The 57,671-nt window shown below is 70.4% G+C and carries 52 protein-coding genes and 1 tRNA gene (1 of these 53 only partly in view); 34 read left to right on the top strand and 19 right to left on the bottom strand.

Annotation, left to right across the window (positions count from 1 at the left end; translation table 11 throughout):
* Positions 1–293: the final stretch of a CapA family protein gene (locus tag ACIRC0_RS28720; RefSeq protein ID WP_403621422.1), read on the top strand. It extends 823 nt beyond the left edge of the window; 293 of the gene's 1,116 nt are visible here — the last part of the coding sequence; its start codon lies off the left edge, out of view; the stop codon is at positions 291–293.
* A gap of 1 nt (position 294) precedes the next feature.
* Here ACIRC0_RS28720 and ACIRC0_RS28715 read toward each other — a convergent pair whose 3' ends face one another.
* The 3 genes from ACIRC0_RS28715 to ACIRC0_RS28705 form a co-directional block, all read right to left on the bottom strand.
* A complete protein-coding gene (locus ACIRC0_RS28715; RefSeq protein WP_403621419.1) occupies positions 295–765 on the bottom strand; it encodes a DUF5709 domain-containing protein in 471 nt (156 codons plus the stop codon).
* Between the two features lie 88 nt (positions 766–853).
* Positions 854–2,581 carry a DNA polymerase/3'-5' exonuclease PolX gene (polX, locus tag ACIRC0_RS28710; protein ID WP_403621416.1) on the bottom strand — a complete coding sequence of 576 codons (1,728 nt, stop codon included), beginning with the start codon at positions 2,579–2,581 and terminating at the stop codon, positions 854–856.
* Positions 2,582–2,665: 84 nt separating this feature from the next.
* A tRNA-Leu gene (locus tag ACIRC0_RS28705) sits at positions 2,666–2,750 on the bottom strand.
* Between the two features lie 184 nt (positions 2,751–2,934).
* Here ACIRC0_RS28705 and ACIRC0_RS28700 point away from each other — a divergent pair.
* The 3 genes from ACIRC0_RS28700 to ACIRC0_RS28690 all read left to right on the top strand — a co-directional run bounded on the left by ACIRC0_RS28700 (position 2,935) and on the right by ACIRC0_RS28690 (position 5,599).
* On the top strand, positions 2,935–4,260 hold the full coding sequence (locus ACIRC0_RS28700) for a M20/M25/M40 family metallo-hydrolase (protein WP_403621413.1): 1,326 nt from the start codon (positions 2,935–2,937) through the stop codon (positions 4,258–4,260).
* A gap of 151 nt (positions 4,261–4,411) precedes the next feature.
* A complete protein-coding gene (gene chpH, locus ACIRC0_RS28695; protein WP_103839114.1) occupies positions 4,412–4,645 on the top strand; it encodes a chaplin ChpH in 234 nt (77 codons plus the stop codon).
* 168 nt (positions 4,646–4,813) lie between these two features.
* A complete protein-coding gene (locus ACIRC0_RS28690; protein ID WP_403621410.1) occupies positions 4,814–5,599 on the top strand; it encodes a chaplin in 786 nt (261 codons plus the stop codon).
* Positions 5,600–5,688: 89 nt separating this feature from the next.
* Here the strand turns inward: ACIRC0_RS28690 and ACIRC0_RS28685 are convergent, their stop codons facing one another.
* Positions 5,689–5,877: a DUF5703 family protein gene (locus ACIRC0_RS28685; RefSeq protein WP_005485166.1), complete on the bottom strand. Its 189-nt coding sequence runs from the start codon at positions 5,875–5,877 to the stop codon at positions 5,689–5,691.
* Positions 5,878–5,924: 47 nt separating this feature from the next.
* Here ACIRC0_RS28685 and ACIRC0_RS28680 point away from each other — a divergent pair, with 47 nt between their 5' ends.
* Positions 5,925–6,617, top strand: coding sequence for a hypothetical protein (locus ACIRC0_RS28680; RefSeq protein WP_403621407.1), 693 nt, complete (start codon positions 5,925–5,927; stop codon positions 6,615–6,617).
* Between the two features lie 100 nt (positions 6,618–6,717).
* Here the strand turns inward: ACIRC0_RS28680 and ACIRC0_RS28675 are convergent, their stop codons facing one another.
* Together ACIRC0_RS28675 and ACIRC0_RS28670 are read right to left on the bottom strand one after the other, a co-directional pair.
* Positions 6,718–8,952 (bottom strand): helix-hairpin-helix domain-containing protein, encoded by a 2,235-nt coding sequence (locus ACIRC0_RS28675; RefSeq protein WP_403621405.1) that lies wholly within the window; start codon positions 8,950–8,952, stop codon positions 6,718–6,720.
* The gene (locus tag ACIRC0_RS28670; RefSeq protein WP_403621402.1) at positions 8,949–9,932 is read right to left on the bottom strand and encodes an aldo/keto reductase; all 984 of its coding nucleotides are present in this window, start codon (positions 9,930–9,932) and stop codon (positions 8,949–8,951) included. Before ACIRC0_RS28670 ends, ACIRC0_RS28675 begins: the two co-directional genes overlap by 4 nt.
* A gap of 147 nt (positions 9,933–10,079) precedes the next feature.
* Between ACIRC0_RS28670 and ACIRC0_RS28665 the strand changes: the two genes are divergently transcribed.
* Both ACIRC0_RS28665 and ACIRC0_RS28660 read left to right on the top strand, forming a co-directional pair.
* Entirely contained in the window at positions 10,080–11,135 is a 1,056-nt protein-coding gene (locus ACIRC0_RS28665; RefSeq protein ID WP_403621399.1) for an LLM class F420-dependent oxidoreductase, read from the top strand.
* A 228-nt stretch (positions 11,136–11,363) separates the two neighbouring features.
* Positions 11,364–12,149 (top strand): ferritin-like domain-containing protein, encoded by a 786-nt coding sequence (locus tag ACIRC0_RS28660; protein ID WP_403621396.1) that lies wholly within the window; start codon positions 11,364–11,366, stop codon positions 12,147–12,149.
* Here the strand turns inward: ACIRC0_RS28660 and corA are convergent.
* Positions 12,127–13,134, bottom strand: coding sequence for a magnesium/cobalt transporter CorA (gene corA / locus ACIRC0_RS28655; protein ID WP_403621393.1), 1,008 nt, complete (start codon positions 13,132–13,134; stop codon positions 12,127–12,129). The two genes, ACIRC0_RS28660 and corA, sit on opposite strands and share 23 nt — an antisense overlap.
* A 71-nt stretch (positions 13,135–13,205) precedes the next feature.
* On the opposite strand from corA, the gene ACIRC0_RS28650 reads away from it, so the two are divergent.
* The 4 genes from ACIRC0_RS28650 (at position 13,206) to mshC (ending at position 16,888) form a co-directional block, all read left to right on the top strand.
* Positions 13,206–13,892 carry a histidine phosphatase family protein gene (locus ACIRC0_RS28650; protein WP_403621390.1) on the top strand — a complete coding sequence of 229 codons (687 nt, stop codon included), beginning with the start codon at positions 13,206–13,208 and terminating at the stop codon, positions 13,890–13,892.
* A 122-nt stretch (positions 13,893–14,014) separates the two neighbouring features.
* Positions 14,015–14,605, top strand: a complete 591-nt coding sequence (locus ACIRC0_RS28645) for a DUF3090 domain-containing protein (protein ID WP_388571003.1) — start codon at positions 14,015–14,017, stop codon at positions 14,603–14,605.
* A complete protein-coding gene (locus tag ACIRC0_RS28640) occupies positions 14,569–15,387 on the top strand; it encodes an SCO1664 family protein (RefSeq protein WP_403621386.1) in 819 nt (272 codons plus the stop codon). Before ACIRC0_RS28645 ends, ACIRC0_RS28640 begins: the two co-directional genes overlap by 37 nt.
* A gap of 271 nt (positions 15,388–15,658) precedes the next feature.
* Positions 15,659–16,888 (top strand): cysteine--1-D-myo-inosityl 2-amino-2-deoxy-alpha-D-glucopyranoside ligase, encoded by a 1,230-nt coding sequence (mshC, locus tag ACIRC0_RS28635; RefSeq protein ID WP_403621383.1) that lies wholly within the window; start codon positions 15,659–15,661, stop codon positions 16,886–16,888.
* A gap of 77 nt (positions 16,889–16,965) precedes the next feature.
* On the opposite strand, the gene ACIRC0_RS28630 is transcribed toward mshC, so the two are convergent.
* From ACIRC0_RS28630 to ACIRC0_RS28595, 8 genes are all read right to left on the bottom strand, one after another.
* Positions 16,966–17,940 carry a PAC2 family protein gene (locus tag ACIRC0_RS28630; RefSeq protein ID WP_403621380.1) on the bottom strand — a complete coding sequence of 325 codons (975 nt, stop codon included), beginning with the start codon at positions 17,938–17,940 and terminating at the stop codon, positions 16,966–16,968.
* Between the two features lie 178 nt (positions 17,941–18,118).
* On the bottom strand, positions 18,119–18,790 hold the full coding sequence (locus ACIRC0_RS28625) for a FadR/GntR family transcriptional regulator (RefSeq protein WP_403621377.1): 672 nt from the start codon (positions 18,788–18,790) through the stop codon (positions 18,119–18,121).
* Between the two features lie 156 nt (positions 18,791–18,946).
* Positions 18,947–20,248 (bottom strand): amidohydrolase, encoded by a 1,302-nt coding sequence (locus ACIRC0_RS28620; protein ID WP_403621374.1) that lies wholly within the window; start codon positions 20,246–20,248, stop codon positions 18,947–18,949.
* Entirely contained in the window at positions 20,245–21,006 is a 762-nt protein-coding gene (locus ACIRC0_RS28615; RefSeq protein WP_403621371.1) for a nucleoside phosphorylase, read from the bottom strand. The genes ACIRC0_RS28620 and ACIRC0_RS28615 overlap by 4 nt, the downstream gene beginning before the upstream one ends.
* Before the next feature lie 153 nt (positions 21,007–21,159).
* Positions 21,160–22,767: an FAD-dependent oxidoreductase gene (locus ACIRC0_RS28610; protein ID WP_403621368.1), complete on the bottom strand. Its 1,608-nt coding sequence runs from the start codon at positions 22,765–22,767 to the stop codon at positions 21,160–21,162.
* Between the two features lie 6 nt (positions 22,768–22,773).
* Complete coding sequence (gene glpK, locus ACIRC0_RS28605) at positions 22,774–24,312, bottom strand: glycerol kinase GlpK (RefSeq protein WP_403621366.1); 1,539 nt, start codon at positions 24,310–24,312, stop codon at positions 22,774–22,776.
* An 87-nt stretch (positions 24,313–24,399) separates the two neighbouring features.
* Entirely contained in the window at positions 24,400–25,194 is a 795-nt protein-coding gene (locus ACIRC0_RS28600) for an MIP/aquaporin family protein (RefSeq protein ID WP_403621363.1), read from the bottom strand.
* A gap of 389 nt (positions 25,195–25,583) precedes the next feature.
* Positions 25,584–26,348 (bottom strand): IclR family transcriptional regulator, encoded by a 765-nt coding sequence (locus ACIRC0_RS28595; protein ID WP_403621360.1) that lies wholly within the window; start codon positions 26,346–26,348, stop codon positions 25,584–25,586.
* A gap of 282 nt (positions 26,349–26,630) precedes the next feature.
* On the opposite strand from ACIRC0_RS28595, the gene metH reads away from it, so the two are divergent.
* From metH to ACIRC0_RS28575, 4 genes are all read left to right on the top strand, one after another.
* Entirely contained in the window at positions 26,631–30,155 is a 3,525-nt protein-coding gene (metH, locus tag ACIRC0_RS28590; RefSeq protein WP_403621357.1) for a methionine synthase, read from the top strand.
* 381 nt (positions 30,156–30,536) lie between these two features.
* The gene (locus ACIRC0_RS28585) at positions 30,537–31,235 is read left to right on the top strand and encodes an HAD family hydrolase (RefSeq protein ID WP_403621354.1); all 699 of its coding nucleotides are present in this window, start codon (positions 30,537–30,539) and stop codon (positions 31,233–31,235) included.
* A 438-nt stretch (positions 31,236–31,673) separates the two neighbouring features.
* Complete coding sequence (locus ACIRC0_RS28580) at positions 31,674–33,278, top strand: ABC transporter substrate-binding protein (RefSeq protein WP_403621351.1); 1,605 nt, start codon at positions 31,674–31,676, stop codon at positions 33,276–33,278.
* A 167-nt stretch (positions 33,279–33,445) separates the two neighbouring features.
* Positions 33,446–35,029 (top strand): ABC transporter substrate-binding protein, encoded by a 1,584-nt coding sequence (locus tag ACIRC0_RS28575; protein ID WP_403621776.1) that lies wholly within the window; start codon positions 33,446–33,448, stop codon positions 35,027–35,029.
* Between the two features lie 65 nt (positions 35,030–35,094).
* On the opposite strand, the gene ACIRC0_RS28570 is transcribed toward ACIRC0_RS28575, so the two are convergent.
* Positions 35,095–35,766, bottom strand: a complete 672-nt coding sequence (locus ACIRC0_RS28570; RefSeq protein WP_058926326.1) for a response regulator transcription factor — start codon at positions 35,764–35,766, stop codon at positions 35,095–35,097.
* A 68-nt stretch (positions 35,767–35,834) separates the two neighbouring features.
* Positions 35,835–36,674 carry a RecB family exonuclease gene (locus ACIRC0_RS28565; protein ID WP_403621773.1) on the bottom strand — a complete coding sequence of 280 codons (840 nt, stop codon included), beginning with the start codon at positions 36,672–36,674 and terminating at the stop codon, positions 35,835–35,837.
* Positions 36,675–36,971: 297 nt separating this feature from the next.
* Between ACIRC0_RS28565 and ACIRC0_RS28560 the strand changes: the two genes are divergently transcribed.
* From ACIRC0_RS28560 to ACIRC0_RS28550, 3 genes are all read left to right on the top strand, one after another.
* Positions 36,972–38,594: a site-2 protease family protein gene (locus ACIRC0_RS28560; protein WP_403621348.1), complete on the top strand. Its 1,623-nt coding sequence runs from the start codon at positions 36,972–36,974 to the stop codon at positions 38,592–38,594.
* A gap of 38 nt (positions 38,595–38,632) precedes the next feature.
* Complete coding sequence (locus ACIRC0_RS28555) at positions 38,633–39,535, top strand: tRNA (adenine-N1)-methyltransferase (RefSeq protein ID WP_403621345.1); 903 nt, start codon at positions 38,633–38,635, stop codon at positions 39,533–39,535.
* 298 nt (positions 39,536–39,833) lie between these two features.
* A complete protein-coding gene (locus tag ACIRC0_RS28550; protein ID WP_403621342.1) occupies positions 39,834–40,409 on the top strand; it encodes a hypothetical protein in 576 nt (191 codons plus the stop codon).
* Between the two features lie 79 nt (positions 40,410–40,488).
* On the opposite strand, the gene ACIRC0_RS28545 is transcribed toward ACIRC0_RS28550, so the two are convergent.
* Complete coding sequence (locus ACIRC0_RS28545; protein ID WP_403621339.1) at positions 40,489–40,794, bottom strand: ferredoxin; 306 nt, start codon at positions 40,792–40,794, stop codon at positions 40,489–40,491.
* Positions 40,795–41,038: 244 nt separating this feature from the next.
* On the opposite strand from ACIRC0_RS28545, the gene arc reads away from it, so the two are divergent.
* The 6 genes from arc (at position 41,039) to prcA (ending at position 47,233) form a co-directional block, all read left to right on the top strand.
* Complete coding sequence (gene arc, locus ACIRC0_RS28540; RefSeq protein ID WP_200421339.1) at positions 41,039–42,805, top strand: proteasome ATPase; 1,767 nt, start codon at positions 41,039–41,041, stop codon at positions 42,803–42,805.
* Between the two features lie 235 nt (positions 42,806–43,040).
* Positions 43,041–44,552 carry a depupylase/deamidase Dop gene (gene dop / locus ACIRC0_RS28535; protein ID WP_403621336.1) on the top strand — a complete coding sequence of 504 codons (1,512 nt, stop codon included), beginning with the start codon at positions 43,041–43,043 and terminating at the stop codon, positions 44,550–44,552.
* Between the two features lie 187 nt (positions 44,553–44,739).
* Positions 44,740–44,958: a ubiquitin-like protein Pup gene (locus ACIRC0_RS28530; protein WP_200421338.1), complete on the top strand. Its 219-nt coding sequence runs from the start codon at positions 44,740–44,742 to the stop codon at positions 44,956–44,958.
* 43 nt (positions 44,959–45,001) lie between these two features.
* Positions 45,002–45,613 (top strand): endonuclease VII domain-containing protein, encoded by a 612-nt coding sequence (locus ACIRC0_RS28525; protein ID WP_403621333.1) that lies wholly within the window; start codon positions 45,002–45,004, stop codon positions 45,611–45,613.
* Positions 45,565–46,410 (top strand): proteasome subunit beta, encoded by an 846-nt coding sequence (gene prcB / locus ACIRC0_RS28520; protein ID WP_403621330.1) that lies wholly within the window; start codon positions 45,565–45,567, stop codon positions 46,408–46,410. The genes ACIRC0_RS28525 and prcB overlap by 49 nt, the downstream gene beginning before the upstream one ends.
* Positions 46,411–46,471: 61 nt before the next feature.
* Entirely contained in the window at positions 46,472–47,233 is a 762-nt protein-coding gene (gene prcA, locus ACIRC0_RS28515) for a proteasome subunit alpha (protein WP_403621327.1), read from the top strand.
* A 128-nt stretch (positions 47,234–47,361) separates the two neighbouring features.
* Here prcA and ACIRC0_RS28510 read toward each other — a convergent pair whose 3' ends face one another.
* Positions 47,362–48,375 (bottom strand): LacI family DNA-binding transcriptional regulator, encoded by a 1,014-nt coding sequence (locus ACIRC0_RS28510; protein ID WP_403621325.1) that lies wholly within the window; start codon positions 48,373–48,375, stop codon positions 47,362–47,364.
* A 151-nt stretch (positions 48,376–48,526) separates the two neighbouring features.
* Between ACIRC0_RS28510 and ACIRC0_RS28505 the strand changes: the two genes are divergently transcribed.
* From ACIRC0_RS28505 to tatC, 10 genes are all read left to right on the top strand, one after another.
* Complete coding sequence (locus tag ACIRC0_RS28505; protein ID WP_403621322.1) at positions 48,527–49,786, top strand: MFS transporter; 1,260 nt, start codon at positions 48,527–48,529, stop codon at positions 49,784–49,786.
* A gap of 9 nt (positions 49,787–49,795) precedes the next feature.
* Positions 49,796–51,157: a Pup--protein ligase gene (gene pafA / locus ACIRC0_RS28500; RefSeq protein WP_019754142.1), complete on the top strand. Its 1,362-nt coding sequence runs from the start codon at positions 49,796–49,798 to the stop codon at positions 51,155–51,157.
* 139 nt (positions 51,158–51,296) lie between these two features.
* The gene (locus tag ACIRC0_RS28495) at positions 51,297–52,301 is read left to right on the top strand and encodes an FKBP-type peptidyl-prolyl cis-trans isomerase (RefSeq protein WP_403621319.1); all 1,005 of its coding nucleotides are present in this window, start codon (positions 51,297–51,299) and stop codon (positions 52,299–52,301) included.
* 70 nt (positions 52,302–52,371) lie between these two features.
* The gene (locus tag ACIRC0_RS28490) at positions 52,372–52,743 is read left to right on the top strand and encodes an FKBP-type peptidyl-prolyl cis-trans isomerase (protein WP_103839080.1); all 372 of its coding nucleotides are present in this window, start codon (positions 52,372–52,374) and stop codon (positions 52,741–52,743) included.
* A gap of 357 nt (positions 52,744–53,100) precedes the next feature.
* On the top strand, positions 53,101–54,054 hold the full coding sequence (locus ACIRC0_RS28485) for a helix-turn-helix transcriptional regulator (RefSeq protein ID WP_403621315.1): 954 nt from the start codon (positions 53,101–53,103) through the stop codon (positions 54,052–54,054).
* Positions 54,055–54,071: 17 nt separating this feature from the next.
* Positions 54,072–55,100, top strand: coding sequence for a helix-turn-helix transcriptional regulator (locus ACIRC0_RS28480; protein WP_403621313.1), 1,029 nt, complete (start codon positions 54,072–54,074; stop codon positions 55,098–55,100).
* Positions 55,101–55,111: 11 nt separating this feature from the next.
* Positions 55,112–55,438 (top strand): hypothetical protein, encoded by a 327-nt coding sequence (locus ACIRC0_RS28475; RefSeq protein WP_403621310.1) that lies wholly within the window; start codon positions 55,112–55,114, stop codon positions 55,436–55,438.
* 11 nt (positions 55,439–55,449) lie between these two features.
* Positions 55,450–55,644 carry a hypothetical protein gene (locus ACIRC0_RS28470; protein ID WP_200421328.1) on the top strand — a complete coding sequence of 65 codons (195 nt, stop codon included), beginning with the start codon at positions 55,450–55,452 and terminating at the stop codon, positions 55,642–55,644.
* A 586-nt stretch (positions 55,645–56,230) separates the two neighbouring features.
* Complete coding sequence (gene tatA / locus ACIRC0_RS28465; RefSeq protein ID WP_103839075.1) at positions 56,231–56,512, top strand: Sec-independent protein translocase subunit TatA; 282 nt, start codon at positions 56,231–56,233, stop codon at positions 56,510–56,512.
* Positions 56,513–56,559: 47 nt separating this feature from the next.
* Entirely contained in the window at positions 56,560–57,510 is a 951-nt protein-coding gene (tatC, locus tag ACIRC0_RS28460) for a twin-arginine translocase subunit TatC (RefSeq protein ID WP_403621305.1), read from the top strand.
* The last annotated feature ends 161 nt before the right edge of the window (positions 57,511–57,671 follow it).

Genomic DNA, 57,671 nt, shown 5'->3' with positions numbered 1-57,671 from the left:
GGCTCGTCCTGTACGGCTGCGGGGACCTCGTCGACGACTACGAGGGCATCGGCGGCTACGAGCGCTACCGCGACGACCTGCGCCTGCTGTACCTGGTGACGGTCGACCCGGACACCGGCCTGACGACCGGCGCCCGCATCGTCACCCTGCAGGCGCGCAGAATGCGGCTGGAGCACGCCTCGGACGAGGACATCGCCTGGCTGCGCACCGCCCTCGACGGATTCAGCCGGGAGTTCGGCACCCGCGTCGACCGCGAACCCGACGGCACGCTCACGCTTCGCGCCCTGCGCTGACCTACAGCTCTTCCTCCCCGTTCTCCGGCACGATGTGCACCGCGGCCTCCTCGGCCGTGCGGGCGCCGCTGTCGAAGCCGACGTCGTTCGCTACGGCTTCCGCGTCGATGTCCTCGTGCGCGCCCTCGTCCGGCGCGACCAGCCGCCCGGCGTCCGGGCCGCCGACCTCGTCGTCCCTCGGCTCGCCCTCACCGCCGGGCAGGTCCCCGATCCCGTCGCCCACCGTGGCCGTGTCCTCGGGCACCTCCCGGGCCAGCCGCTCGTCCAGCGACTCGCCGTCGCGCTGCTCGGCCGCGGTGGTGCCCACGTCGTTCACCGCGAGAGGCTTCTCCGGCGGCGAGTAGCCCTCCTCCATGGGCTCCACGACCCGGTCCTCCAGGCTGTCCGGGGACTCCAGCGGGCTCATGTCCTCCACGACGTCCTCGTCCTGCTGGGGCTGGTAGACCTCGTCACCCATGCTGTTCTCAGTCACTGGGGCACCCCCTCACATATCGCGTCCCACGAGTTGCGGCGACCACCCATCGGGTCTCCGGTCCGCCCCACGGCAAACGCGCCCCACCTCACCCCGACCCGTCCTTGGCCAGGAACCGGCGCAGCCGCCGCAGCGGCCAGGTGTTGATCACGTCGTCCGCCGTGAGCCAGCCGCGCTGCGCGGTACCGACGCCGTAGCGCAGGTGGGCCAGGTGGAGCACGGAGTGCGCGTCGGTGTTCACGGCGAACTTCACGCCGTGCTGCCGAGCCCGCAGGATGTCCTCGTCGCACAGGTCGAGCCGGTCCGGCTGGGCGTTGATCTCCAGCGCGGTGCCGGTGCGGGCGCAGGCCGCGAAGACCTCGTCCCAGTCGGCGTCCACCCCCGGCCGCTTGCCGATCAGGCGCGTGGTCGGATGGCCGATGATGTTGACGTGCGGATTCTCACAGGCCCGCACCAGCCGCCGCGTCATCGCCTCGCGGTCCAGGTCGAAGTGGGAGTGCAGCGAGGCCACGCACAGGTCGAAGCCGGCCAGGAACGCGCCCGGCCAGTCCACGTCCCCCTCGGCACTGATGTTGAGCTCGGTGCCGTGCAGCAGCCGCATCCCGTGGTGCGCGCCGTCCAGCGCCCGCAGCTCCTCCCGCTGGGCGAGAATCTTCTCGTCCGTCATGCGCTGCATGTACAGGTTCGGCGCGTGGTCGGTGACCGCGTAGTACGCGTAACCGCGCTCGGCCGCCGCCTCCACCATCGCCTCCAGGGAGGCCAGCCCGTCGGTGAGGTCCGTGTGCGTGTGGAGATCGCCGCGCACGTCCCGCTCCGTCACCACCTCCGGCAGCTCACCGCGCACGGCCGCCTGGATCTCCCCCCGGTCCTCCCGCAGCGTCGGCGGAATCCACGGCAGGCCCAGCCGGGCGTACACCTCCTCCTCGCTGCGGGAGGCGACCGACTCCCCGCTGCCCGTGTCGAACAGGCCGTACTCGGACAGCTTCAGACCCTGGCGTACGGCGATGGTGCGGGTACGGATGTTGTGCGCCTTGGAGCCGGTGAAGTACTGCAGCCCGGCGCCCCACGAGTCGGGCGGCAGCACCCGCAGGTCCACCTGCACGCCCTTGGTGGTGCGGATCGACGTCTTCTTCTCACCGTGCGCGATCACCTCGGCGGTCGAGGGCAGCGCCTCCAGGGTTTCCATGAAGGGGGCCGACCGCTTGGCGGCGACCAGGATGTCGATGTCGCCGATCGTCTCCCTCATCCGCCGCAGCGATCCCGCGTACGTGCAGCGCTTGCAGCCGGTGACCTGGGACAGCTCCGCGACGATCTCCTCGGCGGTGTCCAGCGCCAGATGGATCGGGATACGGCCGCCCGCCTGCTGCATCAGCCGGATCCCGTGCAGGATGTTCTCCTGCGTCTTCTCGCCGAACCCCTTCAGATCGGCCAGCGCGTCCGCCTCGATCGCGGCCGCCAGCTCGCTCACCGACGAGATGTGCAGGTCCTCGTAGAGCCGCATCGCCTTCTTCGGACCCAGCGTGGGGATCGTGATCAGCTCCCGCACCCCGGCGGGGATCTTCGCCCGGCGCTCCTCGACCACCGCGACCGTGCCGGTGCGCAGATACTCGACGACCTTCTCGGCGATCGACCTGCCCACGTTCGGGATGTCCCGCAGCCCGTCGGCGTCCAGATGGGAGATGTCGGCCGGGTGGCCGCCGATGGCGCGCGCGGCCTTCTCGTAGGCGCGCACCTTGAAGGCGTCGCCTCCCGTGATCGCGACGAGGTCCGCGTACTCCTGCAGGAGCGCCTCGACCTCTTCGTTGGCCCGGGCCACACCTCGAGTCTAGGAACCGCCCGAGAGGTGGGCCACACGCGAAAGGGTGCCGACCGGAACCGGTCGGCACCCTTTCGCGCCAAGTGTCCGAGGGGGGACTTGAACCCCCACGCCCGATAAAGGGCACTAGCACCTCAAGCTAGCGCGTCTGCCATTCCGCCACCCGGACAAGGTGTCTGTCGTGCGGGCTTCCCCCGCGGCGACGAAGGAAACATTACCAGGCTTTCGGCGGCGTTCGATCACCCCCGTTCCCGCGTGAACGGCATGTGACGGGCCGTACACCGCCTTGGGGCGCGGCGGGGATCGGGGGGAGGATGAGGAGGACCACCAGCAGGGAACCGGGAGGAAGCAGCGTGACCGACACCGGCACGGCCAGGAGCGTCACCGGCGAGGACGAGGTCGTCGACCTCTGCCGTGAGCTGATCCAGATCGACACCAGCAACTACGGCGACCACTCGGGCCCCGGCGAGCGAAGGGCCGCCGAGTACGTCGCCGAGAAGCTCGCCGAGGTGGGGCTCGAACCCAAGATCTTCGAGTCGCACCCGGGCCGTGCCTCCACGGTGGCCCGTATCGAGGGCGAGGACCCCTCACGGCCCGCGCTGCTCATCCACGGCCACACCGACGTCGTACCGGCCAACGCGGACGACTGGACGCACCACCCGTTCTCCGGCGAGATCGCCGACGGATGCGTGTGGGGGCGCGGCGCGGTCGACATGAAGGACATGGACGCCATGACCCTGGCGGTCGTCCGCGACCGGCTGCGCAGCGGGCGCAGGCCGCCGCGCGACATCGTCCTGGCCTTCCTCGCCGACGAGGAGGCGGGCGGCACCTACGGCGCCCGGTACCTGGTCGACAACCACCCGGACCTCTTCGAGGGCGTCACCGAGGCCATCAGCGAGGTGGGCGGCTTCTCGTTCACGGTGAACGAGCAGCGCCGGCTCTACCTGATCCAGACGGCCGAGAAGGGCATGCACTGGATGAAGCTCACCGTGGCCGGCACCGCGGGCCACGGGTCGATGATCCACCGGGACAACGCGATCACCGAGCTGTCCGAGGCCGTGGCACGCCTCGGCCGGCACACGTTCCCGGTACGGGTCACCAAGACGACGCGGGCCTTCCTCGACGAACTCGGCGACGCGCTCGGCACCGAGCTCGACCCGGAGAACATGGAGGGCACCCTCGCCAAGCTCGGGGGCATCGCCAAGCTCATCGGCGCGACCCTGAGCAACACCGCCAACCCCACCCAGCTGAACGCCGGTTACAAGGTGAACGTCATTCCCGGCGAGGCCACCGCGCACGTCGACGGGCGCTTCCTGCCCGGCTTCGAGGAGGAGTTCCTCGCCGACGTGGACCGCATCCTCGGGCCGAACGTGCGGCGCGAGGACGTGCACGCCGACAAGGCCGTCGAGACCGGCTTCGACGGTGCGCTGGTGGAGGCGATGCAGTCGGCGCTGCTGGCGGAGGACCCGGCCGCGAAGGCGATCCCGTACATGCTCTCCGGCGGCACGGACGCCAAGTCCTTCGACGACCTCGGCATCCGAGGCTTCGGCTTCGCGCCGCTGAAGCTGCCGCCGGAGCTGGACTTCGCGGGCATGTTCCACGGGGTCGACGAGCGGGTGCCGGTGGACGCGCTGCAGTTCGGTGTGCGGGTGCTGGACCGGTTCATCGACGCGTCCTGAGCCGGCGCCGGTCCCGTGCGCTATTCGCCAGCGTGTACGGGAACACGCCGGGACGAGTGAATGCGACCATACGCTCGTAGCTCCATTACTCCCTCCTCGTTACACGTGATGCGGTCCGAGGCTTGGATCGCTTTGCCAACAAGGAGGAATAATGATCAAGAAGGTCGTCGCTGCTGCGGCTGCCACCGGTGGTCTGGTTCTCGCGGGCGCGGGTCTGGCTGTCGCCGACTCCGGCGCCCAGGGTGCCGCCACGCACTCCCCGGGTGTCGTGTCGGGCAATGTGATCCAGGTTCCGGTGCACGTCCCGGTGAACGTCTGCGGCAACACGATCTCGGTGATCGGGCTGCTGAACCCCGCCTTCGGCAACACCTGCATCAACCACTGACGTGGTGCCTCACCCCATGAGGGGCCCGAACCCCATGAGGGTGTGAGTACGTCGGCCCCGGAGTGCGTGCCATGCGCTCCGGGGTCGACCAGTTCCTCCGCGTCCGCGCCCACCGCGCGGGACGCGTTCCGAAGGTCCACGATCAGCTCGAAGACAGGGAAATCAGCAATGCGACAGGTCACCCGCAAGGGCCTGATGACCATGGCGGCGGCGACCGGAGTCCTCGCCGTCACCGGCGGCTACGCGCACGCCGACGCCGGAGCGAACGGCTCCGCCACCAACTCGCCCGGCGTGCTGTCGGGCAACCTGGTGCAGGTGCCCGTGCACGTGCCGGTGAACGTCTGCGGCAACACCGTGAACGTCATCGGGCTGCTCAACCCGGCGGCCGGCAACACGTGCGCCAACACCGGCGGCCAGTCCGGCGGGGGCGGCGCCCACGCCGGCGGGCACACCAGTGACTCGCCCGGTGTCGGCTCCGGCAACACCGTGCAGGTGCCGGTCGACGTGCCGGTGAACGTGTGTGGCAACTCCGTCAACGTGGGCGGGATCGGCAATCCGGCGGGCGGCAACGACTGCGCCAACCCGGGCGGCGGCCACTCCACCACCCCGCCGGGCGGCGGTGGCGGCACCACGCCTCCCGGCGGCGGTGGCGGGACGACGCCTCCCGGCGGCGGTGGCGGTACCACGCCTCCCGGCGGCGGGGGCAGCACCACACCCCCCGGCGGCGGCACCACCACGCCTCCCGGCACGCCCCGTCACCCCGGCACCCCGCAGCAGCCGGGCGGCGGCACCCACGTCAACCACCCCGGCGGTCAGTCCGTCACCCAGCCCGCGGCGACCGCACAGCTCGCCCACACCGGCAGCGACCTGCCGCTCGGCCTTCTGGCGCCGGTCGGCGCGGGAGCCCTGCTCGGCGGCGCACTGCTCTACCGCAGGGCGCGGGCACACGCGTAACGGCACCGGCTCCGCCTGCCTCCCTCGTGGCGGGCTGAACGGATCGGGCCCCGTCCGTGCGGGGCCCGATCCGTTTCAGTCACCTTCGCTCACCACGTGGCGCGCACCTGGCGGATGATCCGCCGGCGCAACCGCACCCTGCGGCTCCCGTCGCGCAGCAGGCTCAGGCGGTCCAACTCCCAGTGTCCGTACTCGGCATGGTCTGTCAGCAGGCGTGTGGCGTCCTTGCGGGAGACCCCGCGCGGTACGTACACGTCGACAAATTCGTATTCCGGCATCGCATCTATTGTGCGGGCTGGGGCCCGGTACGGATAGCGTCTGCACTATGTCTGATGCTGCGCAGCCCACCGCTGCCGAGGTACGTGCCGCCGCCGAGGCGGTCAAGACCGCACTCGACCGCCACCTTGCTGCGGTCGAGCGCAGGACGGGTGACGACGACCCGGCCGTCTACGAGGCGTTCAACGAGCTGGCCGCGGCGGCCGAGGAGTACGACGAGCTGCTCTACGACCGCTACGACGAGGTCACCCCCTTCGAGATCCCCGGTGCGGAGGAGCCTCTTCCGCCGTACACGGGCCCCGAGGAACCGAGCGCGCTGAGCGTCCTGATCCGCCGGGACTACGCGGTGGCGGAGCCCCAGCGGCTGCTGGCACAGGCGGAGCGCCTGGAGGCCGCGGACGAGGAGCCCGCGCCGGCGACGTCGGCCGGCACCATCCACGGCGCGCTCGGCGCGCTCTTCGGGGAGTTCGAACCGGACGAGATCGCTTCCCGGCACAAGGAGTTCGGCCTCGAGGAGGGCGACTCCACGCTGTGGGTGGTGGCCGCCGAGGAACCGGCCGAGCCGGGGGAGTGGCTGGAGGCACCCTTCGAGCAGGTCGACCCCCAGCGGGTGATCTGCCGTTTCGACGTCAGCTCCGTCTTCGACGAGGAGGCGGACGACGAGGAGCTGCGGGACCGGGAGCTGGAGGAGGACGAACTCGAGCTGGACGACGACGAGGACCTGGAACCGTTGGATCGTTGATCGTCAGCAGGGGTTTCCCCGGCGGTGCCGTGTGGCCTGGGGCAGCACGGCACCACCGGGCCCGCCGTAGTGAGGGCCCCGCCGTAGTGAGGTGCCTCTCTCAGCCCGACGTCGGGACCTGGGGCCTCAGCAGCGCGAGCAGGCGGGTCGTACGCGGCTTGGCCTGGATCTCCGCCACGGCCCGCGGCAGGGCCTGGTCCGCGCCGTGCACCACCGACAGATGGCGGACCGCCCGGCCGAAGGCCGTGTAGACCCACGGCCTGGTGAGGCTCTGTGCGGCGTCGCCCGGCAGGACCACGACCACCGCAGGCCACCGCTGCCCCACCGCCTGGTGCGCGGTCAGCGCCCAGCCGTGCCGCAGGGTCTGCTCCACCCGCTCCTTCGGCACGACCACGGAGACGCCCGCGCACTCCAGGTGCAAACCCTCGGCGTCGCCCTTGACGACACGGCCCGGCAGCGTGCGCCCCGGCGCGGGGGAGTAGGCGATCCGGTCGCCCGCATCGAAGCCGCCGAAGCGACCCGGGCCCGGGTTGAGCCGCTCCTTCAGTGCCGCGTTCAGCGCGCGGGTGCCCGCGGCGCCGCCGTGGCCCGGCGTGATCACCTGCGTCTCCTCCGCCGGAACCCCGATCGCCCGCGGCACCGAGTCCGCGACCAGCTGCACGGTCCGGTGGACCGCCTCCCCGGCGTCCCGCACCGGCACGATCACGACCTCCTTGCCGGGCGCGTCGACCTGCGGCAGCTCACCGATGCCGATGGCGGAGACGAGTTCGCCGAGCGGGCCCGGGTCGGGGGTCCGCGAGGCGATCTGCGGGCACACGCGCGCCGCGAGCAGGTCCCCGAACACGCGCCCGGGGCCGACCGACCACAGCACGCCCGGGTCGCCGCTCAGCACCAGCCGGGCCCCGTCGGGCAGCGACTCGACGAGCAGGGCCGCCGTCTCGACATCCAGCTGGGGCGCGTCCAGCACGATGAGCAGATCGAGGTCCAGCGCGCCGTCCGCGTCCCGTCCCGGACCCTCACCACCGGACAGGAGGCCCGCGACGGTGGCGAGCGGCGCGTGTGCTCGCTCGTCGTCCGGCAGGCCGAGGCGGGCGAGCAGCGCGCCGAACTGGTCGCGGCCGGCCGGGCCGTGCGTGGCGGCCCAGGCGCGCAGCCCGAGCCGGCGTGCCTCGCGCAGCAGCGTCGCCGGCTCGATGCGGGACGCCTCCGACCCGGTGTGCAGCACCAGGCCGTGGCCCGCGACCGCACCGATCAGTTCCGCCGCGGAACCCGCCGCCGACCGGGCCGCCCGCTGCCAGTCCTCCGCCGCGCCGTCCTCCTTCGGCACGGAGTTGACCAGCCGGGCCAGTCCGTCGGCGAGGCTCTCCTCCGCGAGCGCGTACCGCTCCAGCCCGATCAGGACGCGCACCGGGCGCTCCTGCTCCTCGTCGCCGCCCGGTGGGGCCGACTCCAGCGCGTCCTGGAAGACCAGGGCCTCGCCCTCGGCGATGGTGTCGCGCACGGCCGCCTCGGGGTCCGGCACCTGGCGCCGGCCGAGCGCCGCCTCCAGGGCCGGGACCTCCAGGGCGGTGTGCCCGGCCAGGGCCGCCTGCTCCAGCAGCCACACCGTCATCGCACGGGCCCGGCGCTCGTCGTCCGGGCGGCAATCCGCGCCGAGCAGGCCCCGGGCGAAGGTGTCGGCCTGCTCGGGGCGCACTCCGAAGACGCGCAGCAGCTGCCAGGGGTCCGAGCGCAGCCGCGCCTGCGCCCCCTCGCCGAGCGCCTCGGCGACCTGGGAGGCGAGCGTGTCAGGGGCGCCGCCCTCGGCCAGGACCGCCCGCACCGACGCCACCGCCTCGGCGGCGGGAGGCGCCGCGGCCGCCGCCACGGGCTGGGGGCGCCGCGCCGGCTCGGGGGCCGTGGGGCGGCGCGGTGCGGGTGTGGGCTCGCTGAAGGCGCTCGCCACCGGCTTCTCACCGCTCTCCACGGCCCGCACGGCGGCGAGCAGGTCGGCGGCCTTCCCACTGAGCTTCCCACCGGCCTCGAGGGGGCCCTGCTTCGCGGCCTTCCGCCGCTCGATCCGCTCCCGCTCCACCCGCTGAGCGGCCAGCTCGGCCTCGGCCTCGGACATCTCGGGCGCGGCGCCCTCGCCGCCGGCGTCCTGCGAGGGACCAGGGGAGCCGTCCGCCGGGTCCGGGCCGCCGGCCGCCGGCGTCTTGTCCCCGGAGCCCTCTGCGAGCCCCTCTGCGGGCATCGGGTCCGCGGCCCTGTCGCTCCCCGCGCCGCCGCCCCCGGCGGTCCCGGCCCCGTCCTCCGCCCGAGGGGCCGTCTCCGTCGTCTCCGGGTCCGTGGTCACAGCGTGCTCCAGTCGTGATCGGGATAGCGGTGCACCGGGGCCGACACATCGTCCAGCGCCCGGCAGATCTCGTCCGGAAGACTAAGCGCCTCCACTGACAACGCCGCCGTGAGCTGCTGCGCGTTGCGCGCGCCGACGATCGGCGCGACCACCCCCGGCCGGTCCCGCACCCACGCGAGTGCCACCTGCAAGGGCGTCGCGGCGAGCCCGTCGGCGGCCGTCTGCACCGCGTCCACGATGCTGTTCGCCGTGTCGTCGAGGTAGGGCGCGACGAACGGCCCCATGTGTTCCGACGCCCCGCGCGAGTCGGCCGGTGTCGCGTGCCGGTACTTGCCGGTCAGCACACCCCGGCCCAGCGGGGACGACGGCAGCAGCCCGACCCCCAGGTCCAGCGCCGCGGGCAGCACCTCCCGCTCCACTCCCCGCTGCAGCAGCGAGTACTCCATCTGTGTGCTGGCGATCCGGGTCCTCACGCCCGGCGCCGCGAGTTGCCACGTCGCCGCCTTCGCCAGCTGCCAGCCGCAGAAGTTGGACACCCCCGCATACCGTGCCCGGCCGCTGGCGACCGCCAGGTCGAGCGCCTGCAGGGTCTCGTCCAGCGGGGTGTACGGGTCGAAGGCGTGGACGTGCCAGACGTCGACGTAGTCCGTGCCCAGGCGGGTGAGCGAGGCGTCCAGCGCGGCGAGCAGATGCCCTCGCGAGCAGTCGAAGCGGCGGTCCGGGTCGGGCACGCTGCCCGCCTTCGTCGAGATGACCAGGTCCCGGCGGGGCACGAGCCCGTCCATGAGCCGTCCGAGCAGATACTCGGCCTCCCCGTCCCCGTACACGTCCGCCGTGTCGACGAGGGTCCCGCCCGCCTCCCAGAACACCTTCAACTGGTCCGCGGCGTCGTGCTCGTCCGTGTCGCGGCCCCACGTCAGGGTGCCGAGCCCGATCCGCGACACACGAAGGCCGGTACGGCCGAGATGCCTCTGCTCCATGAACGCCGAGATTACGGCCTGAACTCGGCTCATGGGGGGCCTGTGGACAACGCGTTTCCCCCGTCGGTGAGGGGATTTCCGGGGGGCCCGCCCCCACGCTAAGGTCGGGCACCAAGGGACGTTACTGATCGGTAAGGGGAATGGGCCATGCAGCTCGGGATCAACCTCGGCTACTGGGGCGCCGGAATGGACGCGGACAACCTCGCCGTGGCCCAGGAGGCCGACCGGCTCGGATACGCGGTGTGCTGGGCCGCCGAGGCGTACGGCTCCGACGCGGCCACCGTGCTGTCCTGGGTCGCCGCCAAGACCGAGCGCATCGACGTCGGCTCCGCCATCTTCCAGATCCCGGCGCGCCAGCCCGCGATGACCGCGATGACCGCCGCCACCCTCGACTCCCTGTCCGGCGGCCGCTTCCGTCTCGGCCTCGGCGTGTCGGGTCCGCAGGTCTCCGAGGGCTGGTACGGCGTCAAGTTCGACAAGCCGCTCGCCCGCACCCGCGAGTACGTGGAGATCGTACGGAGGGCGATGACCCGTGAGCGGCTGACGTACGAGGGCGAGCACTGGACGCTGCCGCTGCCCGGCGGCCCCGGCAAGCCGATCAAGCTGACCGTGCACCCGCAGCGCGAGCACATCCCGCTCTACATCGCCGCCATCGGCCCGAAGAACCTGGAGCAGACCGGCGAGATCGCCGACGGCGCGCTGCTGATCTTCCCCTCCGCCGACCACCTCGAGGAGACGGCGATCCGGTATCTGCGCGCCGGGCGTGAGAAGGCCGGCAAGACCCTCGACGGCTTCGACGTCTGCCCCACGCTCCCGCTCGCCCTCGGCGACGACAAGGACGTGGCCGCGCTCGCCGACACCTTCCGTCCCTACACAGCCCTGTACGTCGGCGGCATGGGCAGCGCCAAGCAGAACTTCTACAACCAGCTCGCCCAGCGCATGGGCTACGAGAAGGCCGCCGCCGAGGTCCAGGAGAAGTACCTGTCCGGCGACAAGCAGGGCGCGGCGGCCGCGATCCCGCACGAGCTGATCGACCGGACCACCCTGCTCGGCTCCGTCGACCGGATCGCCGACCGCATGAGGGCCTACGCCGCGGCCGGCGTCACCACGCTCAGCCTGGCACCGGCGGGCTTCACCCTCGAGGAGCGGATCGCGGGGCTCAGGGCCGGAACGCAGGCCCTGGAGCGGGCCGGGCTCGCGTAGCGGGTAGCAGGCGAAGAGGTCTCTGCGGCCGTGGTGGGGGCTCGGGGGTCTTCCCCGCCACGGCCGTCACCGAGAACAACGCTCCGCCACCCGCGCGGTTACGGCCCGAACCCAGCCCGCCCTCCTCCTTTCGGCCGAGTAACCCCCACGCAGCTGTTGCAGCACCTCCAGGGCCCCATTTGACTCGGTTTGACTCGATCGTCGCGGGTCCTGCAGAGAGGTGCGCCCATGCTGTCGGCCAAGAGCCTGTTCCAGGAGATCCTCGACCACGACGAGTCGTTCCGGCTGTTCTGCTCCATCGCGGCCCGCGGGGAGGCGCAGGGCGGCTGGGAGAACGGGCGCATCGCCCGACTGGTGCCGGAGAGCGAACGCGCGCTCGCCCCCAAGATCTCCCGCCACGGCGCGGACGAGGACAAGCACGGGCGCATCTTCCACGCCCTGCTCAAGAAGCGCGGCCTGCAACCCGTACCGGTGCCCCCGGAGACCGACTACACGATGCTCCTGGAGCGCCGGGGCATCGGTCTTCCGCACGCGAGGCTCAAGGCGGACCAGCCGCTCACCGTGCGGGACATCATCGTGTACCTGGCGCACAGCCGGGTCACCGAACAGCGCGCCGCCGAGCAGATGCTGATGCTGCGCAAGCACTTCGGGGACCACCCGGACATCGGCCGGGCCGTCCGGATGATCTCCGACGACGAGGACGACCACCTCGCGTACACCCACGAGGAACTGCTGCGCCTCACCGCCGCCGGACACGGCCGGTTCATCCGGCGCACCCTGCGCGCGTGCGCACTGGCCGAGATCCGCGTCCACCGGGACGTCAGCCTCGCGGTCATGGCCCACATGGCACGCATCCTCGGCTGGTCCGGAGCGAGGTCGGCGCTGCTCGCGACCGGAATCCACCTCCTCTACGCCTACGAGCGGCTCGTCGGCCGCCGACGCATGGTGACCCTGCGGACGCCCGAGCGGCGCGACGCGCTCGGCGGTCCGGCTACAACCAGCCCCGCTGCTTGAACAGCCGGTACAGCAGCACCTCGAGCACTGCCATGACCACGATCACCGCAGGGTAGGACCACACCCAGTGCAACTCCGGCATGTGGTCGAAGTTCATGCCGTAGATCCCCGCGATCATCGTCGGCACGGCGGCCATCGCCGCCCACGCCGAGATCTTCCGCATGTCGTCGTTCTGCCGCACGCTGGTCTGCGCCAGATGCGCCGACAGGATGTCCGACACCAGCCGGTCCAGGCCCTCCACCGACTCGTTCACCCGGGTCAGATGGTCGTTGACGTCCCGGAAGAAGGGCCGCGACCTCTCCTGCACGAACGGCACCGCCGTACCGTACGCGCCCTGCCCCGCCAGCCGGGCCGTCGGCGGCCCCAGCGGGACCGTCGCCCGCCGGAACTCCAGTACCTGCCGCTTGAAGGCGTAGATCCGGGACGCCGTGTGCCTCGAGCCTCCGACGGACGGCGAGAAGACCTCCGCCTCCAGCTCCTCCAGATCGGTGCCCAGCTCGGTCGCCACCTCCAGGTAGTGGTCGACGATCGAGTCCGTGATCGAGTAGAGCACCCCGGTGGGTCCGTGCCGCAGCATCTCGGGCTGCTGCTCCAGGTGACGGCGGACGTCCCCGAGCGGCATGTCCACGCCGTGGCGCACGGTCACCACGAACGAGTCGCCGAGGAACACCATCAGCTCGCCGGTGGAGACGGTGTCGCTGTCCGGCTCGTACGACACCGGCTTGAGCACCATGAACAGCGAGTCCTCGTAGACCTCCAGCTTGGGCCGCTGGTGCGCCTTCAGGGCGTCCTCCACGGCCAGCGGATGCAGTCCGAACTCCTTGGTGACCAGCTCGAACTCGTCCTCCGTCGGCTCGTGCAGGCCGACCCACAAGAACGTGTCCGACGAGGCGCGCGCCTGCTCCAGCGCGGTGGAGAGGTCCTCCGGCCCCTCGTCCCCCTCGTTGCGGCGCCCGTCGCGGTAGACCGCGCAGTCGACGATCACGGAGCGCACTCTCCTCTCACTCGTACCCGGGCACCGGCGGGGGTTTGACGACAAGACCTAGGCTGGTCGTCATGCCCACGTTGCTCCTCGTCCGGCACGGACGTTCCACCGCCAACACCGCGGGACTCCTCGCCGGCTGGATGCCCGGCGTCGCTCTCGACGAACGCGGCGCCGCGCAGGCCGCGGCCCTGCCCGGGCGGCTCGCCGAGCTGCCGATCGCCGAAGTCGTCACCAGCCCCCTGCAGCGCTGCCAGGAGACCGTCCAGCCGCTCCTCGACGCCCGTCCCGAGCTGCGCGCCCACACCGACGACCGGATCGGCGAGTGCCACTACGGCGACTGGTCCGGCCGCAAGCTCGCCGAGCTGAAGGACGAGCCGCTGATGGAGGTCGTCCAGGCGCACCCGTCGGCGGCCGCGTTCCCCGGCGGGGAGTCGATGCGGGCGATGGCGACCCGCGCCGCCGAGGCCGTACGGGAGTGGAACGCGCGTGTGGAGCGCGACCACGGTGCCGACGCCGTCTACCTCATGTGCTCGCACGGCGACATCATCAAGTCTCTCGTCGCGGACGCACTCGGACTTCATCTCGACCTCTTCCAGCGGATCTCCGTGGAACCGTGTTCCATCACCGCGATCCGTTACACCCGGCTGAGGCCATTTCTCGTTCGTCTCGGCGACACCGGCGATTTCTCCTCCCTCGTGCCGCGTCCGGAAGCCTCGGATCCGGACGCCACGGTCGGGGGCGGTGCGGGCGCACCGTGATCGTCGAGCGCAGTAGGGTGAAGCGGTCGAACGAGCGCAGTGGTTGTTCAGCGTAGTTGTCAGCAGTCCCACAGGACCGGCGCGGTCCGCCGGTCCCGACCCCGATCCAATGGAGACAGGACGTGTCCCGTCAGGTGTTCCTCTACGACCCCCCGGACCGCTTCGTGGCCGGTACGGTCGGGCTGCCCGGGCGCCGTACCTTCTTCCTGCAGGCCTCGGCCGGACCCCGGGTGACCAGCGTGGCCCTGGAGAAGACCCAGGTCGCGGCGCTCGCCGAGCGCATGGACGAACTGCTCGACGAGGTCGTGCGCCGCAGCGGCGGCAGCGCCGCCGTCCCCGCCGTGGCCCCCGCGGAGATCACCGACACGGCCCCCCTGGAGACGCCCATCGAGGAGGAGTTCCGCGTCGGCACCATGGCGCTCGCCTGGGACGCCGAGGAACAGCGCATGATCGTCGAGGCCCAGGCCCTCGTCGAGCTGGACGCCGACTCCGAGGAGGACCTCGCCGAGGCCGAGGAGCGGCTGCTCCAGGACGAGGAGAACGGTCCGCCGATGCTCCGGGTCCGGCTCACCGGCGCGCAGGCCAGAGCCTTCGCCAAGCGCGCACTCGACGTCGTCAACGCCGGGCGGCCGCCGTGCCCGCTGTGCAGCCTCCCGCTCGACCCGGAAGGACACGTATGTCCGCGCCAGAACGGATACCGCCGCGGAGCGTGACCACGGCCGAACTGCTCGCAGAGGGCGAGCTGACCGTGCGCGGCCGCATCCGCGACGCGTCCAACGCGGCGCTGTACTGCACGGTCTCCCACGACGGCCGGGAAGCCACCTGCGTCTACAAGCCCGTCGCCGGGGAGCGGCCCCTGTGGGACTTCCCGGACGGGACGCTGGCCCAGCGCGAGGTCGCCGCGTACGAGGTGTCGGAGGCGACCGGCTGGGGGCTCGTGCCGCCCACCGTGCTGCGCGACGGCCCCTACGGCGAGGGCATGTGCCAGCTGTGGGTGGAGGTCGTGCCCGACGGTGAGCTCCTCGCCCTGGTGGAGGGCGAGGAGCCCGAGCCGGGCTGGAAGGCGATCGGTCTCGCCGACGTCGGCGACGGCGAGACGGCGCTGCTCGTGCACGCCGACGACGAGCGGCTGCGGCGGCTCGCCGTCCTCGACGCGGTCATCAACAACGCGGACCGCAAGGGGGGCCATCTGCTGCCGGCGGCCGGGGGGCGGCTGTACGGGATCGACCACGGGGTCACGTTCAACGTCGAGAACAAGCTGCGGACGCTGCTGTGGGGCTGGGCGGGGGAGCCGTTGACGGGGGAGGCGGTGGAGGTGCTGAAAGGACTCAGGGACGGGCTCTGCGAAGGGGGCGCCCTTGCCACCCGCCTGGCCGCACTGATCACCCCCGCGGAGGTCCGGGCGACGCGGGCGCGGGTGGAGGCGCTGCTGGAGTCGGGCCGGCACCCGGAGCCGAGCGGGGAGTGGCCGGCGATTCCCTGGCCGCCGGTGTGACGTACGTGCGCACCGCTGCGGGCAGTCGTCCCCCAGTGCTTTGACGGCCCTACCACCAGGCGCGGCACCGGTGTGCGCGGGGGCCTCCCTGGCCGAAGAGCTTGGGCGAGGCACCCTGCCGGCGCCGGTGAGCGAAACCCACGCCCGCCCGGCCGCGGCCGGGCGGAATGCACATGACCAGGGCTCCCGCAAGAGCGTCTTCCCGGTCATTCGCCGCCCCTGCGCCCCATCCGGTTCGTGGACAGAACTTCCCGCCGGTTACGCTCATGACATGCATGCCTGGCCCGCTTCCGAGGTCCCCGCCCTGCCTGGTCAGGGCCGCGACCTGAGGATCCACGACACCGCGACCGGCGGCCTCGTCACCCTCGACCCCGGTCCCGTCGCCCGTATCTACGTCTGCGGGATCACCCCGTACGACGCGACCCACATGGGTCACGCGGCGACCTACAACGCGTTCGACCTCGTTCAGCGCGTGTGGCTCGACACCAAGCGCCAGGTCCACTACGTCCAGAACGTCACCGACGTCGACGACCCCCTCCTCGAGCGCGCCCAGCGGGACGACGTCGACTGGGTGGCTCTCGCCGAGCGGGAGACCACCCTGTTCCGCGAGGACATGACCGCCCTGAGGATGCTGCCCCCGCGGCACTACATAGGCGCCGTGGAGGCGATACCCGGCATCGTCCCGCTGGTCGAGCGCCTCCGGGACCTCGGAGCCGCCTACGAACTCGAAGGGGACGTCTACTTCTCCGTCGAGTCCGATCCCAACTTCGGCAAGGTCTCCCGCCTGGACGCCGCCGCCATGCGCCTGCTCTCCGCGGAGCGCGGCGGCGACCCCGACCGGCCCGGGAAGAAGAACCCGCTCGACCCGATGCTGTGGATGGCCGCCCGCGACGGCGAGCCCAGCTGGGACGGCGGCTCGCTCGGCCGCGGCCGCCCCGGCTGGCACATCGAGTGCGTGGCCATCGCCCTGGACCACCTGGGGATGGGCTTCGACGTCCAGGGCGGCGGCTCCGACCTCGCCTTCCCGCACCACGAGATGGGCGCCTCGCACGCCCAGGTGCTGACCGGCGAGTTCCCCATGGCCAAGGCGTACGTCCACGCCGGCATGGTCGCCCTGGACGGCGAGAAGATGTCCAAGTCCAAGGGCAACCTCGTCTTCGTCTCCCGGCTCCGCCGCGACGGCGTCGACCCGGCCGCCATCCGGCTCGCCCTGCACGCCCACCACTACCGGTCCGACTGGGAGTGGACCGACCAGGTCCTCCAGGACGCCGTGGCACGGCTCGGCCGCTGGCGTGCCGCCGTCTCCCGGCCCGACGGCCCGTCCGCCGACGCGCTGGTCGAGGAGATCCGCGACGCCCTCGCGAACGACCTGGACGCACCCTCCGCGCTCGCCGCGGTCGACCGCTGGGTCACGCTCCAGCAGGAGAGCGGCGGCACGGACACCGGGGCGCCCGGTGTCGTGTCGCGGGCCGTGGACGCGCTGCTCGGCGTGGCTCTCTGAGCCCTTGCGCCGGCATGGAGCGGGGCGGTGCGCAACTGCGCACCGCCCCGTTCGGTCCTCCGGCGAGTCCTCGCCGCTCACTCCTCCGGCGAGTCCTCGTCCTCGCCGCCCGGCCGCGGCGGCTTCGGCGGACGCGGACGACCGCCGGGGTTGTCCCGCAGGAACGGGCCGCCCTCGCCGCCGTCCGCCGTGGCGTGCCCGCCGGGCGGACTGACGTCCCGTCGCCGCAGATACCGCTCGAACTCGCGGGCGATCGCCTCACCCGACGCCTCCGGCAGCTCGGCGGTGTCCCGGGCCTCCTCCAGCGTCTGCACGTACTCGGCGACCTCGCTGTCCTCGGCGGCCAGCTGGTCCACGCCCACCTGCCAGGCGCGCGCGTCCTCCGGTAGTTCGCCGAGCGGGATGCGCAGGTCGAGGAGGTCCTCCAGACGGTTGAGGAGGGCCAATGTGGCCTTGGGGTTCGGCGGCTGCGACACGTAGTGGGGGACCGCCGCCCACAGCGACACGGCCGGCACACCCGCGTGCGTACACGCCTCCTGCAGGACGCCCACGATGCCCGTGGGGCCCTCGTACTTGGTCTCCTCCAGGTCCATGCGGCGGGCCAGGTCCGGGTCGGACGTGGTCCCGCTGATCGGGACCGGACGCGTGTGCGGGGTGTCTCCGAGCAGGGCGCCGAGGATCACCACCAGCTCCACGCCCAGCTCATGGGCGAAGCCCAGCAGCTCGTTGCAGAACGAGCGCCAGCGCATCGACGGTTCGATGCCGCGCACCAGCACCAGGTCGCGGGGCTTCTCACCGCCGACGCGGACCACCGAGAGCCGGGTCGTGGGCCAGGTGATCTTGCGGACCCCGGCCTCCATGAACACTGTGGGGCGGTTCACCTGGAAGTCGTAGTAGTCCTCGGCGTCCAGCGCTGCGAAGACCTCGCCCTTCCATTCCCTGTCCAGATGCGCGACCGCGGTGGAGGCGGCGTCGCCGGCATCGTTCCAGCCCTCGAACGCGGCCACCATGACCGGGTCGATCAGCTCGGGAACCCCCTCGAGCTCGATCACCCAGCGCCTCCTTCCGACGTGCCCTCACGTACGCCCCAACCTTACGGCGTGCGGCGGGGGCGCCCGCAGTCCCCTGCCACGGGGGAGTGAACGGATGACTGCCCCGTCCGGGGCCGTCGAACACCCATGATCGCCTACCGGTGCGGCACGCCGCACGGGCGGCCCGCACCGTGGGGCCTCACAGGGTCGAGCGCAGCCACTGCTCGACGGACGCGATGTGCACGGTCGCCCAGGAGCGGGCCGCCTCGGCGTCGCGGTCGCGCAGGGCGCCGAGGATCGCGCGGTGCTCGCGCAGGGTGCGGCCGACCGCGTCCTCCTGGGTGAGGCCGCGCCAGATACGGGCCCGGGTGGTGGGCCCGGACAGGCCGTCAAGCAGGGAGCACAGCACCGAGTTGCCGGAGCTCTGCACGATCCCCCGGTGGAACTCCAGATCGGAGGCGACCAGCTCCTCCACCGAGGGTTCGGGGCCCAGCTTGTCCAACTGGGCGGTCAGCGCGTCCAACTGCTGCTCGCTGATGCGGGAGGCCGCCATGGCCGTCGCGGCCGGCTCCAGGATCCGGCGCACCGCGAGGAACTCCAGCACGGTGTCGTCCCGGTGGAAGTCCACGACGAAGCTCATCGCCTCGAGCAGCAGCTGGGGGTCGAGGCTCGTGACGTAGGTGCCGTCGCCCTGCCGCACGTCCAGGATGCGGATCAGCGACAGGGCGCGCACGGCCTCGCGCAGGGAGTTGCGGGACAGCCCCAGCTCCGCGGCCAGCTCGCTCTCCTTGGGCAGGCGGTCGCCCGGGCGCAGCGCACCGGAGACGATCATTTCCTTGATCTTCTCGATCGCCTCGTCGGTGACTGCCATGGCGTGCCTCCAGGTGCTCAGACATCCGATGTCTCGGCGTCATTATGCGGGTCAGCGGGCTGAACGGAACCAGGATTTCCCATGTCACCTCGCGAAACACGGGGGCCGTCGCCGGGGGCCGCCGTGGGCTCGCCGTGGCCGCTCGCCGTGGGCCGCTCAGCCCACCGCCTCCAGCTCCGCCAGCGCCGCCGCCTCGTCGAGCGTCGTCAGAGCCCGGTCCCGCATAAGGATCCGCCCGTCGACGACCGTGTCCCGCACGTCCGCGGAGTGCGCCGCGTACGCGAGCGTCGACCACAGGTCGTGCCGGGGCCGCAGATGCGGCCGGCCGACGTCGACCACGATCACATCGGCCCGCTTGCCCGCCTCCAGCGAGCCCAGCCGATCCCCGAGCCCCAGCGCGCGGGCGCCCTCGATCGTCGCCATGCGCACCGCCTGTTCGGCACCCACCGCGGTGGGGTCACCGGACGCCTTGTGCACCAGCGCCGCCTGTCGCATCGCGTCGAACACGTCCAGCGTGTTGGAGCTGACCGCCCCGTCCGTGCCGAGCCCGACGGTCACACCCGCGTCCAGCAGCCGCGGCACCGGCGCGATCCCGCAGCCCAGCTTGAGGTTGGACACCGGGCAGTGCGCGACCGCCGTCCCGGTACGGGCCAGCGCGGCGATCTCCGGGCCGGTCAGATCGACGGCGTGCGCGAGCAGCACATCGGGGCCGAGCACACCGAGCGAGTCCAGCAGCTCCACCGGCCGCCTGCCGTACCGCGCCTCGACGGTGGCGACCTCCGTCGCGTTCTCCGCGGCGTGCAGGTGCAGCAGCGCCCCGAACTCCCGCGCCAGCGCGGCGACCCCGGTCAGCTGATCCGGGCTCAGGGTGTAGGCGGAGTGCGCGAACACGACCGGCCGGAACCCCGGCCGCTCCCCGGTCCGCGCCGCCAGGTCCCGGCGCGCCCACTCCATGCGCTCCCCGTACGCCCTGCCGTCGGGGGAGTCCGGGACGTCCATGAAGGTGGGCCCGGCCAGCAGCCGCCAGCCCGCCTCCAGCGCCACTCGCTCGGCCGCCTCGTGGAACCAGTACATGTCCAGCGCCGAGGTCACCCCGGCCCGTACGCTCTCGGCGACGGCCGCCCGCACGCCCGCCGCCACGTGCTCCGGCGACAGCAGCTCGGCCTCCCGGCGCAGCACTCGCTCCAGGAAGCCCTGCAGGGTGACGTCGTCGGCGCAGCCGCGCAGCAGCGTCATCGCCAGGTGCGTATGGGCGTTGACCAGGCCCGGAAGGACCAGACAGCCCCCGGCGTCGATCTCCTCCCGAGCCGCGTACCGGGCCCGCAGCTCCCCGGCCGGCCCGACCGCGACGATCACCCCGTCCCGGACGGCGACGGCGCCCTCCCGAACCACGGTTCCGGCGTCGTCGACCGTCAGGACGTCACCGCCGTGCACCAGCAGGTCGACGGGCTCGCTCATCCCGCCTCCCCCTCCGCCAGCAGCCGCAGTGCCTCCAGCGAGACCACCGCGCCGCGCTCCACGCCCCGCGCGACGACCTGGCGGTGCGGGTCGTAGGCGCCCGCCGAGAAGGGGGACGCCTCGTCGACGAGTTCGTCGGCGTTGACGCCGTCCACCACGAGCACCCCGCCCGCGACCAGCCCGCGCAGCGAGGCGGTCACCAGCAGCGCGGACAGCTCCATCTCGATCGCCACCAGACCCGCCCTGTCATAGACGTCGAGCGGGATCAGCCCCGGCTGGAACGCCGCCCGCGTCCAGACGATCCCCCGGTGATGCGGCACCCCCGCCTCGCGCGCCGCGCGCTGGAGGGCGAAGACCGCCTCGGGCGCGGCCACCGCCGGGTACTCCGGCGGCAGCAACTGCCGGGTGACCCCGTCGTCGCGCACGGCCGCCTCCGCGATCACCAGGTCGCCGTCGCCGATCCCCGGCCTCATCGCTCCCGCCGTGCCGAACCGCAGGACGGTGTGGATCCCCGCGTCCGCCAGCTCCTGGAACAGCAGGATCGCGCCGGGCGCACCCACCCCGTGCGAGGCCACCGTCACCGGCAGCCCCTTCCAACTCCCGGTGAACACCCGGTACTCGCGGTGGTACGAGACCTCCTCGGCCCCCTCCAGCAGCGCGGCGACGGTCGCGACACGCGCCGGGTCGCCCACGACCACGGCGTACGGCGGCAGCCCGGTGCGTCGGATGCGGGCGATGGGGGACAGCTCCTGCGACATGCGGCGACTCCAGTGGGACGGATGTACGAACACCGTACGCAGCCCGGAGTCGCGCACAGGAGTCGCGTACGGGAAACGCGCACACGAAAGGGGCGGCTCCGTGCGGGAAGCCGCCCCTCGCTGTGTGGGACCCGGTGGGATCTGCGCCTCGACCTACTTCTTGTCGAGCAGGTCCTGCACCTTGCCGCGCACCTCGTCCGTGGCCAGGCCGCGGATCGTCAGGGTGGTGCGGCGGCGCAGCACGTCGTCCACCGTCTCGGCCCACTCGTGGTCCCGGGCGTAGACGACCTGCGCCCAGATCTCCGGGGCGTCCGGGTGGACGCGCTCGCCCAGCTCCGGATCGTCGTTGGCCAGCCGCGCGATGTCGAAGGCCAGCGAACCGTAGTGGGTCGCCAGGTGCTTGGCCGTGTCGGGCGCCATGCGCGGGCCGGGCGCCGGGCCGTCCACGACGAGCCGGTGGGCGACCGCGCGCGGGTTGGCGATGCCCGGCAGCGGCAGCTTCTTCGGCAGCGAGGAGATCGGCTCGAAGTCGTCGCCCAGCGGGTGACCCGGCAGCGACTCCAGCTTCTGCATGACCGTACGGCCGATGTGCCGGAAGGTCGTCCACTTGCCGCCCGCGACGGACAGCATGCCGCCCTTGCCCTCGGTCACCACGGTCTCCCGCTTGGCCTTGGCGGTGTCGCCGGGACCGCCCGGCAGCACCCTGAGACCGGCGAACGAGTAGGTGATCAGCTCCCGCCGCAGCTGCTGGTCGCGGACGGAGAAGGCGGCCTCGTCCAGGATCTGGGCGATGTCCTTCTCGTTGACCGCCACCTCGGCCGGGTCGCCCTCGTACTCCTCGTCGGTCGTGCCGAGCAGCAGCATGTCCTCCCACGGGAGGGCGAAGGTGATCCGGTACTTGTCGATCGGGGTCGCCAGCGCCGCCTTCCAGGGGGAGGTGCGCTTGAGGACCAGGTGCACGCCCTTGGACAGCCGGATGGACGGCGCCGCGTTCGGGTCCTCCATACGGCGCAGGTGGTCGACCCACGGCCCGGTCGCGTTCAGCACCAGCCGCGCGTCCACACCGAACTCCTCGCCCGAGAGGCGGTCGCGCAGCTCGGCGCCGGTGACCCGGCCCTTGGTGAACCTGAGGCCGGTGACCTCGGCGTGGTTGAGGACGACGGCGCCCGCGTCGACGGCCGCACGGACCGTCATCAACGCCATGCGCGCGTCGTTCATCTGGTCGTCGCCGTAGACGGCGACGGCCTTGAGGTTCTCGGTGCGCAGCTCCGGCACGTCCTGCGCCGCCTTGGCCGGCGACAGCAGGTGACCTATGCCGTCGCCGAACGCCGACAGCGCGGAGTAGGCGAAGACGCCCGCCCCGAGCTTCGCAGCGCCGTGCGGCCCGCCCTTGTACACGGGGAGGTAGAACGTGAGCGGGTTCGCCAGGTGGGGGGCCACCTGACGGGAGACCGCACGGCGCTCGAAGTGGTTCTCCGCCACCAGCTTCACCGCACCGGTCTGCAGGTAGCGCAGACCGCCGTGGAGCAGCTTGGAGGAGGCGGAGGAGGTGGCGCCGGCGAAGTCGCCGGCGTCCACCAGCGCCACCCTGAGGCCCGACTGCGCGGCATGCCAGGCCGTGGAGATGCCCAGGATCCCGCCGCCGATCACCAGGAGGTCGTAGGTCGCCCTGGACAACTGCTCCTGGGTCTCGGCACGGCTCGGGTTGGAGCCGTAGGCCGGGTGGGTCCCCAGAGCCGGAACACTCTGCAGGGTGGTCATCGCGAATTACTCCTCGTGTTCGATCCAGCCCATGGTCCGCTCGACGGCCTTGAGCCAGTTCTTGTACTCACGGTCGCGGGTCTCCGCGTCCATGTGGGGCGTCCACTCGGCGGCCCGCCGCCAGTTGGCGCGCAGGTCGTCGGTGCTGGTCCAGAAGCCGACGGCCAGGCCGGCGGCGTAGGCGGCGCCGAGGCAGGTGGTCTCGGCGACCATCGGGCGCACCACCGGCGCGTCCAGGACGTCCGAGAGCGTCTGCATCAGCAGGTTGTTGGAGGTCATGCCGCCGTCGACCTTGAGGGTCGCCAGCTCGACACCCGAGTCCTTGGTCATGGCGTCGGCGATCTCCCGCGTCTGCCAGGCGGTGGCCTCCAGGACGGCGCGCGCGAGGTGCGCCTTGGTGACGTACCTGGTCAGACCGGCGATCACACCGCGGGCGTCGGAGCGCCAGTACGGGGCGAACAGACCGGAGAAGGCCGGCACGAAGTAGGCGCCGCCGTTGTCCTCGACCGAGAGAGCGAGGGTCTCGATCTCGGCGGCGGTCTTGATCAGGCCCATCTGGTCCCGCATCCACTGCACCAGGGAGCCGGTGACGGCGATCGAGCCCTCCAGGGCGTAGACCGGCTTGTTGTCGCCGATCTGGTAGCCGACCGTGGTCAGCAGGCCCGAGTAGGAGTTGATGATCTTGTCACCGGTGTTCATCACCATGAAGGTGCCGGTGCCGTAGGTGGACTTGGTCTCGCCCTCCGAGAAGCAGGTCTGGCCGAACAGGGCCGCCTGCTGGTCGCCGAGCGCGGAGGCGACCGGGATGCCGCCGAGCAGCTCGCCGAGGCGGCCGCCTGTGATCTCGCCGTAGACCTCGGCGGAGGACCGGATCTCGGGCAGCATCGCGAGCGGGACGCCGATGGACTCGGCGATCTTCTCGTCCCACTGCATCGTGTGCAGGTTCATCAGCAGGGTGCGGGAGGCGTTGGTCACGTCGGTGACGTGGTGGCCCCCGTCGACACCGCCGGTCAGGTTCCAGATGACCCAAGTGTCCATGGTGCCGAAGAGGATGTCGCCCGCCTCGGCGCGCTCGCGCAGGCCCTCGACGTTGTCGAGCAGCCAGCGCGCCTTGGGACCCGCGAAGTACGAGGCCAGCGGGAGGCCCGTCTCGCGGCGGAAGCGGTCCTGGCCGACGTTGCGGCCGAGCTCCTTGCACAGGGCGTCGGTGCGGGTGTCCTGCCAGACGATGGCGTTGTGTACGGGCTCACCGGTGTTCTTGTCCCACAGCACGGTCGTCTCGCGCTGGTTGGTGATGCCGATGGCCTTGATGTCGTCTCTGGTGATGCCGGCCTTCTCGACGGCTCCGGCCACGACGTCCTGGACGTTGGTCCAGATCTCGGTGGCGTTGTGCTCCACCCAGCCCGGCTTCGGGAAGATCTGCTCGTGCTCCTTCTGGTCGACGGAGACGATCCGGCCGTCCCGGTCGAAGATGATGCAGCGCGAAGAGGTCGTGCCCTGGTCGATGGCGGCGATGAAGGGGCCGGCGGTGTGTGCGTCGGTCACGGTGTGCTCCTGGAGTTCCATGGTTAAAAGGGGCTGTCTTTACGGCGCGGTGCTGATGTGGCGGAGCCTTCTACAGCTCACTCGATCTCAAGCAAAAGCGACGTTGTAGATGCCTGCGGCGATCGCCGCGCCGACCAGCGGGCCGACGACCGGGATCCAGGCGTAGCCCCAGTCGGAGCCGCCCTTGTTGGGCAGGGGGAGGAGGGCGTGCACGATACGCGGACCGAGGTCACGGGCCGGGTTGATCGCGTAGCCCGTCGGTCCGCCCAGGGAGAGGCCGATCGAGACCACGACCAGCGAGGTGATCAGGGCGCCCAGGGTGCCCAGACCGTTGCCCTTGTCGTTGAGGCCCTGCGTGAGGACCGCGAGCACCAGCACGATAGTGCCGATGATCTCCGTGGCGAGGTTCTGCACCGTGTTCCGGATCTCCGGGCCGGTGGAGAAGATGCCGAGCACGGGGCCGGCGCCCTTTTCCTGAGCCTCGACCGCCTTGGCGGTGGTGGCCTGCGCGCCCGGCCCGCCCACGATCTCCTTGTCGGTGAGGTGGGCCTGGAACTGGCCTGCGTAGGCGACCCACACCAGCGTCGCACCGATCATCGCACCGAGCAGCTGTCCTGCCCAGTAGACCGGGAGATTGCTCCAGTCGCCGGTCTTGATGGCGAGTGCGAGGGTCACGGCCGGGTTCAGGTGGGCACCGGAGAGCGGTGCGGAGGTGTAGACCGCCGTCAGAACGGCGAAACCCCACCCGAACGTGATGGCGAGCCAACCGGCGTTACGGGCCTTGGAGGCCTTCAGCGTCACGGCGGCGCACACGCCGCCGCCGAGCAGGATGAGTATGGCGGTACCGATGGTCTCGCCGATGAAGATGTCGGAGCTGGACACCCGCGACTCCTTTGTCCTTCGTCCAGGGGAAGGCGAACCCCGGGTCCCTCCGGTGGTCCGCGCCCTCGGGGGTGAGAGCGATGCCGGCCCTTGGCGTTGTCACACTCTAGCGCCTATTGCCGTTAGGTGTTCGACAATGCCGACCGATGGACGGGAGTCTTGCTTCCTGTTCGCAGGGTCGTCAAGAGTCCTGTTGCACGAAGCGGGATCGTTACTGATCGACATGTGCCCACGACCTTTTCGATGCCTGCGCATCGCGCGCGAACAGGCACGTTGCGTGGTGGCCGCACCCGGACGCGGGCAGGCCGAGGGCCCGGTACGGCAATGCCGTACCGGCTTCGGGGAGTGCGGGGCTACGGGAAGGGCGGGACCCGCGGTGGCCGCGAGGCTCAGAACCGACCGGCGCCCAGGTCCCGTGACACCGCGCGGGCGCAGTCACGCACCGCCGCGATCAGCTCCGGGCGCAGTTCCCCGTCCCGGCACACGCGTTCCACGGCGCCGGTGATGCCCACGGCGCCCACCGGCATCCGCCGCCGGTCGTGGATGGGGGCGGCGACCGAGGCCACCCCCATCCACGTCTCCTCCACGTCGGCCGCGTACCCGCGCGCCCGGGTGAGGTCGAGAACGTGCTCGAAGTCGTCCGGGTCGCACACGGTCCGGTCGGTGAACGCCTTGCGGTCGGCCTCCAGCGCCTCGCTGTGCGCGACCGGGTCGTACGCCGACAGCACCTTGCCCAGGGCCGTGGAGTGCAGCGGCTGCATGGCCCCGATCTCCAGGACCTGCCGGCTGTCGTCGGGCCGGAACACGTGGTGCACGATCAGGACGCCCTGTTGGTGCAGTACCCCGAGGTAGACGCTCTCTCCGCTGGAGCGGGCCAGGTCGTCCGTCCACACCAGGGCGCGCGCCCGCAGCTCGTGCACGTCCAGGTAGGTGGTCCCCAGGCGCAGCAGCTCCGCCCCGAGCTGGTAGCGGCCGGAGGCTCCGTCCTGCTCGACGAACCCCTCCTGCTGGAGTGTGCGGAGTATGCCGTGGGCCGTGCCCTTGGCGAGGCCCAGCGACGAGGCGATGTCCGACAGGCCGAGCCGTCGCTCGCCGCCCGCGAGCAGCCGCAGCATCGCGGCCGCCCGTTCGAGCGACTGGATGTTCCGTGCCATCGCCGTCCTGCCCTCCGTCCACTTCGACCGTCGGCTGAGTTCGTACACGCCGTTCGGCAATGCCGAACACTACCGGTCGTTGCCGACCTCCCGCTAATGGGTGGCCGCCATCCGTTCGGCGGAAATCCCCGCAGGGGTCATGCGGGGCCCCGCCCGTCCCGCCCCGTGGACGCCCCTGACCGTACGGCGTGCTCCGGGCTACCCTGGCCGCGTGCGTCTTCCGTGGGAAGGTCCAGGGGAGACGCAAAGCCGACAGCCGTCGCACTCCAGGGAGCATCTTCCATGGCCTCGTTGCCGAACCCGTCCCTTTCGTCCGCCTCCACCGACAGCCGGACCCGAACCCAGGCCCTCCGGGAAGCCCTGGCCACCCGCGTCGTGGTGGCCGACGGCGCCATGGGCACGATGCTCCAGGCCCAGGACCCGACGCTGGAGGACTTCCAGGGCCTGGAGGGCTGCAACGAGATCCTCAACGTCACCCGCCCGGACATCGTCCGCACGGTGCACGCCGCCTACTTCGACGCGGGCGTCGACTGCGTCGAGACCAACACCTTCGGCGCCAACCTCACCGCTCTCGGCGAGTACGACATCGCCGAGCGGGTCGCCGAACTGTCCGAGGCCGGCGCCCGCATCGCCCGCGAGACGGCCGACGAGTTCACCGCCCGCGACGGGCGCCAGCGCTGGGTGCTGGGCTCCATCGGCCCCGGCACCAAGCTGCCCACCCTCGGCCACACCACCTTCACCGGCATCCGCGACGCCTACCAGCGCAACGCCGAGGGCCTGCTCGCCGGCGGCGCCGACGCCCTGCTGGTGGAGACCACCCAGGACCTGCTGCAGACCAAGGCCTCCGTCATCGCCGCCCGCCGTGCGATGGAGACGGCCGGGTACGACGTCCCGCTGATCGTGTCGGTCACCGTCGAGACGACCGGCACCATGCTGCTCGGCTCGGAGATCGGCGCCGCACTGACCGCGCTGGAGCCGCTCGGCATCGACATGATCGGCCTGAACTGCGCCACCGGCCCGGCCGAGATGAGCGAGCACCTGCGCTACCTCGCCCGCCACTCCCGTATCCCGCTGTCGTGCATGCCGAACGCCGGCCTGCCCGAGCTGACCAAGGACGGCGCGCACTACCCGCTGACCGCCCCCCAGCTGGCCGACGCCCAGGAGACGTTCGTCACCGAGTACGGCCTGTCCCTGGTCGGCGGCTGCTGCGGTACGACGCCGGAGCACCTGCGCCAGGTCGTCGAGCGGGTCCGTGACCTCACCCCGCCCGAGCGGCACCCGCAGCCCGAGCCCGGTGCGGCATCGCTGTACCAGTCGGTGCCGTTCCGCCAGGACACCTCCTACCTGGCGATCGGCGAGCGCACGAACGCCAACGGGTCGAAGAAGTTCCGGGAAGCCATGCTGGAGGGCCGCTGGGACGACTGTGTGGAGATGGCCCGGGAGCAAATCCGTGAGGGCGCCCACATGCTCGACCTGTGCGTCGACTACGTGGGCCGCGACGGAGTGGCCGACATGGAGGAGCTGGCCGGCCGCTTCGCCACCGCCTCCACGCTGCCGATCGTCCTGGACTCCACCGAAGTCGACGTCCTGCGGGCCGGGTTGGAGAAGCTCGGCGGCCGTGCGGTCATCAACTCGGTGAACTACGAGGACGGCGACGGCCCCGAGTCCCGTTTCGTGAAGGTCACCCGGCTCGCCAGGGAGCACGGGGCGGCGCTGATCGCGCTGACCATCGACGAGGAGGGCCAGGCCCGCACCGCCGAGAAGAAGGTGGAGATCGCCGAGCGGCTGATCGCCGACCTGACGGGGAACTGGGGCATCCGTGAGGAGGACATCCTCATCGACTGCCTGACGTTCACCATCTGCACCGGCCAGGAGGAGTCCCGCAAGGACGGGCTCGCCACCATCGAGGCCATCCGCGAGCTGAAGAGGCGCCACCCCCAGGTGCAGACCACGCTGGGCCTGTCGAACATCTCCTTCGGCCTCAACCCGGCCGCCCGTATCCTGCTCAACTCCGTCTTCCTCGACGAGTGCGTCAAGGCCGGACTGGACTCGGCGATCGTGCACGCCTCGAAGATCCTGCCGATCGCCCGGTTCAGCGAGGAAGAGGTGCGGACGGCCCTGGACCTGATCCACGACCGCCGCGGCGAGGGCTACGACCCGCTGCAGAAGCTGATGGCGCTGTTCGAGGGCGCCACGGCCAAGTCCCTGAAGGCGGGCAAGGCCGAGGAACTGGCCGCGCTGCCGCTCGAGGAGCGCTTGAAGCGGCGGATCATCGACGGCGAGCGCAACGGCCTGGAAGCCGACCTCGACGAGGCCCTTCAGGAGCGCCCCGCCCTCGCCATCGTCAACGAGACCCTCCTGGACGGCATGAAGGTCGTCGGCGAGCTGTTCGGCTCCGGCCAGATGCAGCTGCCGTTCGTACTGCAGTCCGCCGAGGTGATGAAGTCCGCGGTCGCCTACCTCGAGCCGCACATGGAGAAGACCGACGAGGCCGGCAAGGGCACCATCGTGCTCGCCACCGTGCGCGGCGACGTGCACGACATCGGCAAGAACCTCGTGGACATCATCCTGTCCAACAACGGCTACAACGTCGTCAACCTCGGCATCAAGCAGCCCGTCTCCGCGATCCTGGAGGCCGCCGAGGAGCACAAGGCCGACGTCATCGGCATGTCCGGGCTCCTGGTCAAGTCCACGGTGATCATGAAGGAGAACCTGGAGGAGCTCAACCAGCGCGGTCTGGCCGCCACCTACCCCGTCATCCTCGGCGGCGCCGCGCTCACCCGGGCCTACGTCGAGCAGGACCTGCACGAGCTGTACGAGGGCGAGGTCCGCTACGCCCGCGACGCGTTCGAGGGCCTGCGCCTGATGGACGCCCTGATCGGGGTCAAGCGGGGCGTGCCCGGGGCGAAGCTGCCGGAGCTGCGGCAGCGGCGGGTGCGCGCGGCCACCGTGGAGATCGAGGAGCGGCCCGAGGAAGGGCACGTCCGCTCCGACGTCGCCACCGACAACCCCGTGCCCACCCCGCCGTTCTGGGGCACCCGCATCGTCAAGGGCATCCCGCTCAAGGAGTACGCCTCCTGGCTGGACGAGGGCGCGCTGTTCAAGGGCCAGTGGGGCCTGAAGCAGGCCCGCACCGGCGAGGGGCCGACCTACGAGGAGCTGGTGGAGACCGAGGGCCGACCCCGGCTGCGCGGCCTGCTGGACCGGCTGCAGACCGAGAACCTCCTCGAAGCGGCCGTCGTCTACGGCTACTTCCCCTGCGTGTCCAAGGACGACGACCTGATCATCCTGGACGAGGAGGGCAACGAGCGCACCCGGTTCACCTTCCCGCGCCAGCGCCGCGGCCGCCGGCTGTGCCTGGCCGACTTCTTCCGTCCGGAGGAGTCGGGGGAGAGGGACGTCGTCGGCTTCCAGGTCGTCACGGTCGGCTCGAGGATCGGCGAGGAGACCGCGCGGCTGTTCGAGTCGAACTCCTACCGCGACTACCTCGAACTGCACGGCCTGTCCGTGCAGTTGGCGGAGGCGCTCGCCGAGTACTGGCACGCGCGCGTGCGCGCCGAGCTGGGCTTCGCGGGCGAGGACCCCGCCGACATGGAAGACATGTTCGCCCTGAAGTACCGCGGCGCCCGCTTCTCCCTCGGCTACGGCGCCTGCCCCGACCTGGAGGACCGCGCGAAGATCGCCCAGCTCCTGGAGCCGGAGCGGATCGGCGTCCACCTCTCCGAGGAGTTCCAGCTGCACCCGGAGCAGTCCACGGACGCGATCGTGATCCACCACCCGGAGGCCAAGTACTTCAACGCCCGGTAGCGTCCGTCCGAGGGCCCCGGCGGCCTCCGGGGCGCGTCTTCCGGCGCGGGCGGGGCGTGCCCCCGTAAGCCCGGGGGCGCGTCACGTGGCGCGGGCGGGGTGCGCTCCGCAAGCCGCCACAGGCGCGTCTTCGGTGCCGTCCGGGTGTGCCCCGGCGAGCCCCGTCGGAGCGTCTTCCCTCGCTGCCGAACGCCCCGGGTGTCCTGGTGGCCGGGTGGGTGCCGCCCGGCGGCCTTCGCGGGTGCTCCTACGCCCGCACGGCGCGGCGCCATCCGCACCGAGAGGCACTTTTCCCACGCGCGTCGTACACTGGTCGATCCACCGCAGGCCGGTTCCCTTCCTGGGAACCGGCCTGGTCGTCCCTTGAAGGAGGTATGCCGGATGACCACCACGGTTCCCGCACTCGGAACCCGTACGGCCGAAGGCTCCGCCCTGCAGGCCGTGCTCCTCGACATGGACGGCACGCTCGTGGACACCGAGGGATTCTGGTGGGACGTCGAAGTCGAGGTCTTCGCCGGCCTCGGCCACACGCTCGACGATTCCTGGCGCCATGTCGTGGTCGGCGGTCCCATGACGCGCAGCGCGGGATTCCTGATCGAGGCCACCGGCGCGGACATCACCCTCGACGAACTCACCGTCCTGCTCAACGACGGGTTCGAGGACCGTATCGACCGCAGACTGCCCCTGATGCCGGGCGCCGCACGACTGCTGGCCGAACTCGCGGCGCACGACATCCCCACCGCCCTGGTCTCCGCCTCCCACCGGCGCATCATCGACCGAATCCTGGCCTCCGTCGGCCCGCAGTACTTCGCCCTGACCGTCGCCGGCGACGAGGTCGAGCGCACCAAGCCGTTCCCCGACCCGTATCTGCGGGCCGCCGCCGGCCTCGGCGCCGACCCCACGCGGTGCGCGGTCATCGAGGACACGCTGACCGGGGTGGCGGCCGCCGAGGCCGCGGGCTGCCGCGTGGTGGCCGTGCCGTCGATCGCCCCCATCGAACCGGCCGCCCGCCGCACCGTCGTCACCTCGCTCGAAGAGGTCGACCTGCCATTTCTGCAGCGTTTGGTGACGCACGTTTGATGACGCACATGCGTTGATCCTTCACTCAGCGTGCAGAGCGAATGGACGGAATACTTCCGGCTGTCCAGCCGAATGAATTGATACCGGCTCGACCGAGCGAATTCAGGGGCAGGAAGCGCCCGTTCAGTATGTGACGTTCCCCACGCTCACAGGGGTCGACAGCGGGCCCGGCGTGTGCTGTTCCACCCCATTCGGGCGGCCACGACGTGCCCTTGTGTCCCGATTGATGAAACGCTGCACGAATCCTTCCCCCGGCTGGTTTTCCGGTCCGTTCACAGCCGGTTTCACAGCGTGATGGGAACTCAACTCCGGTGGCTGTCAGCCCAAGTGCGGGTGCGGACTAATCTCAGCGCGAGAACATCACCACTTCCCCGTGATCCGCCGCACCACCCATGCATGCCGGATACACGGACCCAACAGCTCTGGAGAAACTCGAGCATGAACCGCAAGACTTTGGTGCTGCCGGCCGTCGCCGGTCTGCTCACCCCCGTCCTCGCTGCCTGCGGTGGGTCCAGCAGCGGGGGCAAGAGCGGTGACGCCATCGTCGTCGGCACCACCGACCGGTTCATCGCCTCCAGTGACGCCCCCGCGCCCGTCGACCCGGCGTACGCCTACGACGTCGGCTCCTGGAACATCCTCCGGCAGACCGTGCAGACGCTGATGGCGCAGCCCCGCGGCGACGGCGAGCCGCAGCCCGAGGCCGCCGAGAGCTGCGGCTTCACCGACACCGGCAACGAGCGCTACGCCTGCAAGCTGCGCAAGGACCTGAAGTTCTCCAACGGCGACCCGGTGACCGCGGCCGACGTGAAGTACTCCATCGACCGCGCCCGCGCCCTCAAGGCCGACAGCGGTGTCTTCGCCCTGCTGTCCACCATCGACACCATCGAGACGCAGGGTGACAACGAAGTCATCTTCCACCTCAAGACCGCGGACGCCACCTTCCCGTTCAAGCTGTCGACGCCGGTCGCCGGCATCGTCAACCCCAAGGACTACGAGAAGAACAAGCTCCGCGACGGCTTCGACGTCGACGGCTCCGGGCCGTACACGATGCAGGCCGAGGTCAAGAACAACGAACTGGTCAAGGCCACATTCACCAAGAACCCCAACTACAAGGGCCTGCTGACGCCGAAGAACGACAAGGTCGTCCTCGAGTCGTTCCCCGACGCCGCCGCGATGGGCTCCGCCCTCGAAAAGGGCGACATCGACGTCATGACCCGCACGATGGACCCGGACCAGATCCGCAAGCTCCAGAACGACACCAGTGGCAACGTCAACCTGGTGGAGATGCCGGGCCTCGAGATCCGCTACCTGGCCTTCAACACCGACGCCCCCACGGTGAAGAACAAGGCCGTCCGCCAGGCCATGGCACAGGTCATCAACCGCGGCGAGCTGGTCGCCAAGGTGTACGGCACCGAGGCCGAGCCCCTGTTCTCGCTCGTCCCCGCCACCATCACCGGCCACTCCAACTCGTTCTTCAACAAGTACGGCAACCCCAGCGTGGGCAAGGCCCGCACCTTGCTGTCCAAGGCGGGCATCACCACCCCGGTCAAGCTGACGCTGCACTACACGACCGACCACTACGGACCGGCCACCGCCAAGGAGTTCGAGGTGCTCAAGCAGCAGCTCAACGCCAGCGGTCTGTTCGACGTCACCGTCCAGGGCACCCCCTGGGACAAGTTCCGCCCGGCCGAGAAGAAGGGCGAGTACGACGTCTACGGCATGGGCTGGTTCCCGGACTTCCCGGACGCCGACAACTACCTCGCGCCGTTCCTCGACAAGGACAACACCCTCGGGTCCCCGTACGCCAACCCCGAGATCATCAACACGCTGATCCCGCAGTCCCGCCGCGAGGCCGACCGCCTCACCGCGTCGAAGAGCCTCACCGACATGCAGGACATCGTCGCCGACGACGTGCCGATCCTGCCGCTGTGGCAGGGCAAGCAGTACGTCGCCACCCGCGACGACATCACCGGCAGCGAGTACGCGATGAACTCCTCCTCCACGCTGCAGCTGTGGGAGCTCGGCCGCGGCGTCGGCAGCTGACCGGTCAGATGGCCGGTTTCCCACCGGCCATGTGACCAGCGGTTCTTCAAGGCCCCCGGGCACCCGCCCGGGGGCCTGCCCCGTTCGCGGTACGATCCGGGAACTTCCGCACGCCCGGAACGCGCGGAGTCCGGGGCGAACGACAACCGAAGACAAGGCACATGCACGTGAACATGCGCACCCAGTGGCCGGTTCTGTCCATAGCGACGGGGCTGGCCGCCGGCCTGCTCACCGGATGCGGCACCTCGACCGACGACTCCTCGGGCACCGGCTCCTCCGTGGTGGTGGGGATGTCCGACGACGTCCTGGCCACCGACCCGGCCTCCGGCTACGACCCGGGGTCCTGGCTGCTGTTCAACAATGTCTTCCAGTCCCTGCTGGGCTTCCCCAAGGGCGGCACGGAACCGGAACCGGAAGCCGCCAGGGAGTGCACGTTCACGGACACGCAGACCAAGGTCTACTCCTGCACCCTCAGGGACGGCCTGAAGTTCAGCAACGGTGACCCGCTCACCTCGAAGGACGTCAAGTTCTCCTTCGACCGCATGCTGAAGATCAACGACTCGGCCGGCCCCGCCATCATGTTCCCCATGCTCGGCTCGGTCGAGACACCGGACACCAGGACCGTGGTCTTCAAACTGAAGTACGCCGACGCCACCTTCCCCAGCAAGATAGCCTCCGGCGCCGGCTCCATCGTCGACCACAACGCCTACCCCGCGGACAAGCTGCGCACGGACGGCAAGGCGGTCGGCTCCGGCCCCTACAAGCTGGACTCCTTCGGCAAGGACAAGGCCGTCTTCTCCGTCAACCCGCAGTACCAGGGCACCGCCAAGGTGCACAATTCCGGCATCACCCTGAAACTCTTCCACGGCGACCAGCCCGCCCTGAAGAACGCCCTCCTGGACCGGAAGATCGACCTCGCCTACCGGGGCCTGGCCGCCGCCGACATCGCCGGCATCGACAAGGACACCTCCACCGGCAAGGGCATCGAGGTCGTCGAGGGCTCGAGCGCCGAAGTCCAGCACCTCGTCTTCAACATGGACGACCCGGTCGCCGGCAGGCTCGGCGTCCGCAAGGCCATCGCCTACCTCCTCGACCGCGACGCCCTCGTCAACAAGGTGTACAACGACACCGCGACGCCCCTGTACTCGATCATCCCGGCCGGCATCACCGGCCACGACACGTCCTTCTTCGACACCTACGGCGCCCGCCCCTCCACGGCCAAGGCGGCCGCCGCGCTGCGCGCCCAGGGCATCACCGGCAAGGTCACGCTCACCCTCTGGTCGACGCCCTCCCGCTACGGGCCCGCCACCGACGAGGAACTGAAGACCATCGCCCGGCAGCTGAACGACAGCGGACTGTTCGACGCGAGCGTCAAGTCCGTCCCCTTCGACCAGTACGAGAAGGACATCGCGGCCGGCAAGTACGGGGTCTACGTCAAGGGCTGGGTGCCCGACTACCCCGACCCCGACAACTTCACCGCGCCGTTCTTCGGCAAGGGCAACGTACTGGACAACCACTACGCCAACAGCACCATCACCGGCGAACTGATCCCCAAGACGGCCGCCCAGAGCGACCGCTCCGCCACCGACGACGAATACCGCACGCTTCAGCACATCGTCGCCGAGGACGTCCCGGTCATCCCCGTCTGGCAGGCCAAGCAGTACGCCGTCACACGGGACGACGTCTACGGACTCGAGTACTGCCTCGACGCCTCCACCGTGTTCCGGTTCTGGGAGATCAGCAAGGGCTGACCCCGGCCCCACACGCACGAAGGGCGCCCCGCGCAAGGGGCGCCCTCACCGTCACAGCGTCCCCACTACTGGGCGCCGGGACGCACCAGCCCGCTCTCGTACGCGTACACCGCCGCCTGCACCCGGTCCCGCAGCCCCAGCTTCGTCAGGACATGGCCGACGTGCGTCTTGACCGTGGTCTCGCTGACGAACAGATCGGCGGCGATCTCCGCGTTGGACAGCCCGCGCGCCACCAGCTTCAGCACCTCCACCTCACGCTCGGTGAGGGTGTGCAAGGTGTCCGGCACCGGCTCGTCACCGGACGGCAGATGCGTGGCGTACTTGTCGAGCAGCCGCCTTGTGATGCTCGGCGCGAGCATCGCCTCGCCCGCCGCGACGACCCGGATCGCCTGCACCAGCTCGTTGGCGGGCGCGTCCTTGAGCAGGAACCCGCTCGCACCGGCACGCAACGCCTCCACCACGTACTCGTCCAGATCGAAGGTCGTCAGCACCAGCACCTTCGCCGGGCCGTCCCGCCCCGGCCCCGTGATCTGCCGGGTCGCCTCCACGCCGTCCATACGGGGCATGCGGATGTCCATCAGAACCACATCGGGCTGCAGGGCACGCACCTGGTCGAGCGCCTGCAGGCCGTCTCCGGCCTCACCGACGACCGCGAGATCCTGCTCGGCCTCCAGAATCATCCGAAAGCCCGTACGCAGCAGCGGCTGGTCGTCGACCAGTAGGACGCGGATGGCCACGTAAGTCTCCTTCGCTAGTCCGGCCCCATTCTGCCCTGCGCGCCACCGCCCGATTCGGGCACCCTGACCTACGCGGACACCTCCGGGTCCACAGCGCCGTCCACCCGCTGAGCCGGCAGCGACTGCGCCGCCGGGACACCGTCGGCCGGGCGGACGGGCAGCGGATACGGCGGGGGAGTGCCACCGAACTCCGGGCACACCGCCTGGTGGTCGCACCAGCCGCACAGCTTGCTGCGGCGCGGCCGCCAGTCGCCCGTCTCCGTCGCCACCCGGATCGCCTCCCATAGCGCGAGCAGCTTGCGCTCCACACGCTCCAGGTCGGCCAGGACCGGGTCGTACGTCAGCACGTCCCCACTGCCCAGATACACCAGCTGAAGCCGCCGCGGGACGACCTTCTTCAGCCGCCACACCACCAGGGCGTAGAACTTCATCTGGAACAGCGCGCCCTCGGCGTACTCGGGCCGGGGCGCCTTGCCCGTTTTGTAGTCGACGATCCGCACCTCACCCGTCGGCGCCACGTCGACGCGGTCGATGATCCCGCGCAGCCTCAGCCCCGACTCCAGCTCCGCCTCCACGAACAGCTCACGCTCGGCGGGCTCCAGACGCGTCGGATCCTCCAGCGTGAACCAGCGCTCGATCAGCCGCTCCGCCTCATCCAGCCAGCGCGCCAGCCGCTCACCGTCCGGATCGTCCGCGAACAGCTCCACGACCTCCGGTCTGCTCTCCCGCAGCCGGTCCCACTGGCCGGGCAGCAGCGCCTTGGCGCGCGGCGCGGTCCGCTCGGCGGCGGGCGCGTCGAACAGCCGCTCGAGCACCGCGTGCACCAGCGTGCCCCTCGTGGCCGCCTCGCTCGGCTTCTCGGGCAGCTTGTCGATCACCCGGAACCGGTACAGCAGCGGACACTGCATGAAATCGCCGGCGCGCGACGGCGACAGCGAAACCGGGGGCGCGGCGGCCACGGCGGACGGCACGGCGGCGCCGTCGGTGCTGGATTCCATGACCACAGACCATACGGCCCACCACTGACAGTGACCCAGCCACCGCCCGGCCCGAGCACCCACCAACGAGCCGGGAAAGACCCGACCACGGCCAGAACAGAGGGGTGCCGGGGCGGAACACGACGCGACGGCCGCATACCATCGACACCGGACCCTCCCACCCGGCACGAACCGGGGCCGGGGAGACGCATCGATCGAGGGGACAGCGTGGACGAGAGCGGCGGGAGCGCACAACCGCGCCCCGGCAACAACGGGGCGCCCCACGACACGCCCCGCGAGGAATCACCCAGTCCCGCACAGCCCCCCACCGAACCCGCGGCACCCACCGCCGCGACCCCGGGGCCCGATGACGAGCACACGCCGTCCACCCACGGGCCCACCGCAGCCACGGACACGTCCGGCGACGAGCAGCCCGCCCCCACCGGACCGCCGACCCCGCCCCCACCCGGCGGCGAAGCCACGACACCGGCCCCCGCCCAGCCGCCCGCCGCAGACGACCGAAGCACCCCGCAGCCGCCGGCGAGCGGCGCCCCCGAAACCCCGGCGGACCACCACCCCGCACCCCCTCACTCCGACGGCCCAACCACCCCCCAGAACCCGCACCGCCACACCCCCACCCGCACCACCGCCCACTCCGCCACCCCCGGCCGAGGACGCCCCCCGCAGCGCCCCAAGGACCCCGGCGGCGGCATCCTCATGGGACGGCCCTTCGGCGTCCCCGTCTACGTCGCCCCCAGCTGGTTCCTCGTCGCCGCGCTGATCACCTGGGTGTTCGGCGGACAGCTCGACCGCGTGCTCCCCGAACTCGGAGCCGCCCGCTACCTCGTCTCCCTCTTCTTCGCCGTCGCCTTCTACGCCTCCGTCCTCGTCCACGAACTGGCCCACACCGTCGCCGCCCTCCGCTTCAAACTCCCGGTGCGCCGCATCCAGCTCCAGTTCTTCGGCGGCGCCTCCGAGATCGAGAAAGAAGCCGAGACGCCCGGCCGTGAATTCGTCCTCGCCTTCGTCGGCCCCCTGCTCTCCCTCGCCCTCGCCGCGATCTTCTACCTCGCCCTGCAGCCCGTCGAACCCGGCACCGTCCCCGGCGTCCTCCTCGCCGGCCTCATGGTGTCCAACCTCATCGTCGCCGTCTTCAACCTGCTCCCCGGCCTCCCCCTCGACGGCGGCCGCATGCTCCGCGCCGTCGTCTGGAAGATCACCGGCCGCCCCATGAGCGGCACCGTCGCCGCCGCCTGGGTCGGCCGCGCCCTCGCCATCGCCGTCCTCGTCGGACTGCCCCTGCTCACCCAGTCCGGCGCCCTCGGCTCCACCGCCGAGGACAACGTCGGCATGGACACCGTCACCGACGCCCTGCTCGCCGCCATCCTCGCCGCGATCATCTGGACCGGCGCCGGAAACAGCCTGCGCATGGCCCGCCTGCGCGAACACCTCCCCGACCTGCGCGCCCGCACCCTCACCCGCCGCGCCGTCCCCGTCGAGACCGACACCCCCCTCTCCGAGGCCCTGCGCCGCGCCAACGCCGTCGGCGCCCGCGCCCTCGTCGTCGTCGACGCCCACGGCGAACCCCTCTCCCTCGTCCGCGAGGCCGCCATCGTCGGCGTACCCGAACACCGCCGCCCCTGGGTCCCCGTCAGCGGCCTCGCCCAGGAGCTCACCGACGGCATGCGCGTCTCCGCCGAACTCGCCGGAGAAGACCTCCTCGACGTCCTGCGCGCCACCCCCGCCACCGAATACCTCGTCGTCGAGGACACCGGCGAGATCTACGGCGTCCTCTCCGCCGCCGACGTCGAACGCGCCTTCGTCAAGGCCATGGCCCGCCCCACGCCCTAGTGGTCGGCGGCCCCCTCCACTGCCGGTAGGCTGGTCACATGTCCGAACCGACCGGTGCCGCCCGCCGTCGCGGGCCCTTCAAGGTCGGGGACCAGGTACAGCTGACCGACCCCAAGGGCCGCCACTACACGTTCACACTCGAAGCGGGAAAGAACTTCCACACCCACAAGGGCTCCTTCCCGCACGACGAACTGATCGGCGCACCCGAGGGCAGCGTTGTCCGCACCACCGGGAACGTCGCCTACCTCGCGCTGCGCCCCCTGCTCCCCGACTACGTCCTGTCCATGCCCCGCGGGGCAGCCGTCGTCTACCCCAAGGACGCGGGGCAGATCCTCGCCTTCGCCGACATCTTCCCCGGCGCCCGCGTCGTGGAAGCCGGCGTCGGCTCCGGCTCGCTCAGCACCTTCCTGCTGCGCGCCATCGGCGACCAGGGCCTGCTGCACAGCTACGAGCGCCGCGCCGACTTCGCCGAGATCGCCCAGGCCAACGTGGAACGCTACTTCGGCGGCCCCCACCCCGCCTGGCAGCTCACCGTCGGCGACCTCCAGGACAACCTGTCCGACACCGACGTCGACCGCGTCATCCTCGACATGCTCGCCCCCTGGGAATGCCTCGAGGCCGTCTCCAAGGCGCTCGTCCCCGGCGGCATCGTCTGCTGCTACGTCGCCACCACCACCCAGCTCGCCCGGACCGTCGAGTCCATCCGCGAGATCGGCTGCTTCAACGAGCCGACCGCCTGGGAAACGATGATCCGCAACTGGCACATCGAGGGCCTCGCCGTCCGCCCCGACCACCGCATGATCGGCCACACCGGCTTCCTCCTCACCGCACGCCGCCTCGCCGACGGCGTCGAGCCGCCCATGCGCCGCCGCCGCCCCGCCAAGGGCGCGTACGGCGAGGACTACACCGGCCCCAACGCCGACGGAGGCACCGGCCGCTGACCCCGGCCCCCACACGGCCCCCAACACACCAGCGCCGTGGCCGAGTTCCCGCACACCTCGCGGAACTCGGCCACGGCGCTCACGCGTTCAAGCACACACACCCACACACCCCCACCCGCCGAAGCACGCACACGCGCACACACCCACCCACCGGCGCGACCGTCCCTCTCCACCCCGGGCGCACACGGAAACTGACGCACCACCAGCAGTTGCCACCCCGCCGTTCCCCCGCACTGTGACGTGTGGCACGATGCGGGGCACCCCCACCGGCACAGCCCTCACAGGAGACACCTCCCCCGTGCAGCACTCCGCCGTCCCGGAACTGGCTCACACCACCACCCGGCCCATCCACTGGGTCGCCACCGCCACCGCAGTCTCCGGCGTGATCGCCCTGTCCTCCGTGCTGCAGCCGGGCGCCGCAACGGCGGCCCAACCCCACACCGAGACCAAGGCCGCCCCCGCCGCCACCGCGCCCCCCGACCCGGCCAAGGCCGACTTCCCCCTCGACTGCGGCCCCACCAAGCTCCTCGTCGTCAAGAAAGCCACCGGCGACCTCGACGGCGACGGCCGCCCCGAGACCGTCGTCGTCGTCCACTGCGACGCCGGCATGGGCACCCCACCCGACGGCCTCTACGTCCTCACCCAGGCGGCGGGCACCGCCAGACCCCGCGTCGTCGCCACCCTCGTCGACCCCAAGGACCGCAACACCGTCACCGACTTCGCGGTCCGCGACGCCGCCGTCACCGCCACCCTCCTCGGCTACTCCTCGCCCGACGTACCGAGTTGCTGCCCCGACGTCAAAGACAACGCCAAGTGGCAATGGAGGAACGGCGCATTCCTCCGCACCACCGCCGAGGGCAGCCGCGAGATCTGACCCCACGGCCCGGACCGCGTGACGCGCAGCCCCGAGAGTGTGAGAAAAGAGACACAGCTGACCTGAGGTGGCCGTGTGATCACGCAGCGTCCGGGCCGTACACCTCCACCCTGTCCGAAACCCGACGCACGTGGATGCACTCGCCAGGACACTCCCTCGCCGAATCCACCACGTCCCCCACCAGCGGCAACGGCACCCGCGTCGCAGCACCCGCGACCTGCAGAAGCTCCTCGTCCGGCCCCTTCACATAAGCCAGACCGTCGATGTCCAGCTCGAAGACCTCCGGCGCGTACTGGGCACAGATACCGTCACCGGTACACAGGTCCTGGTCGATCCAGACCTCCAGCTCCTCGCCGCCGACACCGGCCTCCTGCTGCACGGTCATCTCCCCTGCCGTTGACTGCGCCAGAGCCCCGGGAATCCGGCCAGCTCTGACGGGTGTTGAACACCTCGACCCTACCTTCGGCCGCTTCCCAATCATGTTCGGTGGGTATTCCCCTGGCGTGAGGGAGAGCGCAAGGGTGAAGATCGGACACACCCCGACAGTCTTTGTGATCTAGGGGTTTCAATCGACACCCACCCAGGTAGGGTCTGGAAGCGTCCAGCTCCCCTTGGAGGAGGTGAGGACCGTGGCAGCCCACGACGACGACATGAACCGCGGCATCCGCCCGGGACGAGGGTCCGACGACCCTGCCGGGCAGATTGCCTACCTTGAGCAGGAGATCGCCGTCCTGCGACGCAAGCTCGCCGACTCTCCGCGACACACGAGAATTCTCGAAGAGCGGATCGTCGAGCTGCAGACCAACCTGGCCGGCGTGTCCGCGCAGAACGAGCGGCTCGCCAACACGCTCCGTGAGGCCCGCGACCAGATCGTGGCCCTCAAGGAAGAAGTCGACCGGCTCGCACAGCCACCGGCCGGCTTCGGTGTCTTCCTGCAGGCGAACGAGGACGGCACCGCCGACATCTTCACCGGAGGCCGCAAACTCCGCGTGAACGTCAGCCCCAGCGTGGACCTCGACGAGCTCCGCCGCGGCCAGGAAGTAATGCTCAACGAAGCGCTCAACGTGGTCGAAGCCATGGAGTTCGAGCGCGTCGGGGACATCGTCACCCTCAAGGAGATCCTCGAGGACGGCGAGCGCGCCCTGGTGCTCGGGCACACCGACGAGGAACGGGTGGTACGGCTCGCCGAGCCGCTGCTGGACGTCACCATCCGCCCCGGCGACGCCCTCCTGCTCGAACCCCGCTCCGGCTACGTCTACGAGGTCGTCCCCAAGAGCGAGGTCGAAGAACTCGTCCTCGAAGAGGTACCCGACATCGGCTACGAGGCGATCGGCGGCCTCGCCGGCCAGATCGAAGCCATCCGCGACGCGGTCGAGCTCCCGTACCTCTACCCCGACCTCTTCAAGGAGCACGAGCTGCGCCCGCCCAAGGGAGTCCTCCTCTACGGACCCCCCGGATGCGGCAAGACCCTCATCGCCAAGGCCGTGGCGAACTCCCTCGCCAAGAAGGTCGCCGAAGTGACCGGCCAGGCCGCCGGCAAGAGCTTCTTCCTCAACATCAAGGGCCCCGAGCTCCTGAACAAGTACGTCGGCGAAACCGAACGACAGATCCGCCTCGTCTTCCAGCGAGCCCGCGAAAAGGCCAGCGAGGGCACCCCCGTCATCGTCTTCTTCGACGAGATGGAATCCCTCTTCCGCACCCGCGGCTCCGGCGTCAGCTCGGACGTGGAGAACACCATCGTCCCCCAGCTCCTCGCCGAGATCGACGGTGTGGAAGGCCTGCAGAACGTCGTGGTCATCGGCGCCTCCAACCGCGAGGACATGATCGACCCCGCCATCCTGCGCCCCGGCCGCCTCGACGTGAAGATCAAGATCGAACGTCCGGACGCCGAAGCAGCCAAGGACATCTTCGGAAAGTACCTCACCGAGAACCTCCCCCTGCACGCCGACGACGTCAGCGAACACGGAGGCGACAAGGGCGCCACTGTCCAGGCCATGATCCAGACCGCCGTGGAACAGATGTACGCCGAGTCCGACGAGAACCGCTTCCTCGAGGTCACCTACGCCAACGGCGACAAGGAAGTCCTCTACTTCAAGGACTTCAACTCCGGCGCCATGATCGAAAACATCGTCGGCCGCGCCAAGAAGATGGCAATCAAGGACTTCCTCGAGCACAACCAGAAAGGCCTCCGCGTCTCCCACCTCCTCCAGGCGTGCGTGGACGAGTTCAAGGAGAACGAGGACCTGCCCAACACCACCAACCCCGACGACTGGGCCCGAATCTCCGGAAAGAAGGGCGAACGGATCGTCTACATCCGCACCCTCATCACCGGAAAGCAAGGCGCAGACACCGGACGCTCCATCGACACGGTGGCAAACACCGGTCAGTACCTGTAAAAAGCAAGGGCGGCTGCGGGTGCCCCCACCGGGTACCCGCAGCCCACTGCTTTTCGGGCCACGGCTGGAGCACAGCAATGACGCAAATGATCTCCCCACCAGCGCAAAGGCGTTCTAGGCTCTTTGTTACCGCCGCGTCGCGCCGTGCGGGGACGGGCACCGCACGCGCACCGGAGCACCAGCGGTATCTGAGCGCCGCCCCCGACCGAGGGCGCCGCCGGGCAAGGAGGGCCGCATGACCGTACGGCGAGTAATGGGCATCGAGACGGAGTACGGCATCTCCGTCCCCGGCCACCCCAACGCCAATGCCATGCTCACCTCATCCCAGATCGTCAACGCCTACGCCGCGGCGATGCACCGGGCCCGCCGGGCCCGCTGGGACTTCGAGGAAGAAAACCCGCTGCGGGACGCGCGAGGCTTCGACCTCGCCCGCGAGGCCGCCGACGCCAGCCAGCTCACCGACGAGGACATCGGCCTCGCCAACGTCATCCTCACCAACGGCGCACGGCTCTACGTCGACCACGCACACCCCGAATACAGCGCCCCCGAGGTGACCAACCCCCGCGACGCCGTCCTCTGGGACAAAGCCGGCGAACGCATCATGGCAGAAGCCGCAGAACGAGCCGCCCAGCTCCCCGGCGCCCAACCCATCCACCTCTACAAGAACAACACCGACAACAAGGGCGCCAGCTACGGCACGCACGAGAACTACCTGATGAAGCGGGAAACCCCCTTCTCCGACATCGTGCGCCACCTCACCCCCTTCTTCGTCTCCCGCCAGGTCATCGCCGGAGCCGGCCGCGTCGGCATCGGCCAGGACGGCCACGAACACGGCTTCCAGCTCAGCCAGCGCGCCGACTACTTCGAGGTGGAGGTGGGCCTCGAGACGACACTCAAGCGGCCCATCATCAACACCCGCGACGAACCCCACGCGGACGCGGAGAAATACCGCCGCCTCCACGTGATCATCGGCGACGCGAACCTGTCGGAGATCTCGACCTACCTGAAGCTGGGCACGACAGCCCTGGTCCTGTCCATGATCGAGGACGGCTTCATCGCCGTGGACCTCGCGGTCGACCAGCCCGTACGGACCCTGCACCAGGTCTCCCACGACCCGACCCTGAAGCGACTGATCACCCTGCGCAGCGGCCGCACACTCACCGCGGTCCAGCTCCAGATGGAGTACTACGAACTCTCACGCAAGTACGTCGAGGAACGCTACGGGGCCGACGCCGACGAGCAGACGAAGGACGTCCTGTCCCGCTGGGAGGACACCCTCAACCGCCTCGAGCACGATCCGATGAGCCTGGCGGGCGAGCTGGACTGGGTCGCCAAACGGGAGCTCATGGAGGGCTACCGCCGCCGCGACGGACTCGACTGGGACGCCGCGAAGCTCCACCTCCTCGACCTCCAGTACGCCGACGTACGCCCCGAGAAGGGCCTGTACAACCGCCTGGCAGCTCGTGGGCGCATGAAGCGCCTCCTGGACGAGACCGACGTCGAACGGGCCCGCACGAGGCCCCCGGAGGACACCCGCGCCTACTTCCGCGGCCGCTGCCTTGAGCAGTACGCGGACGACGTCGCCGCCGCCTCCTGGGACTCGGTCATCTTCGACCTCCCCGGCCGGGACTCCCTCCAACGCGTTCCAACCCTGGAACCGCTACGCGGAACGCGTAATCACGTCAAGGAGCTCCTGGACCGCTGCCGCACGGCCGAGGACCTGGTCAGGGTCCTGTCAGGCGGCTAGGGGTACTCGGACGAGCCCGGCCGCCCAGGGTGTAAATCCCGGCGGCCGGGAATCATCGAGGTGGTCCCCGCACGTTGGAGTAACTGCGGGGCCATTGTCGGACCCGGCTAGTAGGGTCTGATCACCATCGATCGGCAGGAAAGCCGACCTGTCGACCATGTCGGGCGAACTGAGCGGGGTGAGGGTTATGGCGACCAAGGACACCGGCGGCGGCCAGCAGAAGGCCACGCGCTCCACCGAGGAGATCGAGGAGCAGGAGCAGGAGGCTCAGGCTTCGGGGGATCTCAAGGAGCGGCACGAGAAGCTGAGCGACGACGTGGACTCCGTCCTCGACGAAATCGATGACGTACTCGAGGAAAATGCCGAGGATTTCGTGCGGAGCTTCGTGCAAAAGGGCGGAGAGTGAAGGTCTGAGGTAGCTTTTCCCTTCGGATTGAAAGTGGCGGGGGATGGGAGTGGCTACAGAGCCGTCCGCGAAGCGATGCACGAGCTGCAAGAGGGAATTGCCCCTCGCTGCCTTCGCGCGGGACAGGAATCGGCGTGACGGTCTTCAGGTCCGGTGCCGGGAGTGCGTGGCTGAGTACAGTGCCGCGCACTCCCGGCGCCGCCGGGAGGCCATGGGCAAGCAAGTGCGCGAGAAGGTCGAGGTCCCGCCGGGGCACAAGCTCTGCCGGACTTGTGGCCAGGTCAAGCCGCACAGTGAGTGGCACCGCAACGCAACCGCGTCGGACGGCCTGTCGACGCGCTGCAAGGCGTGCCGGGCGGTTCAGGGGCGGCAAGGTCACCTGAAGCGTCAGTACGGCATCACCGAGGCCGAACGTGACGAGTTGATCGCCTCCCAAGCAGGCGTCTGTTGCATATGTCTATCCGCCCCGGCAGCGCATGTGGATCACTGCCATGAGACGGGTAGGGTCCGTGGCGTACTGTGCTTCAACTGCAATTTCGGCCTCGGTCTGTTGCGGGACGACCCCGAAGCGATGAACCGAGCTGCCGACTACCTGGAAGGAAACGCGTGGAAGCCAATCCTCGTAGCACCGGGCGTCTACCAGCTGCCTTCCTGACGCCTGGCTCGTCGTCCTTCATGGACTTCCTGTCGGAGCACCAGCCCGAGTTGCTGCCCGGCAACCGGCAGCTGCCGCCCACGCAGGGCGTGATCGAGGCCCCGCACGGCACCACCATCGTGGCCACGACGTTCCCGGGGGGCGTCGTGCTCGCGGGTGACCGCCGGGCGACCATGGGCAATGTGATCGCGCAGCGGGACATCGAGAAGGTGTTCCCGGCGGACGAGTACTCGGCGGTCGGCATCGCCGGCACGGCGGGTCTCGCGGTCGAGATGGTGAAGCTGTTCCAGCTGGAGCTGGAGCACTTCGAGAAGGTCGAGGGCGCGCAGTTGTCCCTTGAGGGCAAGGCGAACCGCCTGTCGACCATGATCCGTTCCAATCTGGGCATGGCCATGCAGGGCCTTGCGGTGGTCCCCCTTTTCGCCGGCTATGACGTGGACCGTGGCAAGGGCCGCATCTTCTCCTACGACGTGACGGGTGGCCGCTCCGAGGAGCACGGCTTCGCGGCCACGGGTTCCGGTTCGATTTTCGCGCGTGGTGCGATGAAGAAGCTCTACCGTGAGGATCTGAGCGAGGAGGAGGCCACGACCCTGGTGGTCCAGGCCCTGTACGACGCGGCGGACGACGACTCGGCGACCGGTGGTCCCGATGTCGCTCGCCGGATTTATCCGATCGTCACCGTGATCACCGAGGACGGCTTCCGCCGGCTGACCGAGGACGAGTCGTCCGAGATCGCCCGTTCCGTCCTGGACCGGCGTCTGCAGCAGCCCGACGGTCCGCGGGCCGCGCTGCTCTGACGGCGGGACCGGTTGTTATCAAGGTGATCGCGTGACTTCGACAGAAAGGGACGGATAACCGGTGTCGACGCCGTTCTATGTCTCCCCCCAGCAGGCCATGGCCGACCGGGCGGAGTACGCCCGCAAGGGCATCGCGCGCGGCCGCAGTCTGGTCGTGATGCAGTACGCCGACGGCATCGTGTTCGTCGGTGAGAACCCGTCCCGTGCGCTGCACAAGTTCAGTGAGATCTACGACCGGATCGGTTTCGCGGCCGCCGGCAAGTACAACGAGTACGAGAACCTGCGGATCGGTGGTGTGCGTTACGCCGACCTGCGCGGTTACACCTATGACCGTGGTGACGTGACCGCCCGTGGTCTGGCGAACGTGTACGCGCAGACGCTGGGCACGATCTTCTCGAGTGCGGCGGAGAAGCCGTACGAGGTGGAGCTGGTGGTCGCCGAGGTGGGGGAGACCCCGGAGGGTGATCAGATCTACCGTCTGCCGCATGACGGGTCGATCGTGGATGAGCACGGTTCGGTGGCGGTCGGTGGCAACGCCGAGCAGATCAGCAGTTTTCTCGATCAGCGTCACCGTGACGGGATGACGTTGGCGGAGGCGCTGAAGCTGGCCGTGCAGGCGCTGTCGCGCGACACGAACGGCAGTGAGCGGGAGATTCCGGCGGAGCGTCTGGAGGTCGCGGTGCTGGACCGTACGCGGCCGCAGAAGCGCAAGTTCAGGCGGATCACCGGTCGTCAGCTGTCGCGTCTGTTGCAGGCGGACGGTGCGTCGACGGCGGCGGAGGCGGAGGCCGACGCGGACGCCGACGGTGAGTCGGAGGAGTAGGTCGTCTCATTTCGTGTGACCGTGTGACCGTGTGACGGTATGACGCTGCGCGCCCCGCCCGTTCCGGGTCGGGGCGCGCAGCGTTGTGCTCCCAAGTCGCTCCCAAGTCGTTCCCGGGTCGCTCCGGGTCACTGGCGCGGTGGTGCTGTGGAGCCCCGTACGACGAGTTCCACCGGGATGTCGCCCTGCTCGGGTGTGCGCCCTTCGAGGACGGCCAGCAGGGCCTCCATGCCTCGCTCTCCGAAGAGTTCCGCGTCCAGCCGTACGGTCGTCAGTTCGGGGTCGATGGCGGTGGCGAGGGCGAGGTCGTCGAGGCCGGTGACGGAGAGGTCGTCGGGGATGCGCAGGCCGAGGCGGCGGGCGGCTTTGTAGGCGCCGGCGGCGAGTTTGTCGTCGTCGCAGACGAGGGCGGTGGGGCGGGGGCCGGGGGCGGCGAGGGCGGTTTCGGCGGCGGTGAGGGCGTCTTCGATGGAGATGGGGGCGTGGGTGGTGCGGAGGGTGGTGCCGGGGACGGTGCCGACGCGTGCCGCGAGTTCCTGGGCGCGTATCCGGAAGGTCCAGGAGGGAATGTCGGCGGCGAGGTGGAGGAAGTGGCGGTGGCCGAGGGTGAGGAGGTGTTCGGCTACTTGGCGTACGCCGTCGGTGATGTCGAGGTTGACGGTTGCGGCGCCGGGGCTGCCCTGGGGGTCGCTGTCCAGCATGACGAGGGGGAGTTGGTCGCCGTGGATGGCGGTGAGGGCGTCGGCGGCCATGGAGGAGGCGATGACGCCGTCGAGGGCGGCTTGTGCGGAGTGGAAGGGGTCTCTGGCGGGGCCGACGCCTTCGGGTGAGGGGTAGAGGACGACGCCGAAGCCGTGGTCGGCTGCGACGCGGGCTGCGCCGGTGTAGACGCCGGCGAAGAACTCGGTGGTGAGGGCGGGTACGACCAGCAGGACTGTGCGGGTGTGGCCGAGGCGGAGGTTGCGTGCCGCGAGGTTGGGGCGGTAGCCGAGTTCTCGTGCGGCCTGTCGGACGCGTTCGGCGACGGGTTCGGAGACGCGTCCGCGCCATTTGTCGCCGAGGACGAGGGAGACGGCTGCCTGGGAGACGCCGGCGGCCTGGGCGACATCGCGGCTGGTGGGTCGCGTGCTACCTGGTGGCACGGTGGGCGTGCTCCTTCGTGCGGGCTGGTGGGGTGGTGTCGTGTGGACTGCTGGTCAGCGCTCATGGTACGTATGGCGGGCGAGGTTATACGTAAAACTTCACCCTTCGCGGGTACGGAGAAGCGGGGTGGGGCCGGGAGAAGGGACGCGCATGGCCGCGGGATACGTGGAGATCCTCAGGGCGAGGCATGCGGCCCGCCTGCTGGTGGGGACGCTGGTGGGCCGGTTGCCCAACGCGGTGGCGGCGATCGCCGTGGTGCTGTTCGTGCGTGCCGAGGGCGGCACGTACAGCCTCGCGGGGGCGCTGGCCGCGGTGTACGGGGTGGCCAACGCGGTGGGGCAGCCGGTGCTGGGGCGGCTGGTCGATCTGTACGGGCAGCCGCGGGTGCAGCTGCCGGCGGCGGTGGTGTCGGCAGCCGCCATGGCGGTGTTCGCGCTGACGGATCTGGAGCCGATCGCCGTGGCGTATGCGGCGGTGGTGGTCGCGGGGCTGTTCACGCCGCCGCTGGAGGGCGGTCTGCGGGCGCTGTGGCCGGTGGTGCTGCGCCGGGAGGAGCAGGTGCACACGGCGTATGCGATGGACGCGGTGGCGCAGGAGGTGATGTTCACCGTCGGGCCGTTGCTGGTGACGTTGTGCGCGTCGTTGTGGTCGGCGCGGGTGGCGGTGGTGGTGCTGAACGTCGTCGGGGTCCTGGGCGCCTTGTCGGTGGTGGTGTCGCCGCCGTCGCGTGCGTGGCGGTCGGCGCCGCGTGAGGCGCACTGGCTGGGGGCGCTGCGCTCGCGGGGGCTGCTGGTGCTGCTCGGTGCGTTCCTGTTCGTGGGGATGGCGCTGGGTTCGATCGCGGTGGCGGCCGTGTCGTACGCCGATGGTCACGGGGGCGACGGGGTGTACGGGTGGTTGATGGCGGCGATCGGGTTGGGTGCTCTGGTCGGGGGTTCGGTCTACGGGGCGCGGCGGTGGCCGGGTGCGCCGGAGCGGCGGCTGCGTGTGCTGGTGGGGCTTTTGGCGCTGTGTTATCTGCCGCTGATGCTGATGCCGGGTGTGGTCGCGATGGTGGGGCTGACCGCCGTTGCGGGGGTGTTCCTGGCGCCGTGTATCGCATGTGCGTTTGTGCTGGTGGACCGGCATGCGCCGAGCGGTACGGTGACGGAGGCGTTCTCGTGGCTGGTGACGACGTTCACGGTGGGTGCGTCGGTCGGGACGGGTGTCGCGGGGCCGGTGGTGCAGGCGGGTGGCGCGCTGTGGGGTTTCGCGGTGCCGGGGGCCGCGGGGGCCGTGTCGCTGCTGGTCCTGGTGGTCGCGGGGCGGGTCCTCGCACCTCCCGCCGGGGGCGGGGTGGTTGCGGGTTCACCGGAAAATGATCCAAACCGTGCTGTCGAACCCCGTTTCAGCTCGGGGGATCGGGCGTAATGTTCAGTCATGGACCGCCGCATTTTCGGGCTGGAGAACGAGTACGGCGTCACGTGCACGTTCAGGGGACAGCGCCGTCTGTCGCCTGACGAGGTGGCGCGGTACCTCTTCCGCCGTGTCGTGTCATGGGGCCGCAGCAGCAATGTGTTTCTGCGCAACGGGGCCCGTCTCTATCTCGACGTGGGCTCGCATCCGGAATACGCGACACCCGAATGTGACAACGTGATCGAACTGGTCACCCACGACAAGGCCGGCGAGCGCATTCTCGAGGGGCTGCTGGTCGACGCCGAACGCCGCCTGCACGAGGAGGGAATCGCGGGCGACGTCTACCTCTTCAAGAACAACACGGACTCGGCGGGCAACTCCTATGGTTGTCACGAGAACTACCTGGTGGCGCGGCACGGGGAGTTCTCGCGGCTCGCGGACATCCTGATTCCGTTCCTGGTCACCAGGCAGTTGCTGTGCGGTGCCGGCAAGGTGCTGCAGACCCCGCGCGGGGCGGTGTACTGCGTGAGCCAGCGGGCCGAGCACATCTGGGAGGGTGTCAGCTCGGCGACGACCCGTTCCCGGCCGATCATCAACACGCGGGACGAGCCGCACGCGGACGCGGAGCGTTACCGCCGTCTGCATGTCATCGTCGGCGATTCGAACATGTCCGAGACGACGATGCTGCTGAAGGTCGGCGCGACCGATCTGGTGCTGCGCATGATCGAGGCGGGGACGGTGATGCGTGACCTGACCCTGGAGAACCCGATCCGGGCGATCCGCGAGGTCAGCCATGACATCACGGGCCGCCGCAAGGTGCGCCTGGCGAGCGGCCGGGAGGCCTCCGCGCTGGAGGTGCAGCGGGAGTACTACGAGAAGGCCGTGGACTTCTGCGAGCGCCGCGGTATCCGGACGGGCACGGTCGAGCAGGTGCTGGAGCTGTGGGGCCGTACGCTGGACGCGATCGAGTCGGAGGATCTCGACCGGATCGGTACCGAAATCGACTGGGTGATGAAGTACAAGCTCATCGAGCGGTACCGGGCCAAGCACAACATGACGATGTCGCATCCGCGGGTGGCGCAGATAGACCTCGCCTACCACGACATCCACCGTCGTCGTGGTCTGTACTACCTGCTGGAGAAGAAGGGCCAAGCCGCCCGGATCTGCAACGACTTGAAGATCTTCGAGGGCAAGTCGGTTCCGCCGCAGACCACTCGCGCGCGGCTGCGCGGTGACTTCATCCGGCGGGCGCAGGAACAGCGCCGTGATTTCACGGTCGACTGGGTGCATCTGAAGCTCAACGACCAGGCGCAGCGGACGGTGTTGTGCAAGGACCCGTTCCGTTCGGTGGACGACCGGGTGGAGAAGCTGATCGCCGGAATGTGAGACCGGAATCTGAGACGCGCGTTTCACGTGTGTCACCGGAACGCCACACGGGCGCCGTACGTTTGCCGTACGGCGCCCTTCTTTCGCCGTAGAGTTGCGCGCACGCCATCCATCAAGATCGACCGATTGAGGCCCCATCGTGCGCCGACGCTCTCTTCTTCTTGCCGCTGTGCCCGCCGGGCTGGTGACCGTCGCCGGATGCGGTGACGACAAGTCCGGCAAGGGTGCGGGTGGTACCAGTTCGTCCCCCGCGCCCTCGGCGACGTCGGCCGCCCCGCCGCCGAAGATCGTCGAGGGGCCGTTGCCTGCGATCACCGCCGGGGCGAAGTTCGACGAGAAGCCGACTGTGGCGAAGGGGTCCGGCTCGCCGTCGAAGGACCTGGCGGTCAAAACGGTGATCGCCGGCGGTGGGCAGACGGTCGCGGAGAACGACTACATCCAGGCGAACTACCTGGGCCAGATCTGGGACACGGCCAAGGTCTTCGACAACTCCTACGACCGCAAGACGCCGCTGGTGATCCAGCTCGCCCAGGGCGGCATCATCGACGGCTGGCGGTATGCGCTGGCGGGGAAGAAGGTCGGCAGCCGGGTGCTGATGGCGGTGCCCCCGACCTGGGGGTACGGCACGCAGGGCAACCAGCAGGCGGGCATCAAGGGCACCGACACGCTGGTGTTCGTGGTGGACGTGCAGAACACGTTCAACGCGAAGAGCTCCGCCAAGGGCAAGACGGTGGCGCAGAGCGACTCCGACCTGCCGAAGGTGGGCACGAACACCGACGGCAAGGCGCCGTCCATCGACATGCCGAAGGTGAAGCCGCCGACGGGCCTGGTCGCGAAGTACGTCATCGAGGGCGACGGCGACGAGGTCAAGGCGGACAACACGGTTCTCGTGCAGTACAAGGGCGTGCTGTGGGACACCGGCAAGGAGTTCGACTCCACGTACGGGCGTGGCCAGCTGGCGTCGTTCTCGCTCCAGCAGGTCGTCAAGGGCTGGGCGCAGGGGCTGACCGGGAAGAAGGTCGGCAGCCGTGTGCTCGTCGTCATCCCGCCGAAGCTGGGGTACGGGGACAACCCGCCGAGCGGCAGCGACATCAAGAAGGACTCCACGCTGGTCTTCGCGGTCGACATCCTGGCGAAGATGTAAGCCCTGCGGGGATGTGAGAGTGTCGGTGGTGCCGCAATGGCCTCAACACGAAACAGCAGGAGCTTTTGACGTGAGCATCGAGAAGCCCGAGATCGACTTCCCGGGCGGCGAGCCCCCGGCCGACCTCGAGATCAAGGACATCTGGGAGGGTGACGGCCCGGAGGCCAAGGCGGGCGACACCGTCTCCGTCCACTACGTGGGCGTTGCCTTCTCCACCGGTGAGGAGTTCGACGCGTCCTGGAACCGCGGTACGCCGCTGAAGTTCCAGCTGGGTGTCGGCCAGGTCATCAAGGGCTGGGACCAGGGCGTCCAGGGCATGAAGGTCGGCGGCCGCCGCCAGCTGACCATTCCCCCGCACCTGGCCTACGGCGACCGTGGCGCGGGCGCCCGGATCAAGCCGGGCGAGACGCTGATCTTCGTCTGCGACCTGGTCGCGGTCTGACACAGGCACCGGGCGCCGACCGCCGCCGGGCCGGGGCCCGGCGGCGGAACCCTTGTCGGCCTCCCGGCGCCGTCCGGCAGTCGCTGTGCGGGGCCGCGGAAGCGGTCACCCGGCAGCTGCGAAGGTGATCCGGCCGCCGAGCCGCGTCCGACGGGGGCGCTTCGTGGAGTGCCTCCGCGGGCTCCGCGGCGGCCGAGGCCGGGTCGGCCGCGGACGGTGCGGGCGGCTGCCTGGACGCGACCGGAAACGATCAGCTGGGTCCATGCCTGTGCGGGCGTGGGCCCTCGGCTTTTGCCGGGGTGCTCGCGGGCGGTACGGTCGTCCGTCGTAAGCACCATGGGGAGGCGAAGGGCGTCGATGGCCATTGCCAAGGCCGAGCGGCTGATGAATCTGGCGCTGTGTCTGCTCGGGACGCGGCGGCCGCTCAGCAAGCGTGAGCTGCGCGAGTCCATCGAGGCCTATCTGGAAGCAGGGTCCGACGACTCCTTCAACCGCATGTTCGAGCGGGACAAGGACGACCTGCGTGAGCTCGGGCTCGTGATCGAGACCGTGGAGAACCTCGACGGCGAGGTCGGCTACCTGGCGCGCCGCGACAGCAACCGCCTTCCGCCCATCACTCTCGACGCCGAGGAGGCCGCCGCGCTCGGCCTGGCCGCCAAGGTGTGGCAGCAGGCCCGGCTCGCCGGTGCAGCGAGCGGCGCCTTGCAGAAGCTGCGCGCCGCAGGCCTGCCCGAGGACGTCGACCCGTACGAGGCCCACGGCGCCCTGGAACCCCGCATCCCCGTGCACGAGGCCGCGTTCGAGCCGCTGATGCTGGCCTGCCGGGACCGCCGCCCCGTCGTCTTCGACTACCGCAAGGCCACCGCCGCCCACCCCGAACAGCGCCATGTCGAACCCTGGGCGCTGGAGTGCTGGCGCGGCCACTGGTACCTCGCGGGCTGGGACCGCGACCGGGGAGCCGAGCGTGTCTTCCGGCTCTCGAGGATCACCGGCAAGGTGCGCAGCCGCGGCGGTGCCTTCAGCGCCCCGGTGCCCGACGTGGTCACCGTCCGTGAGACCGTGGCGAGCTGGGCGGGGGAGACCGCCGACCGTTCGGCGCGGATCCGGCTGCGCAAGGACGCGGGGTACCCCCTTCGGGCGAAGGCCACCTCTGTGCGGGAACTCGGTGACGGCTGGGACGAGTTGGAGATTCCGTACGGGCACGGCCTCGACGCCTGGCTGGTGGAGTTCGGGCCCGACGTGGTGGTCCTGGAGCCGGCGGAGCTGCGGGCCGACGTGGTGGACCGGCTGCGTGCCGTGGCCAAGGGCTGAGGGGGAGAGGTAGCACCGTGGCAGGCAAACCGGCCAGGCCGGCGAACGCCATCGACCAGACCCGGCGGATGCTGTCCCTGGTGACGTATCTGCGGGAGCGCCCCGGCGCGCGCGTCGAGGACGTCGCCCGGGCGTTCGGGATCACCGAGGAGGAGCTGGTCTCGGACCTCGACGTGCTGCCCATGTGCGGCACCAGCTTCCGCGGCGGGGACCTCCTCGACATCGACACCGACGGCGAGCGCATCTGGTGGCACAACCCGGCCGCTCTCGGCGCGGAGGCGGCCGAGCCCCTGCGGCTGGCGGCGGACGAGGCGACCGCGCTGCTGGTGGCCGCGCGGGCCGTGGCCACCCTGCCGGGGCTGCGGGAGAGCGACCGGCAGGCGCTGCTGCGCGCCACCGCCAAGGTGGAGACCGCCGCCGGCGAGGTCGCGGGCGCCAGCTCCCGGCTGTCGGTGACGTTCGAGTCCGAGGGCGGTGTCTTCGCCGACGTCGACCGGGCCATCTCCGAGCGTCGCCGCCTGTGGATCCGCTACTACTCGCCGGCCCGCGACGAGGTCACCGAGCGCGAGATCGACCCGATCCGCCTGGTCAGCGTCGGCCACACGTACGTGGAGGCGTGGTGCCGCCGCTCCGAGGCGCGCCGCACCTTCCGGCTCGACCGGGTCGCCGAGATCAAGATCCTCGATGAGCCGTCGGCGCCCCCGGAGGTCGAGCTGCGGGACCTGTCCGAGGGGCTCGTCCAGCCAGCCGCCGAGGACCCCGAGGTGGTCGTCGAGGTCGGACCGGGCGGCCGCTGGGTCGCCGAGTACTACCCGCACGACAGCGCGGATGAGCTGCCGGACGGCGGGCTGCGTATCACCTTGCGGACCCCCGACCCGGCGTCGCTCAGACGGCTGGCGCTGCGGCTCGGACGGGACGGCCGGATCGTGTCGCCGCAGGACCTCGCGGACAGCGCCCGCCGGGCGGCACGCGAGGCGCTCGCGGCGTACGACGGGCCGGATCCGGTTCAGGACGGGCTGTACGACAGGCAGGAGCAGCAGCTGTGAGCACGTCGGCGATGTCTGGTGCGTCGGAGCAGTCGGATGCGTCGGCCGGTGCGCCGCAGACGCCGGGGGCCGCGGAGATGTCGGTGCGGACGGCGTTCGCCGGGATGAGGCGGGTGGCGGACGTGGTGTTCCGGGCCGGCTGCCCGGACTGCCGGGCCCGTTTCGAGCTGGGCGCGAGCGCCCTGCGGCTCGCCATCGGCGCCACCAGCAAGACCACGTTCTACTCCTTCACGTGCCCCGAGTGCGGCGCGTCCGTCCGCAAGCCGGCCGGGGAGCGGATCGTCGAACTGCTCACCGGCGGCGGGGTGCGGACCCTGCGGCTGCACTCGACCCTCTAGGCTCTTACGTCATGTTCTGGCCGATGCTCGCGATCGCCCTGGGGTTCCTGGGGCTCGCCGTTCTGGGTGTGTTCGCCGTCCGGGTCTTCCTGGAGGCCCAGCGCCTCGGGCGGCAGGTCGCCGACTCGGCGCGCCGGATCAACCGTGCCGCGGAGGACCTGGAGCGGGCGGCCGTGGGCGCCGCGCGGGCCGCGGACCGGATATGAATCCGCAGCGGCTCGGCAATCCCGCAGCGGCTCGGCAATCCCTCTCACGCCCTCAATCCGCTTCACGGCGGCGATCGGCCGCACGACGGCAATGCGCTTCACGACGGCGATCGGTTTCGCGGCGGCGATCCGCCTGACGCCGGCAATCGGTTTCGCGGCGGCGATCCGCCTGACGCCGGCAATCGGTTTCGCGGCGGCGATCCGCCTCACGCCGCCAATCGGCAGCACGACGGCGTTCCGCCTGACGCCGGCAATCGGCCTCGCGACGGCGATCCGCCTGACGACCGCACTCCGGCTCTGGCCTTCTCCGTCGCACGCCGTACCGCGGCGGTGTTCCGTGGATCCGGTAAGAGGAGCCGCAAGAGGCGCAATGAGTCACTTCGCCCTGTCTACTTCCCACCGCGTACAGGTACGCTGCTGGTCGCGGCCCGAAGAACGAGGCGCGGTCCGCAGACCGGGAGTACGCACAGGGATTGCCTCACGTTCACCCCTGAGCGTTACGATCGCTGCACGGTTGTCGGACATTTGTCCGACTGATCGAACAGCACCCCCACCCAATGCCGCCTCGGTGAGAAGGTAAAGACTTATGTTCGGAAGGCTCGGAGCCCCCGAGATCATTCTCATCCTCGTCGTCATCATCCTGCTGTTCGGCGCGAAGAAGCTTCCGGACATGGCCCGCTCCCTCGGCAAGTCCGCGCGCATCCTGAAGAGCGAGGCCAAGGCGATGAAGGAGGAGGGCAAGCCCTCCGCGCCGGCCGGCCCGCCGAACGACGAGCAGCCCCCGGCCCAGCGCACCATCCAGGCCGCTCCCGGCGACGTGACCAGCGCCCGCCCGGTCAACGAGCCGACGGACACCACCCAGCGCTGACGGGAGGACCGGAACTCCCGGTCCACTGCACGAGATGAGGATGTGGGTTGCTCAAGTCTGCCCGCAAGCAGGAGAGGGACCCCGAGGGGCGGATGCCCCTCGCGGAGCACCTGCGTGAACTGCGCAACCGGCTCGCCAAGGCCATGCTGGCCATCATCGTGGTCACGGTCGTCGCCGCCTTCTTCTACAACGACATCATCAACTTCCTCACCAAGCCGATCCTCGACTCGGTCGGGTGCGGGAAGAGTTTCGAGGAGCTGGCGAGGTCCTCGAGCCACAACCAGCAGTGTGCGCGGATCACGATCAACGGTCTGCTCGCGCCCTTCACCCTGGCCCTGCAGGTCTCGCTGATGGCCGGTGTGGTGTTCGCCTCACCGGTCTGGCTCTACCAGCTGTGGGCGTTCGTCGCGCCGGGTCTGCACCGGCACGAGAAGAAGTACGCCTACGGGTTCGTCGGCACCGGTGTCCCGCTCTTCCTCGGCGGCGGGTACTTCGCCTACAAGGTGCTGCCCACCACCGCGAAGGTGCTGATCGACTTCACGCCGTCCGGCGTCGACAACCTGCTGCCGCTGGACGACCTGCTGCAGCTCGTCACGCGCATGGTGGTCGTCTTCGGACTGTCCTTCGAGCTGCCCCTGCTGCTGATCATGCTCAACCTCACCGGGGTGCTCAGCGGCACGCGCATGCTCGGCTGGTGGCGCGCCATGATCCTGGGCATCACGGTCTTCGCGGCCGTGGCCACCCCCAGCACCGACCCCCTCTCCATGCTGGCGCTGGCCGGGCCGATCTGGGTGCTGTACTTCGGCGCGGTCGGCTTCTCGGTGCTCAACGACCGGCGCAAGCGGCGGCGCGAGGCGGAGGGACCCGCCGACGACGAGGCCTCCGAACTGGATCTCACGCCCGAGGACATCGGCGAGGTCGAGAGCGTCACCGCGAGCCGGGCACTGCCCCAGGCGCCGAACACGGACCGGGTCAACGGGTATGACGACGTGACGTGACCGCGCGGAAGCGGCATGTGAGGTGCTGATCGACGGCCGTGGGGGCCCCCCCCGGGCCACGGGGGGGGCCCCCCGGCCGCCCCGCCCCCGGGCCCGGCCCGGTTAAGCAAAAATTTAGGACTTGTTTTAGTTGGTACCCGGAAGCGAGAAAACACACAGAA

The organism is Streptomyces sp. NPDC093984 (assembly GCF_044764595.1).
Classification (GTDB): domain Bacteria; phylum Actinomycetota; class Actinomycetes; order Streptomycetales; family Streptomycetaceae; genus Streptomyces; species Streptomyces cynarae.
The sequence above is the reverse complement of the archived record's forward strand: the minus strand, read 5'-3'. Positions and strand labels throughout refer to the sequence as shown.

Bases quoted from the DNA above. Each gene is read 5' to 3' on its own strand.
- chpH (WP_103839114.1), top strand. From the start codon at position 4,412: ATGATCAAGAAGGTCGTCGCTGCTGCGGCTGCCACCGGTGGTCTGGTT.
- ACIRC0_RS28690 (WP_403621410.1), top strand. From the start codon at position 4,814: ATGCGACAGGTCACCCGCAAGGGCCTGATGACCATGGCGGCGGCGACC.
- ACIRC0_RS28685 (WP_005485166.1), bottom strand. From the start codon at position 5,877: ATGCCGGAATACGAATTTGTCGACGTGTACGTACCGCGCGGGGTCTCC.
- ACIRC0_RS28680 (WP_403621407.1), top strand. From the start codon at position 5,925: ATGTCTGATGCTGCGCAGCCCACCGCTGCCGAGGTACGTGCCGCCGCC.
- ACIRC0_RS28670 (WP_403621402.1), bottom strand. From the start codon at position 9,932: ATGGAGCAGAGGCATCTCGGCCGTACCGGCCTTCGTGTGTCGCGGATC.
- ACIRC0_RS28665 (WP_403621399.1), top strand. From the start codon at position 10,080: ATGCAGCTCGGGATCAACCTCGGCTACTGGGGCGCCGGAATGGACGCG.
- ACIRC0_RS28660 (WP_403621396.1), top strand. From the start codon at position 11,364: ATGCTGTCGGCCAAGAGCCTGTTCCAGGAGATCCTCGACCACGACGAG.
- ACIRC0_RS28650 (WP_403621390.1), top strand. From the start codon at position 13,206: ATGCCCACGTTGCTCCTCGTCCGGCACGGACGTTCCACCGCCAACACC.
- ACIRC0_RS28640 (WP_403621386.1), top strand. From the start codon at position 14,569: ATGTCCGCGCCAGAACGGATACCGCCGCGGAGCGTGACCACGGCCGAA.
- mshC (WP_403621383.1), top strand. From the start codon at position 15,659: ATGCATGCCTGGCCCGCTTCCGAGGTCCCCGCCCTGCCTGGTCAGGGC.
- ACIRC0_RS28625 (WP_403621377.1), bottom strand. From the start codon at position 18,790: ATGGCAGTCACCGACGAGGCGATCGAGAAGATCAAGGAAATGATCGTC.
- ACIRC0_RS28620 (WP_403621374.1), bottom strand. From the start codon at position 20,248: ATGAGCGAGCCCGTCGACCTGCTGGTGCACGGCGGTGACGTCCTGACG.
- ACIRC0_RS28615 (WP_403621371.1), bottom strand. From the start codon at position 21,006: ATGTCGCAGGAGCTGTCCCCCATCGCCCGCATCCGACGCACCGGGCTG.
- ACIRC0_RS28610 (WP_403621368.1), bottom strand. From the start codon at position 22,767: ATGACCACCCTGCAGAGTGTTCCGGCTCTGGGGACCCACCCGGCCTAC.
- ACIRC0_RS28595 (WP_403621360.1), bottom strand. From the start codon at position 26,348: ATGGCACGGAACATCCAGTCGCTCGAACGGGCGGCCGCGATGCTGCGG.
- metH (WP_403621357.1), top strand. From the start codon at position 26,631: ATGGCCTCGTTGCCGAACCCGTCCCTTTCGTCCGCCTCCACCGACAGC.
- ACIRC0_RS28585 (WP_403621354.1), top strand. From the start codon at position 30,537: ATGACCACCACGGTTCCCGCACTCGGAACCCGTACGGCCGAAGGCTCC.
- ACIRC0_RS28580 (WP_403621351.1), top strand. From the start codon at position 31,674: ATGAACCGCAAGACTTTGGTGCTGCCGGCCGTCGCCGGTCTGCTCACC.
- ACIRC0_RS28565 (WP_403621773.1), bottom strand. From the start codon at position 36,674: ATGCAGTGTCCGCTGCTGTACCGGTTCCGGGTGATCGACAAGCTGCCC.
- ACIRC0_RS28555 (WP_403621345.1), top strand. From the start codon at position 38,633: ATGTCCGAACCGACCGGTGCCGCCCGCCGTCGCGGGCCCTTCAAGGTC.
- ACIRC0_RS28545 (WP_403621339.1), bottom strand. From the start codon at position 40,794: ATGACCGTGCAGCAGGAGGCCGGTGTCGGCGGCGAGGAGCTGGAGGTC.
- dop (WP_403621336.1), top strand. From the start codon at position 43,041: ATGACCGTACGGCGAGTAATGGGCATCGAGACGGAGTACGGCATCTCC.
- ACIRC0_RS28530 (WP_200421338.1), top strand. From the start codon at position 44,740: ATGGCGACCAAGGACACCGGCGGCGGCCAGCAGAAGGCCACGCGCTCC.
- ACIRC0_RS28525 (WP_403621333.1), top strand. From the start codon at position 45,002: ATGGGAGTGGCTACAGAGCCGTCCGCGAAGCGATGCACGAGCTGCAAG.
- ACIRC0_RS28505 (WP_403621322.1), top strand. From the start codon at position 48,527: ATGGCCGCGGGATACGTGGAGATCCTCAGGGCGAGGCATGCGGCCCGC.
- pafA (WP_019754142.1), top strand. From the start codon at position 49,796: ATGGACCGCCGCATTTTCGGGCTGGAGAACGAGTACGGCGTCACGTGC.
- ACIRC0_RS28485 (WP_403621315.1), top strand. From the start codon at position 53,101: ATGGCCATTGCCAAGGCCGAGCGGCTGATGAATCTGGCGCTGTGTCTG.
- ACIRC0_RS28475 (WP_403621310.1), top strand. From the start codon at position 55,112: ATGTCTGGTGCGTCGGAGCAGTCGGATGCGTCGGCCGGTGCGCCGCAG.
- ACIRC0_RS28470 (WP_200421328.1), top strand. From the start codon at position 55,450: ATGTTCTGGCCGATGCTCGCGATCGCCCTGGGGTTCCTGGGGCTCGCC.
- tatA (WP_103839075.1), top strand. From the start codon at position 56,231: ATGTTCGGAAGGCTCGGAGCCCCCGAGATCATTCTCATCCTCGTCGTC.